This window comes from Mucilaginibacter sp. OK283 (assembly GCF_900110415.1).
GTDB lineage: Bacteria > Bacteroidota > Bacteroidia > Sphingobacteriales > Sphingobacteriaceae > Mucilaginibacter.
Genome location: NZ_FODR01000012.1, coordinates 1 through 57671, shown reverse-complemented (window position 1 = coordinate 57671; position 57671 = coordinate 1). Strand labels below are relative to the sequence as shown.

The 57671-nt window shown below is 43.3% G+C and carries 45 protein-coding genes (1 of these 45 running past the window's edge); 18 read left to right on the top strand and 27 right to left on the bottom strand.

Annotated elements, in window-relative coordinates; genetic code table 11:
- On the top strand, nt 1-680 hold the 3' portion of the coding sequence (locus BMX56_RS23265) for a peroxiredoxin family protein (protein ID WP_090652098.1). It extends 574 nt beyond the left edge of the window; the window shows 680 of its 1254 coding nt (coding positions 575-1254); its start codon lies off the left edge, out of view; it ends in the stop codon at nt 678-680.
- A 200-nt stretch (nt 681-880) separates the two neighbouring features.
- Here the strand turns inward: BMX56_RS23265 and BMX56_RS23260 are convergent, their stop codons facing one another.
- The 19 genes from BMX56_RS23260 to BMX56_RS23175 form a co-directional block, all read right to left on the bottom strand.
- Entirely contained in the window at nt 881-1636 is a 756-nt protein-coding gene (locus tag BMX56_RS23260; protein WP_090652097.1) for an ABC transporter ATP-binding protein, read from the bottom strand.
- Nucleotides 1637-1638: 2 nt separating this feature from the next.
- Complete coding sequence (locus tag BMX56_RS23255) at nt 1639-3114, bottom strand: DUF5687 family protein (RefSeq protein ID WP_090652096.1); 1476 nt, start codon at nt 3112-3114, stop codon at nt 1639-1641.
- A gap of 93 nt (nt 3115-3207) precedes the next feature.
- Entirely contained in the window at nt 3208-4488 is a 1281-nt protein-coding gene (locus BMX56_RS23250) for a replication-associated recombination protein A (RefSeq protein ID WP_090652095.1), read from the bottom strand.
- A 19-nt stretch (nt 4489-4507) separates the two neighbouring features.
- Nucleotides 4508-4651, bottom strand: coding sequence for a hypothetical protein (locus BMX56_RS30250; RefSeq protein WP_177183894.1), 144 nt, complete (start codon nt 4649-4651; stop codon nt 4508-4510).
- Between the two features lie 155 nt (nt 4652-4806).
- Nucleotides 4807-5673 carry a twin-arginine translocase subunit TatC gene (tatC, locus tag BMX56_RS23245; RefSeq protein WP_090652094.1) on the bottom strand — a complete coding sequence of 289 codons (867 nt, stop codon included), beginning with the start codon at nt 5671-5673 and terminating at the stop codon, nt 4807-4809.
- A gap of 75 nt (nt 5674-5748) precedes the next feature.
- Entirely contained in the window at nt 5749-7083 is a 1335-nt protein-coding gene (gene accC / locus BMX56_RS23240) for an acetyl-CoA carboxylase biotin carboxylase subunit (protein ID WP_090652093.1), read from the bottom strand.
- Nucleotides 7084-7224: 141 nt separating this feature from the next.
- Complete coding sequence (gene accB, locus BMX56_RS23235) at nt 7225-7698, bottom strand: acetyl-CoA carboxylase biotin carboxyl carrier protein (protein WP_090652092.1); 474 nt, start codon at nt 7696-7698, stop codon at nt 7225-7227.
- A gap of 287 nt (nt 7699-7985) precedes the next feature.
- Nucleotides 7986-8975, bottom strand: a complete 990-nt coding sequence (locus tag BMX56_RS23230) for a beta-ketoacyl-ACP synthase III (RefSeq protein ID WP_090652245.1) — start codon at nt 8973-8975, stop codon at nt 7986-7988.
- 10 nt (nt 8976-8985) lie between these two features.
- Nucleotides 8986-9924 (bottom strand): phosphate acyltransferase PlsX, encoded by a 939-nt coding sequence (plsX, locus tag BMX56_RS23225; RefSeq protein ID WP_090652091.1) that lies wholly within the window; start codon nt 9922-9924, stop codon nt 8986-8988.
- A 15-nt stretch (nt 9925-9939) separates the two neighbouring features.
- Entirely contained in the window at nt 9940-10131 is a 192-nt protein-coding gene (gene rpmF, locus BMX56_RS23220) for a 50S ribosomal protein L32 (RefSeq protein ID WP_090652090.1), read from the bottom strand.
- 15 nt (nt 10132-10146) lie between these two features.
- Nucleotides 10147-10671 carry a YceD family protein gene (locus BMX56_RS23215; protein ID WP_090652089.1) on the bottom strand — a complete coding sequence of 175 codons (525 nt, stop codon included), beginning with the start codon at nt 10669-10671 and terminating at the stop codon, nt 10147-10149.
- A 580-nt stretch (nt 10672-11251) separates the two neighbouring features.
- On the bottom strand, nt 11252-12610 hold the full coding sequence (locus tag BMX56_RS23210; RefSeq protein WP_090652088.1) for a glucoamylase family protein: 1359 nt from the start codon (nt 12608-12610) through the stop codon (nt 11252-11254).
- Nucleotides 12611-12631: 21 nt separating this feature from the next.
- Nucleotides 12632-14305: a glucoamylase family protein gene (locus BMX56_RS23205; protein ID WP_090652087.1), complete on the bottom strand. Its 1674-nt coding sequence runs from the start codon at nt 14303-14305 to the stop codon at nt 12632-12634.
- 70 nt (nt 14306-14375) lie between these two features.
- Entirely contained in the window at nt 14376-15251 is an 876-nt protein-coding gene (locus tag BMX56_RS23200) for a LamG-like jellyroll fold domain-containing protein (RefSeq protein ID WP_090652086.1), read from the bottom strand.
- 18 nt (nt 15252-15269) lie between these two features.
- Entirely contained in the window at nt 15270-16754 is a 1485-nt protein-coding gene (locus BMX56_RS23195; protein WP_090652085.1) for a RagB/SusD family nutrient uptake outer membrane protein, read from the bottom strand.
- Between the two features lie 11 nt (nt 16755-16765).
- Nucleotides 16766-19792, bottom strand: coding sequence for a SusC/RagA family TonB-linked outer membrane protein (locus tag BMX56_RS23190; protein WP_090652084.1), 3027 nt, complete (start codon nt 19790-19792; stop codon nt 16766-16768).
- Nucleotides 19793-20051: 259 nt separating this feature from the next.
- A complete protein-coding gene (locus tag BMX56_RS23185) occupies nt 20052-22946 on the bottom strand; it encodes a ligand-binding sensor domain-containing protein (protein ID WP_090652083.1) in 2895 nt (964 codons plus the stop codon).
- Between the two features lie 104 nt (nt 22947-23050).
- The gene (locus BMX56_RS23180; protein ID WP_090652082.1) at nt 23051-24013 is read right to left on the bottom strand and encodes an oxygen-dependent tRNA uridine(34) hydroxylase TrhO; all 963 of its coding nucleotides are present in this window, start codon (nt 24011-24013) and stop codon (nt 23051-23053) included.
- 201 nt (nt 24014-24214) lie between these two features.
- A complete protein-coding gene (locus tag BMX56_RS23175) occupies nt 24215-26695 on the bottom strand; it encodes a DUF5686 family protein (RefSeq protein WP_090652081.1) in 2481 nt (826 codons plus the stop codon).
- Nucleotides 26696-26827: 132 nt separating this feature from the next.
- On the opposite strand from BMX56_RS23175, the gene kbl reads away from it, so the two are divergent.
- Genes kbl through BMX56_RS23145 form a run of 6 tightly spaced genes read left to right on the top strand, consistent with a single transcriptional unit; the run spans nt 26828 to nt 30780 of the window.
- Nucleotides 26828-28018, top strand: coding sequence for a glycine C-acetyltransferase (kbl, locus tag BMX56_RS23170; protein ID WP_090652080.1), 1191 nt, complete (start codon nt 26828-26830; stop codon nt 28016-28018).
- A 42-nt stretch (nt 28019-28060) separates the two neighbouring features.
- Nucleotides 28061-28345 (top strand): DUF6364 family protein, encoded by a 285-nt coding sequence (locus BMX56_RS23165; RefSeq protein WP_090652079.1) that lies wholly within the window; start codon nt 28061-28063, stop codon nt 28343-28345.
- Nucleotides 28335-28751 carry a type II toxin-antitoxin system VapC family toxin gene (locus BMX56_RS23160; RefSeq protein ID WP_090652078.1) on the top strand — a complete coding sequence of 139 codons (417 nt, stop codon included), beginning with the start codon at nt 28335-28337 and terminating at the stop codon, nt 28749-28751. The genes BMX56_RS23165 and BMX56_RS23160 overlap by 11 nt, the downstream gene beginning before the upstream one ends.
- Nucleotides 28751-29785 carry a phenylalanine--tRNA ligase subunit alpha gene (gene pheS / locus BMX56_RS23155; protein WP_177183893.1) on the top strand — a complete coding sequence of 345 codons (1035 nt, stop codon included), beginning with the start codon at nt 28751-28753 and terminating at the stop codon, nt 29783-29785. The genes BMX56_RS23160 and pheS overlap by 1 nt, the downstream gene beginning before the upstream one ends.
- Nucleotides 29782-30195, top strand: a complete 414-nt coding sequence (locus tag BMX56_RS23150) for a Rieske (2Fe-2S) protein (protein WP_090652076.1) — start codon at nt 29782-29784, stop codon at nt 30193-30195. The genes pheS and BMX56_RS23150 overlap by 4 nt, the downstream gene beginning before the upstream one ends.
- 3 nt (nt 30196-30198) lie before the next feature.
- Nucleotides 30199-30780, top strand: a complete 582-nt coding sequence (locus BMX56_RS23145) for a TetR/AcrR family transcriptional regulator (protein ID WP_090652075.1) — start codon at nt 30199-30201, stop codon at nt 30778-30780.
- A gap of 6 nt (nt 30781-30786) precedes the next feature.
- Here BMX56_RS23145 and BMX56_RS23140 read toward each other — a convergent pair whose 3' ends face one another.
- Nucleotides 30787-31173 carry a hypothetical protein gene (locus tag BMX56_RS23140; protein WP_090652074.1) on the bottom strand — a complete coding sequence of 129 codons (387 nt, stop codon included), beginning with the start codon at nt 31171-31173 and terminating at the stop codon, nt 30787-30789.
- A 193-nt stretch (nt 31174-31366) separates the two neighbouring features.
- Between BMX56_RS23140 and creD the strand changes: the two genes are divergently transcribed.
- The 4 genes from creD (at nt 31367) to BMX56_RS23120 (ending at nt 35502) form a co-directional block, all read left to right on the top strand.
- Complete coding sequence (creD, locus tag BMX56_RS23135; protein ID WP_255369902.1) at nt 31367-32716, top strand: cell envelope integrity protein CreD; 1350 nt, start codon at nt 31367-31369, stop codon at nt 32714-32716.
- Nucleotides 32717-32998: 282 nt separating this feature from the next.
- Complete coding sequence (gene rlmD / locus BMX56_RS23130) at nt 32999-34408, top strand: 23S rRNA (uracil(1939)-C(5))-methyltransferase RlmD (RefSeq protein ID WP_177183892.1); 1410 nt, start codon at nt 32999-33001, stop codon at nt 34406-34408.
- 78 nt (nt 34409-34486) lie between these two features.
- Complete coding sequence (locus BMX56_RS23125) at nt 34487-34885, top strand: hypothetical protein (RefSeq protein WP_090652072.1); 399 nt, start codon at nt 34487-34489, stop codon at nt 34883-34885.
- 107 nt (nt 34886-34992) lie between these two features.
- The gene (locus tag BMX56_RS23120) at nt 34993-35502 is read left to right on the top strand and encodes a phosphoribosyltransferase family protein (RefSeq protein WP_090652071.1); all 510 of its coding nucleotides are present in this window, start codon (nt 34993-34995) and stop codon (nt 35500-35502) included.
- Between the two features lie 36 nt (nt 35503-35538).
- On the opposite strand, the gene BMX56_RS23115 is transcribed toward BMX56_RS23120, so the two are convergent.
- Together BMX56_RS23115 and BMX56_RS23110 are read right to left on the bottom strand one after the other, a co-directional pair.
- Nucleotides 35539-36702: a CapA family protein gene (locus BMX56_RS23115; RefSeq protein ID WP_090652070.1), complete on the bottom strand. Its 1164-nt coding sequence runs from the start codon at nt 36700-36702 to the stop codon at nt 35539-35541.
- 40 nt (nt 36703-36742) lie between these two features.
- On the bottom strand, nt 36743-37333 hold the full coding sequence (locus BMX56_RS23110) for a C40 family peptidase (RefSeq protein ID WP_090652069.1): 591 nt from the start codon (nt 37331-37333) through the stop codon (nt 36743-36745).
- A gap of 505 nt (nt 37334-37838) precedes the next feature.
- Between BMX56_RS23110 and pdhA the strand changes: the two genes are divergently transcribed.
- Nucleotides 37839-38834, top strand: a complete 996-nt coding sequence (gene pdhA / locus BMX56_RS23100; protein ID WP_090652067.1) for a pyruvate dehydrogenase (acetyl-transferring) E1 component subunit alpha — start codon at nt 37839-37841, stop codon at nt 38832-38834.
- A gap of 108 nt (nt 38835-38942) precedes the next feature.
- Nucleotides 38943-40598, top strand: coding sequence for a pyruvate dehydrogenase complex dihydrolipoamide acetyltransferase (locus tag BMX56_RS23095; protein WP_090652066.1), 1656 nt, complete (start codon nt 38943-38945; stop codon nt 40596-40598).
- Nucleotides 40599-40724: 126 nt separating this feature from the next.
- Here the strand turns inward: BMX56_RS23095 and BMX56_RS23090 are convergent, their stop codons facing one another.
- From BMX56_RS23090 to BMX56_RS23080, 3 genes are all read right to left on the bottom strand, one after another.
- On the bottom strand, nt 40725-41279 hold the full coding sequence (locus BMX56_RS23090) for a DinB family protein (RefSeq protein WP_090652065.1): 555 nt from the start codon (nt 41277-41279) through the stop codon (nt 40725-40727).
- A gap of 410 nt (nt 41280-41689) precedes the next feature.
- A complete protein-coding gene (locus BMX56_RS23085) occupies nt 41690-42394 on the bottom strand; it encodes a Crp/Fnr family transcriptional regulator (RefSeq protein ID WP_090652064.1) in 705 nt (234 codons plus the stop codon).
- A 740-nt stretch (nt 42395-43134) separates the two neighbouring features.
- Nucleotides 43135-45330 carry a glycoside hydrolase family 43 protein gene (locus BMX56_RS23080; protein WP_090652063.1) on the bottom strand — a complete coding sequence of 732 codons (2196 nt, stop codon included), beginning with the start codon at nt 45328-45330 and terminating at the stop codon, nt 43135-43137.
- A 381-nt stretch (nt 45331-45711) separates the two neighbouring features.
- On the opposite strand from BMX56_RS23080, the gene BMX56_RS23070 reads away from it, so the two are divergent.
- From BMX56_RS23070 to BMX56_RS23055, 4 genes are all read left to right on the top strand, one after another.
- Nucleotides 45712-47442: a sulfatase family protein gene (locus tag BMX56_RS23070; RefSeq protein WP_218152475.1), complete on the top strand. Its 1731-nt coding sequence runs from the start codon at nt 45712-45714 to the stop codon at nt 47440-47442.
- 350 nt (nt 47443-47792) lie between these two features.
- Complete coding sequence (locus tag BMX56_RS23065; protein ID WP_090652061.1) at nt 47793-48353, top strand: helix-turn-helix domain-containing protein; 561 nt, start codon at nt 47793-47795, stop codon at nt 48351-48353.
- A 125-nt stretch (nt 48354-48478) separates the two neighbouring features.
- Nucleotides 48479-50362 (top strand): InlB B-repeat-containing protein, encoded by a 1884-nt coding sequence (locus BMX56_RS23060; RefSeq protein WP_090652060.1) that lies wholly within the window; start codon nt 48479-48481, stop codon nt 50360-50362.
- Nucleotides 50363-50445: 83 nt separating this feature from the next.
- Nucleotides 50446-52386, top strand: a complete 1941-nt coding sequence (locus BMX56_RS23055) for an OmpA family protein (RefSeq protein WP_090652059.1) — start codon at nt 50446-50448, stop codon at nt 52384-52386.
- Between the two features lie 69 nt (nt 52387-52455).
- Here the strand turns inward: BMX56_RS23055 and BMX56_RS23050 are convergent, their stop codons facing one another.
- On the bottom strand, nt 52456-54933 hold the full coding sequence (locus tag BMX56_RS23050; protein WP_090652058.1) for an alpha-L-rhamnosidase-related protein: 2478 nt from the start codon (nt 54931-54933) through the stop codon (nt 52456-52458).
- Nucleotides 54934-55112: 179 nt separating this feature from the next.
- Here BMX56_RS23050 and BMX56_RS23045 point away from each other — a divergent pair, with 179 nt between their 5' ends.
- Entirely contained in the window at nt 55113-55997 is an 885-nt protein-coding gene (locus BMX56_RS23045; protein WP_090652057.1) for a hypothetical protein, read from the top strand.
- Nucleotides 55998-56099: 102 nt separating this feature from the next.
- Here the strand turns inward: BMX56_RS23045 and ahcY are convergent, their stop codons facing one another.
- Nucleotides 56100-57416 (bottom strand): adenosylhomocysteinase, encoded by a 1317-nt coding sequence (gene ahcY, locus BMX56_RS23040; protein ID WP_090652242.1) that lies wholly within the window; start codon nt 57414-57416, stop codon nt 56100-56102.
- Nucleotides 57417-57671: the final 255 nt, after the last annotated feature.

Genomic DNA, 57671 nt, shown 5'->3' with positions numbered 1-57671 from the left:
TTGATGGTGGCCATGCCTACACGTTTACAGCCACTATTCAGGATGATAAAACCCTTACAGATGGTAAATTTTACGCGGGCTACTCGGGTATGCAAACCTGGGCTGCCATAAAGAATGGTAATGCAAAACTCCCCGATGCATACTCATTAACCGCGCTGAAGCCAGGCTTTAAGAAAATAGATTTCGCTTTTAAAGACCTGGAAGGAAAAACAGTTTCGTTGCAGGACAACCGATATAAAAACAAGGTGGTTATTGTACAGATATTAGGCTCATGGTGCCCCAACTGTATGGACGAGACCGCCTATATGGTTAACTACTACAAAAAATACCAGCCCAAAGGAGTGGAGGTGGTAGGTTTGGCCTATGAGCGCAGCAGCGATTTCGCCAAGTCGCAAAAGGCATTACTACAGGTAAAAAATCGTTTTAATGTTCCTTACGAGTTATTGATAACCGGCTATACCAGCGATAAGGCCGAAACATCCAAAAGCCTACCCATGCTATCAAAAGTAGTGGGTTTCCCAACAACCATTATCATTGATAAAGCCGGCGATGTACGTAAAATCCACACAGGTTTTAGTGGCCCCGGTACAGGAGAGTATTATAAAGAGTTTATCAACGAGTTTGAAAAGCTGACTGACGATTTGCTGGCGGAGGCCCCGGAACTCGTAAAGGGAAAGTAGCAGCGAAACAGGGCAAAAAAACTGTCATGCTGAGGAACGAAGCATCTATTCGCGAACTTTTCTATCGGTCATGCACAGCTGATAGATCCTTCGTTCCTCAAGGATGACAGGAAAATTGGAGATACCGAATATCCATCAGGGAACCTGAAACATAATGCCCGGATAGATTGACAATGGTGTGTGTGGCGATAATGTTTACGCTAATGATTCTCCTCCTCATCAATCTTATCGATAACCGAAATTGCCGCATCTTCAGTCACCCCAACTCCAAAATAGTCTTCCAGCTCTTTTAACGTTGATGAGTTGGTGGCAATATCTTTAATAATCACACCTTTTTCCATCAGCAGGATACGGTCGCATATATCGGTGATGTGGTTAAGATCATGGCTGGATACGATATTGGTTATACGGTGAGCCTTATTTAGCTCCTTCAGCATATTTTTTAGCCGGAATTGTGTGCTGGGGTCGATGTTGGCAAAAGGTTCGTCCAACATAAGTAATTGCGGGTTTTGCAGCACGCAGGATGCAACACCTACTTTACATTGGTTGCCTTTGGATAAATCGCGGATGTACTTGCCTTTTTTGAGAATCTCGCCGTTAAAAAAATCAGATAGGTTTAGTAGGGTTTCATCAACAGTGGCTTTGCTTTGTTGGTGCAAACCACCTATAAAATACAGGTATTCCTCGGGCGTAAGATAATCTATCAGGAAGCCTTCATCAAGATATGATGCGGTGTAGTTTTTCCAGTTTTCATGCCCGGCTACAACTTCCCCGTTAGATAATACTTCGCCGGTTTCGGGCCGGATGAGATCCAGTATCACCCGGAACAGCGTGGTTTTGCCGGCGCCGTTATTACCTACCAGGCCAACACTTTCGCCTTTGCTAATTACCAGGTGCGGTACGTCAACTACGGTTACACCGTTATATATTTTTTTCAGGTTTTTTATTTCAATCATGGTTATTTATTTCTGAAGCCTTCGGCTATGGTATACCTTTTTTGTACAAAATCCTCTTCCAGTTTTTTGATCCAGAAGTTGCGGGTTAAAATGAATATCGCGCCTATAGTACCCAACACAGCCAGGCCCACGTTGGCGTGTTTAAACAGCGCAAAGGGCAGATAAATAATATAGGGCGTTAAAATGAGCGGGAACGATAACAACATCTGGGTAGCCCCAACCCCTTCCCAGTTAAACGAGGCACCTTTTGACAAATCAATTCGCTTGGCGTTACGGTTAGCAAAAAACAATACGATGGTTGTGTTAACACCAATGTTCCACAAATACATCACAAAATGCACCAGTAATATAGTCCACCCGAAGTAAACGTACGGCGTCGTCAGAAAAAAAGCCACGGTTGATACCAGGGTAAAAAGTAAATACTTGGCCTTCAAAAAATCGGTAAAGTTAATTTTGCTCACCAATATACCATCAAAATGCGATGCCTGCCAGCTAAACATAAACTGGCCATAATTAATGATAAAAATACCCGTCATAAACATGCCGACAAACAAGTACCAGTTTTCGCCATAATGTTTGTTGGTGTAAAAAATGAGCCCGTAAAACATAAAAAACAAGCCCATGATAAGGGCCGACCGTGGGCGTTTGTTGCGGAGGATAAGCTTTATTTCGTTGGCAGCCAAATCCCCAACCCGGCCAAAGCGCGAAAGGAACGGAATATCGGTACTGCTTTTGTATGATACCTTTTTGTGAGCGGTTAGTTCTTCCAGGTAAAGATTTTGTTTAAGATAGTGGAAGTTTAAATAATACATCACTACGGCCAGCACAAAAGGCAGCAAAGCCAGTACCGGCATGGTAATCAGGTGACCGAAGAAGGCATAGGAGATATCCCTGGTAGAGAACAGATGCCACCTGAAATCGCAGGTAATTATCAATATTAAAACGGCGGCGGCAATCAAAAACACCCAGCCGTTAAGGTTCGATTTCCGCTTGATGTACAGCGCAAGGTAGTTGTTAAACACGGTAAGCCCGGCAATGGCAACAACAAAGGCAAAGCTTACCAATGCACCCGAATCTGGGCCTACTACTTTAAATACAAAAGGTAAAAACAGCACAAAAGGCCATAAATTAAAAACTGACAAAGCCGCGGTTAAGGCCAGGTAGCGCACCAGCGCGTTCCTCTTTATCGGCAGGTGTAAATAAGGCTGCACGCGTAGAGTGGGCAACTCCTGCAATTGCAGCCGCATGAGCAAATCAAACAGGAAGTAAATAAGAATGATGCCGCAGAAGGCTTTAACAAGATCTTCATCCGGGAACATGCCTTCCAGCATCTTATCTAAAAGTATGCCCACTACAAGCACGTTCAAAAACAGGTAAAGGATTAAAAGCCCCATTACCACCCGGATGGCAATACTTTTCCCCGTATTTTTTGATCGCCAGAAAGCTTTTAATTCATGACCGATAAAAGTAGATACCATGTTGTGCGTTATAAGTTGTGAGTTATAATACTTAAGTCGGAAATATACAGCATTCATTCTTAAGACTCAAGACTGACAACTTAAGACTAAAAACTAATACTTATACCTATCGCCCCAAAGTTTTTTCAACTTTTCTTTTGATTCGTTTTCGCGGGCGTTGTTACCCGGCTCATAAATTTTTGTACCCCGGATGGCATCGGGTAAAAAATCAAGGTCGGTAAAATTGCCTTCGTAACTGTGAGCATATTTATAATCTTTACCATAGCCAATGTTTTTCATGAATTTGGTGGGTGCGTTACGCAGGTGCAGGGGTACGGGCAAATCGCCTGTTTGCTTTACCAATGCCATGGCCGTCCCTATAGCTGTTGTGGCCGAATTGCTTTTAGGCGATGTGGCCAGGTAAATTGCCGTTTGTGATAATATCAGCTGCGATTCGGGCATGCCTATTTTGTTCACCGCTTCAAAACAGCTTTGGGCCAATAACAGGGCATTAGGGTTGGCATTGCCAATATCCTCTGATGAAAGGATGAGCATACGGCGGGCGATGAACAAAGGATCTTCCCCTCCTGCAATCATTCGTGCCAGCCAGTACACTGCACCGTTAGGGTCACTGCCGCGCATGGATTTAATAAAGGCCGAAATGATATCATAATGCTGCTCGCCGGTTTTATCATATAGGGCCATATTTTGCTGTACATGCTCCAGCACAATCTCGTCGGTTAAAACTATATCAGGACTGTCAAAAGCGTTTACCAGCAGTTCGAAAATATTGAGCAGTTTGCGCGCGTCGCCGCCAGACAGGCGCATAATAGCCTCGTGATCTTGTATGGTAATGTGCTTTTCTTTCAATACCACATCTTCCTTCATCGATTTCTCCAGCAGGTTTAGTAAATCTTCTTCGGCAAGGGGCTGTAAGATATAAACCTGGCATCGTGACAGCAAAGCCGAGATAACCTCGAAGGATGGATTCTCGGTAGTGGCGCCAATAAGCGTAACTATACCTCGCTCAACAGCGCCCAGCAATGAGTCCTGCTGTGATTTGGAAAAGCGGTGAATCTCGTCAATAAACAATATCGGCAGCGTTTGACCGCCTTGCTTTAGCAAGGATGCTTTTTCAATAACCTCCCGAACATCCTTCACTCCCGAGTTAATGGCACTGAGCGCAAAAAAAGGGCGATTTAAGGATTGTGATATGATATAAGCCAAAGTAGTTTTACCTACCCCTGGCGGCCCCCAAAACAACATGGACGGCAATGCCCCCGATTCGATGGCTTTACGCAACACCGCCCCCGGCCCAACCAGGTGTTTCTGCCCCACATAATCATCAAGCGATTTTGGGCGCATCCGTTCGGCTAATGGTGGGAGGTTGGTCATACTTTTGGATGTGCAAATTTCAGATTTCAGATGTGCAGATGATGAACTGCAAATGTTTTTGAGGATGATTATTCAAATGTGCAAAATGCTCCTGAATAAACAAAGCCCCGCCGTTCATAAACGACAGGGCTTTCATAAAGTTTTTATCTGAACCGGGATTCATCAGATTAATGGATTACCTCGATTACAGAAACGCAAGAAAATCAAAATCCGATAACCCTGACTAATCTGTTTAATCAGAGTTCAGTCAAAATCATTTTCAAATCCTCAAATAATTCGCTCATCTGCACATCTGAAATCTGCACATCCGGCCTTAATCTAAGCTAATCCGTCTTCCTGTGCGCGTTTTAGTTTCCGTTTTTCAACTACTGCTGATACCAGGATGCCAACTTCGTACAAAGCAAACAATGGGATACTTACCACGGTCATAGTCATCATATCCGGTGTTGGCGTAACTATGGCCGCAATAACCATGATGATAACTATAGCATAGCGCCTGGTTTCGCGCATAAACTTAGCAGTCAGGATACCCAGGTTTGACAGGATGTATACCAAAATTGGCAGCTCAAACACAATACCTGTTGCCAAAGTTAAGGTGGATACAGACGATAGGTACGAATCGATATCAAATAAATTCTTGATAGTTGCACTTACCGTATAGCCCGAAAGAAAGTTAATCGACTCGGGCGTAATAACGTAGTAGCCAAATAATACACCAATGATGAATAAAGCTGTTGCATAAAACACAAAACCCGATGCAGCTTTACGTTCCTTCTCATGCAAGGCCGGGCGGACAAAACGCCATACTTCAAACAATAAGTACGGAAAACCCAGCGTAAGGCCAATAATTAATGACGAGTTGATTTGCAGGGTAAACTGCCCGGCCATCTCTGTATTTATTAATTGGATATTTATTTTATCGATGCAAAAACCCGGGCGGTGCAAAAGGTCGCCTAATGCGCAAAGCATCCGGTATGTCCAGAAGGTTGGTTTGCTTGGCCCCATGATAATGGTGTCAAAAATCCAATCGTAAAAATAAAACACAACGCTGGTAATTACTACAATGGCTAAAGCCGATCGTATCAAATGCCATCTTAAAGCTTCCAGGTGGTCGAAGAAGGACATTTCGGCCTCCATCGTTTTACCTTTATCTTTTATGGCTTTAATTAATTTATTGTCGCTCATTGTATGTTAAATACCGCTGTATAAACGCTATTGTGCTAAGTACGTTTTATTGAATGAAGATAGTTTGAATTTAATTTACATTTCAAACGTTTCCATAAACTTGGTGGTAAAATTACCGGCCCTGAAATTTGGATCTTTTAACAATTTTAAATGGAACGGGATGGTTGTTTTTACCCCTTCAATCACAAACTCGCTTAGGGCACGTTCCATGGTACTCAAAGCTTCGTCGCGGGTTTGGGCGCAACAAATTACTTTGGCAATCATCGAATCGTAGTTTGGCGGGATAACATAACCGGTGTATACATGAGTATCTATACGCACACCATGACCGCCTGGCGAGTGAAAGTTGGTGATTTTGCCCGGTGACGGGCGGAAGTTATTGTAAGGATCTTCGGCGTTGATACGGCACTCAATGGCATGCATGGTTGGCTCGTAATTTTTACCTGAAATCGGGATCCCCGCAGCAACCTTAATTTGCTCTTTAATCAAATCAAAGTTAATTACCTCTTCGGTAACCGGGTGCTCTACCTGTATGCGGGTATTCATCTCCATAAAGTAAAAGTTGCGGTCTTTATCAACCAAAAACTCTACGGTACCTGCACCTTCATATTTAACGGCTTTGGCTCCTTTTATAGCGGCCTCGCCCATTTTTTTACGCAGTTTCTCGGTCATGAAAGGCGAGGGCGATTCTTCAACCAGTTTCTGGTGACGGCGTTGGATTGAGCAATCGCGTTCAGACAGGTGGCAAACTTTGCCATACTGGTCGCCTACTACCTGTATTTCGATATGGCGTGGGTCCTGAACATATTTTTCAAGGTATAAGCCATCGTTACCAAAAGCAGCACCCGACTCGGCACGGGCCGAATCCCAGGCATTTTCAAATTCCTCGTCTTTCCAAACAATGCGCATACCGCGGCCACCGCCACCGGCAGTTGCTTTTAATATTACAGGGTAGCCTATTTTATTAGCTATCGCAATACCCGATTTAATATCTGTTAACAAACCGTCAGAGCCCGGCACAATAGGTACGCCAGCCTTTTTCATGGTTTCTTTAGCCGAAGCTTTATCGCCCATGGAATTGATCTGATCGGCTGTGGCACCAATAAATTTGATGCCATATTCGGCGCAGATGGCTGAAAACTTGGCGTTTTCCGAAAGGAAACCATAGCCAGGATGTATCGCATCGGCATTGGTTAGCTCGGCAGCCGAAATAATGTTTGGGATATTTAAATACGAATCGCGGCTTGGTGGCGGGCCTATGCAAACGGCTTCATCAGCAAAACGTACGTGAAGGCTATCGCGGTCGGCAGTTGAATATACAGCTATGGTTTTAATACCCATCTCTTTACAGGTACGGATAATTCGCAGGGCGATCTCGCCCCGGTTAGCTATTAATATTTTTTTAAACATGGTTTCTTTGATGTGCAAATTACAAATGTGCAAATATGCAGATGAAAAATATTAATGATTGATGTTAAGTTGTGTAAACTACAAATGTGCAAATGAATTAAAAATCATCTGCACATCTGGAATCCGCACATCTGCACATCGTTATATAGGTTCTACTAAAAATAAAGGTTGGTCGTACTCTACAGGTGATGCGTTATCAACAAGTACTTTAACAATACGGCCAGATATTTCTGACTCGATTTCGTTGAAAAGCTTCATGGCTTCAATGATACAAACCACGCTGCCGGTTTTAATTTCGTCGCCAACGTTTACAAATAATGGCTTATCGGGGCTTGATGAACGGTAAAAAGTACCAATCATTGGCGATTTGATTGTCAGATACTTCGATGTATCCGGGCCTGCAGGCGGTGCTGCCGGGGCAACGGGTTCAATTGCAACCGGTGCGGGCGGCAATGCAGCAGGGGCTGTTTGCGCCGGTATGCTGGCATGAATAACCTGCGGCTGTGTTTCGTTGGTTTTTATCGTAATCTTAAAATCCTTTTGCTCAATTGACACTTCGTTTACGCCAGATTTCGACACAAAGCGAATAAGGTCCTGAATTTGTTTAATATCCATAGTTGGGATTAATTGGTTGGGGACAAATTTTATATCTAAAGTTATACAAATGTGCAGATTTCAGATGTGCAAATATGCGGTTTTGATGTGCAGATATGCAAATTCAAGATGTGCAGATTCTTATTTACTATTATTTATCTTATGGTAAAATTAACGTTTATTATCAGATAGATGTTTTAATTTTTTCGACTTGCTATTTCGTCGCCTACACCGTTAAAACCGGCAATTCGTTTTTTCATCTGCACATCTGAAATCTGCATATCTGCACATTTCTTTCATCTGCAAATCTAATACGCCCATCTTAAATAAATGCTACCCCATGTAAAGCCGCCGCCGAAGGCTGCCAATATCAGGGTATCACCTTTTTTAAATTTACTTTCCCATTCCCATAAGCATAGTGGGATGGTGCCGTTTGTTGTATTGCCGTAACGTTCAATGTTAATAATCACTTTATCATCGCTTAAGCCTGTGCGTCTTGCGGTAGCGTCGATAATACGCTTGTTGGCCTGGTGTGGTACAAGCCAGGCAACGTCCTCGCCGGTAAGGCCATTGCGTTCCATTACCTCGTGGGCTACATCGGCCATATTGGTAACAGCAAATTTAAAAACAGCCTGCCCTTCCTGGTATGCAAAATGCTCGCGGGCGTCAACTGTTTCATGCGATGCGGGCTTTACAGATCCGCCTGCCTTTTGGTGCAGGTAGGTAACCCCCGAGCCATCACTTTTTAATATAGAATCCATGATACCGTTACCTTCATCGTTTGGCTCAAGCAATACGGCGCCGCAGCCATCGCCAAAAATAATACAGGTAGCACGGTCCTGATAATTGGTTATCGACGACATTTTATCGCCACCAACCACCAATACCTTTTTGTGTTTACCACTTTCGATAAACTGTGAGCCGGTAGCCAGGCCAAAAATAAAACCCGAGCAAGCGGCAGAAAGATCATATCCCCAGGCATTTTTTGCGCCTATTTTATTAGCTAAAATATTTGCCGTAGCCGGGAAAACATAGTCAGGTGTAGTAGTACAAAAAATGATCAGGTCGAGTTCCTCGGCACCTATGCCGCGTTTTTTTAGCAGCGCCTGTACCGCCGGAACGGCCATATCAGATGTACCCAAACCTTCGCCTTTTAATATACGGCGCTCTTTAATGCCGGTACGGCTTACAATCCACTCGTCATTTGTATCAACCAATGTTTCCAGTTCCTGGTTGGTTAATACATAGTCGGGTACGTAACCATGTACAGCAGTAATAGCGGCATGAATTTTACTCATCTTTATATTTTTACTGAAAAGCTTGTTTAATTTTATCAACCAGGCCGCTCTCAACCATGTTTTTTGATAACAGCACCATGTTTTTTATGGCCTCGGGGCTTGAAATACCGTGGCCAACAACAACCGGGGCATTTACACCCAAAATGGGGCTGCCGCCATATTGCTCATAGTTAAACCTATCAAAAAACTCGTCCTTAAACTGCTTTTTACGGGTAATAACATAAAACGTCTCGGCAAGCTTTAATATTACATTACCTGTAAAACCATCGCACACAAAAACATCGGCCCCTTCGCTAAACAGGTCGCGGCCTTCAACATTACCAACAAAATTAAACAGCTTGGTTTCCTTCATTAAAGGATAGGTAGCCTGACAAAGGATATTGCCTTTCTCTTCCTCTTCGCCTATGTTCATGAGGGCTACCCTTGGATTTTCGATAGCATATACCGATTGGGCAAATAAGCTGCCCAGTACCCCAAATTGAAGCAATACCTCGGGTTTGCAATCGGCATTGGCGCCTACATCCAACAAAATACCCAAACCTCCTTTAAGTTTGGGTACAATGGTAGTCATGGCGGGGCGCACAACGCCCGGAATAGTTTTTACACTAAACATAGAACCTACCAGCATGGCGCCGGTGTTTCCTGCCGATGAGAATGCCTGAATTTTATCTTCCTTAAGCAACTGAAAGCCAACCGAAATACTCGAATTTGGTTTTTGTACAATTGCTTTGGTAGGATGTTCGCCCATGCCAATCACTTCGGTTGTATGCACAAACTCGAAATGATCGGGGCTAACATTATTTTCCTGAAGAATAGTAACCGCAGTGTCTTTATCTCCTATAAGTACCAGTTTTTGGTCGGCAGATAAAGCCTTATAAGCTTCGATTGCTCCTAAAATAGTTGCTTTGGGAGCATAATCACCGCCCATAATATCTAAGCCAATCTTCATTTTCAGAAAATAAACTTAGGCTACTGCTGCTTTCTCAATAAGTACTTTACCGTTATAGTAAACGTTACCATCAACAGTATAAGCCCTGTGCGGCAAATGGATAGCGCCGGTAGTTTGGCAAGTGGTTAAAGTTGGAGCTTCAGCTTTGTAATGAGTTCTGCGCTTATCTCTTCTTGATTTGGATATTTTACGTTTTGGATGTGGCATGATCCTGCTATTTTATTATTTATTTATTTTTTTGAGTACATCCCACCGTGGGTCTGTATCCTCAGTTTGTTCTTCGTTTCCTGCCAGGCTGTTTAGCCTGTCAAGCATTTCTTTATCGCAATATGAGGTGTTACCCTCGTCGTTACATACCGATATAAATGGCATGGCAACGTTAATATATTCATATATCAGCCCGGCAATATTAATCTCATGATCATTTTTGCTAAGGGTAATAATTTCGTCATCTTCATCAATCGGCTCCTCGCTAAACTTGGCAATTTGCTGTTCGGCAATATCCAACGTTTGCGGATATTGGGCCAAACACCTATCGCAGCTTGCATCAACGGTGCCTTTAATGTCAAAGTTCAGGATAATCATTGTCTCCTGTTTATCCAGCTCAACAACGCACTGCAAGTTAGCCTTTTTAACCAGCGAATATTCAAATTCGTCAAAAAAAGCATCATCAACAGTAAAATCAAACCGGTGTTTCCCCAGTTTTAATCCCGTAAAAGGAATCGAATATGTTCTAAGCGATTTCAATGAGCAACAATTAGCCCGCAAATGTATGGAAAAATACCATAACTGGAAAGTGTTTTTGAAAAAAGGCTAAAGGCTAATGATGAAAGGTAAAGGGCCGGTAATATAATACCGAACGCCGGGTGTTAACATGGATTGATGAATGGGAATGAAGCTGTAAAAATGGCCGGCCAAATTGGTCCGCCGAAAGCTTTTGATTGCGAACCCGTTATTGTTTTGGCCTGTTTGAGGGCTTCGCCATTTAAAAACTTCGGAAGTCTGGAATTTTCCAGCCTTTTCATGGGTACAAATAAAAAGGGAATGAGGTTATAAAGATGGCCGTTATGCTGAGTGGTAAAATCTCGCGATATTCTGAAGGGAGAATGAGATACCGGCGAAAGACTTACGAAGTTTTCAAAACTTCGTAAGTCTGGGATTCTACAACATGTCATAGGTAGCCTGTCGAAGCATTGCGGGCAAAGGCCTCTCCACGCGAGTCTTCGGCAGGCTCAGATTGATAGGCCGGCCCACTTGAAAATGTAACAGGTTATAGGTAATTTATGAGTATACCACGTTAAAAATCCTGTTAATCCTGCAAAATCCTTTAATCGTGTTTTGTTATTGCCGGGCTTTCAAAACCAAGCTTTGTTAAGCCGTGTTGCACATCGGGATTGCTCATGAATAGTTTCCAGAGCAGGCCGGTACGATAGTTTTCAATCATCACCACAATAGGGCCCTGGTCAATGGCCAGGTATGATTTGCCGTACCAGTTATGCTGTTCGCTGAAGGCGTCGGTAAAGCCATATTCGCCCCAGATCTTATCGCCCAGGTCATAATAAAAATGGCGCAGGGCCTTCATGGATTGTTCCGGTGTGTAAGGGAATGCCGATAACGCAGCTGTAGGCGTTATCACCCCCAAATCGTTTGTTGGCGAGTGGGCGTTATAGCCTTCAAAATTATCGCTGGCTGTAAGTCCCCAGCAATCGGGGCCATAGCCTTTGAATTTTTTGGGGTTATCTACGCAGTAGGCATAATTTATTAGCGTATGGTTTTTATTTTGCTCCCAATAATCGGCATACTGATCTTTTAGACCTTTAGGATTTAAACCCATAAAGGAGTATTGCGAAAAGAAAAGCGGGCCGCCATAGTCAAAACCCAAAGGCAGCTTATAACCATAAAAAGTTTTTCCGTTTTTAAAAAAGTCGCTTTGCGCCCAGCCCTGGGTGTATACGTTCGCACCAACAGGGTAGCGTTGTGCCGATGCCGCCAATACGTACGTTATAAGGCACTCATTAAAGCCATGGATGGCAAAGTTCATGGCCCAGTCGTTATTGGGGCTCCAGTGCCAGTAAAGGGCATCGCGGCCATTGCGGGTATACCAGTCCCACTCCATTTCGCCCCACATCCAGCTAATTACATCGCGGATGCGCTGCTCTTTTGGGGTATTGGCAGTAAAGTATTGTTTAGCGCAAATCAGCCCCTGGAAAAGGTAAGCCGATTCCACAATGTCGCCGCCGTCATCTTTGCGGCCAAAAGGGATCACTTTGCCGGTTTCGCCGTTCATCCAATGCGGAAACGCGCCGTGGAAGGAGTTGGCCTTAAACAGGAAGTTTACAATCTTCACCATACGGTCAACAGCCTGTTCATGGCTTATCCATTTGCGGCTATCGGCCACAATAAGGGCCATCACCCCAAAACCTGAGCCACCGATGGTTACCACTTCGTCGCCGTAATCAAATGATTTATTGCTGCGCTCGCGGGCGAGGCCGCTTACCGGGTGGCCAAAATCCCAAAAATATCGGAATGTTTGGCGCTGCACTACATCAAGCAAAGCGCTATCGCTTAGGTTTTTGATGATGCCTACAGGTTTAATGCCATCTTCGCCGGTGTTTTTTGCCTGTTTTTGAGCGAAGGAGCACAGGGTTAGCAGTAACAATAAAGGGGTTAATATAAATTTATTCATGTAAAATGGTATTAATCAGGGTTAAAGGTTAGGGCTGCTAAACCCTAAGTTTTTCATGCCCGCTTTTACTTCGGGCGCACTCATAAACAAATTCCACAGCAGGCCGGTGCGGTAATTTTCGGTCATTACCACAATAGGCCCCTGGTCAATGGCCAGGTACGAGCTGGCAAACCATGGGTTAGTTAAATTAAACGCATCATAAAAACCATACTGGCCCCATAATTTATCGCCCAGGGTATAGTAAAAAAACCTTAGCGCCGCCATAGATTGGGTTGGCGTATAAGGCAGCGATGCAATGGCTGCGGTAGGCGCGATAACACCAACATCATTGGTGGGCGAACTTGCCGTGTAGCCGTTTTCAATATCGCTTGCGGTTAGTCCCCAGCAATCTGCGCTGTAGCCGTTGTTGCCCAACGGATTGGCCACACAGTATTTGTAATTGATTGTGGCATGTGCCTCATTTTGCGTTTGGTAATTGGCATAGGCATCGCTTAAGCCTTTGGGGTTGATGCCCATGAACGAGTATTGCGCAAAAAACAACGGACCACCCCTGTCGGGACCCAGCGGCAGGGTAACACCGTAAAAGGTATTGCCGTTTTTAATGGCACCGTTTTTTGCCCAGCCCTGGTCATAAACAGTTTTGGGGATAGGATGCGTTGTAGACGATGCACCTAAAACATAAACTATTAAGGCTTCGTTCCAGCCGGTAATTTTCATGTTGATGGCCCAGCCCAAATCGAGGCTCCAGTGCCAGTACAATACGTTTTGATCGCCCTGCCTGAACCAGTCCCATTCTACGCCATTCCATAAGGTATTGATATCTGCGCGTAGTTGGGTTTCGTTGGTGTTGGATGCATTAAAATATTGGCGGGCAGTAATGAGGCCCTGCATCAGGTACGATGTCTCTACCAGATCGGCCCCGTCATCCTGTGCACTGAAGGGTACAACAGCGCCGGTAGCGCCATTCATCCAGTGGGGGAAAGCGCCGTGGAACTTTTGCGCTTTGGTATTTAAAAAGCCCACGATTTTTTGCATCCGGGCCAATCCATCGGCATGGCTTATGAAACCGCGGCTAACGCCTGCTATGATTGCCATAATGCCAAAACCCGAGCCGCCGGTGGTCACCACGTCGCCAGATGTATTACGCTCGCGTGCCAGCCCGCTGGTTGGATGGCCAAAATCATAAAAATATTTCAGGGTTTGCCGCTCAACCAGGTCAAGCAGCTGATCGTCAGATATGGTGCTGAACTTTGGGGTACTATCAATAGCTGTGATCAGTTGTACGGATAAGGGCGATTGCAAACTGCCATTCTTGGCAGATTTTAAACCGGTAGTAACGTTAAGCGTATATTGGGTAATGGGCGATAAGCCCGTTGGGGTAATCACTACAGTACTATCGCCATTTTGATATGTGGTGCTAAAAGCTGCCACGGTTCCGGATTTGCTGTTCAGGCTGACGCTTGTTGCTATAGAGGTACGGCTAAGCGGGGTTGAAAACGTAATAGCGATAGCCGGTTTGCTATCTATATTGCTATAACTAAACCCGCTGCTCTTGCCATTCACCTTAAGCGCACTAAAAGTAAACGACGAAGGAGTTGGCGTAACTGGTGTGGACTTATTATTTGAACTTTTACCACAGGAAAAAAGCAATACTACAAATCCCAACGCCAAACAATAATCTTTGATATTCCTCATTCCCGCCTTTTTTAAAAAGGTTGCCCGCCTTAAACGGCAAGGCAACCCCCAAATCAATCAACCCGTATTATTATCTTTTAGCTTTTTCAAGGTTGTACAAAGCCAGTACCTGTGTGGCAGTAAGTGCTTTGCTGTAAAACCTGATGTTATCCATGGTTCCTGTAACATAGCCGGCCCAATCCTGCGCGCCGGTATTGGCCGTAAGGGAAGGAGTGGTTTGAAACTGTAATGTACCAAATACCATTTTACCGGCTTTGCTCCAATCCATAGGCGCAAAACCAGCAGCCGTGTTTTTACCTACCTGTGTTCCGTTGTAATAAACGTAAATGGTTGATACTGTTTCATCAAAAGTAACCGTAACGTTTATCCATGTGTTCCATGGGTTGGCAACGGCATAGCCGCCTTCCCAGCCATCTACCCCGGTTGACATGCCGGCCTTGTTAAACGCATGCACTTTAAGCACCCCCGATGATGCGGAACCACCGTTATCAAAAAATATGGCCAGGCTGCCCCAGAACCCCGCACCGCCTGTTTGGTTGTTCTGGATATCCATTAAACCCACTGCCGAAGTATTTTGAGGCATTTTTACCCAAATACTGGTAGTAAAACTGGTTAGCGCTTTAATGCCGGCAGGGGTATCATAAAGCACGTATGATTTATCGGCGCCCTGTAGGCCTTTGCCATTTAATCCGGTGGCAAAACTGGTTCCTGTTGCTACCCCGGTTGTTCCGGAAACACTATCGGCCAGGCCATTGGTGAACGGAAAATAGGCAACCAGGCTGGCCGGTTCAATGTCCTTACTGCTGCTGTAACCACCGTATGAAGGTAGCGGTTTAGATGGCGCGTATGATTTTGGATCAAAGCCTTTATGGCAGGCTGTTATGGTTAAGCTTACAGCTACACCCATTAAGAGCGCAGCTTTAAGTGTATTTTTAAATGTTTTCATCGTTGCTGAATTGATAAATTAATAACCTGGATTTTGTGTTAAAGCTCCACCACTTATGTCGATCTCGTTTTGCGGTATTGGCCACACCTCGTTTTTGCCGGCTTTCCAGCCGCGCGATCCAAATACGGCCGTACCACGCCCCTGGCGTATAACATCAAAATAACGGTCAAACTCCATCGCAAATTCAACCCTGCGTTCGTTGTAAATCGCGATGCGCAAAGCACCCTGATCTGTAGTAGTTACTTTAGGCAGTATAGCGGCATTACTGCCCCTTGCCCTGGCACGTACCTGCTCAAGTGGGCCTAACGCGGCAGCCGAATTCCCAAGTTCATTATTAGCTTCGGCATTCATCAGCAATACATCAGCATAGCGTATTACAATTTTATTTTGCTGGCAACCCTCGTTAAAACCAGATACATAAAGGCTAAAAGGCACATATGATTTTTGGTTGTACCGTGGGTTATCGCCATCAGCAGGTATCACATCACCTTCGGGCGTTGTTTCGCCCCTGAAAATGATGGTTGCATCGCGTCGTGGGTCGCCTGTTTCATAAGCTGCTGCCAGGTCGGCAGTTGGTACGTTAAATCCCCAGCCGCCACCGGTTGAACCGCGTACACCCTGCACCTGCGAATATTGCGAGTTTGATGCATCGGGGTTATTTGGGATAAGGTTACACTGGATCTCGAAGATAGACTCCTGGTTGTTTTTGTGTGTAGTCCTGAACATTTGCTCATAGTCAGGGTATAAAGAATAGCCCATACCCATTACCTGTGTGGTATAGGTCACCACATCGGTCCATTTTTTAAGGTACAAGGCTACTTTAGCATGTAAAGATAATGCTGCACCTTTGGTAATGCGGCCAATATCTGCCGAACCATAAGTTTGCGGTAAAGCCGTAGCCGCATCAGTTAAATCAGTTTCAATTGCTGCCCAAACCTGTGCTTTTGGAGTGCGTGGCAGGTTATACTCGGTAGCATTTTTGGGTAGGGTTAAGCGTAATGGCACATCGCCGTAAGCCCTTACCAGCCTGAAATAGCAATATGCCCTTATGAATTTTGCTTCGGCAAGGTATCTTGTCTTTAACGCATCATCCATGGTGATACCTGGTACATTGGTTAACACCTGGTTGGCAAGATTAATGGTAGCATATTGTCCTTTCCAGAAACCTTGCAGCTGGCCTTCACCAGCGGTAACGGTAAAGTTATGGTAGCTGTTCATGAAGGTAGCATCGGTAGCGCTGCTGCCTTTTTCCGCATCGTCAGATCCCATGCTTTCGATAGCGATTGGCGGGAACGCGATGTTATTATACTCATGCATGTTGGCATACATGGCACTTACCGCCTTTGTGGCGTCATCCTGTGTTTTAAAAAATTGTGTTGCCGCGGTATTTTGGGCAGGATCGACATTCAGAAAGCTTTTTTTACAGCCTTGGAATGCTATAGCAAGTGCAATAAAACCTAATATAAAGGCTTTTTGCAATAAAGTTTTTTTACTGTTCTTCATCTTTATATTGATTAAAAAGTAACGTTAACACCAAAATTATAAGTTGCATATAAAGGATATACGCTGGCGTCGATACCCATACTGCCTACGCTGCCGCCAACCTCGGGCGTAAATCCTTTATAGCCGAAAAAGTTGAGCGCGTTTTGCGCATTGGCATACAACCGTATTTTGGAGAGCCCCCATTTTTTTGACAACACAGATGGCAGGGTATAGCCCAACTGCGCGTTACGCATCCTAAAATAGGCGCCGCTTTCAACATAAAAAGAGTTTGGCGCGGCATTGGCGGTTGAGCCCACGTTTACCGATGGATAGGTATTTGAGGTACCTGCCCCATGCCAGCGATGGTCATAAAAGTCTTTGGTAAAGTTTTCGTTACCAAATCGGTAAGCAATATTGGCATTGTAAACACTGACATCGGCTACGCCCTGGAAATCTAAAGCCAGGTCGAAACTTTTGTAGGTAAATGAGGTGTTAATGCCGTAGTTGTATTTAGGCAGCGGGCTTCCTAACACTACGCGGTCGCGGCTGTCAAGTATACCGTCTTTATTGGTATCCTGGTAAATAAAGTCGCCTGGTTGGGCACTGGTTTGTTTTGATGCAGCTACTTCGGCAGGTGTCTGGAAAATTCCGGTCACTTTGTACCCGTAAAACTCGCCAATAGGCTCGCCTACCACGGTACGGGTTGCCAAAGCGCCATTGGCAATGCCTGCGCCACCATCATAAATTGGGTTGGCACCGCTTAGTACACTTAGTACTTTGTTGTTATTGATACCAAGGTTTGCGCTGATGCTATACGAGAAATCTTTTGTAGCCTGATCTTTCCAGCTTATTAAAAACTCCGTACCACGGTTGCGGATACTGGCCTGGTTACCAATCAAACTGCTGTTATTGGTACCCAATGAACCTGCAATTGGTATAGCAAATATGGCGTCCTGGGTTTCGCGATTATAATAATCGGCTTCAAATGTTAATCTATTATCTAAAAAACCACCTTCTAAACCAAAGTCGGTAGCAACGGCTTTTTCCCAAACAATGGTTGGTGGTACAAGGCTGTTAATGCTTGCCCCCGGATATGCTGTTTGCGGATTACCGAAAATGGCGGTAAGGTAGGGATCTGAAGATACAACCTGGATAGATGGGTTAATGGGTACCACTGAGTTACCAACTTTACCCCAGCTTCCGCGAAGTTTCAGATTGCTAAACAACTTCTGATCTTTCATAAAGCCTTCGTTGGTAATTACCCATCCCGCGCCTACCGATGGGAAGTAGCCAAAAGTATGGTCGCCATAAAACTGCGAAGCACCATCCCTACGGATTGAAGCATTTAACAGGTATTTGTCTTTAAACGAGTAATTAGCTCTTGCAAATTGCGATAAGGCCCTTGTGTGCACCTGTGACCCCGGAGTTGCATAGTAAGTAACTTTTGCAGTATCGGGGAACGAGTTGTGTTGGTTACCGCTGCTGGCATAAGGTACGCCCTGCGCGTGGGCATCCAGCTGTTTATCGCGGTTGTTTTGCGCGCTGTAACCCAACAGAGCTGTAATTTTATGATCTTTTATTTTAACATCGTAGGTTAACGTATTTTCCCAAATCCAGTTGCGGGTTTCAGTATGGTTTACGTCGAGGTTTGATACCAGGCTTTTTTGCGCAAGAGTAGCCTGGTAAATTGGGGTATATCCCCTTGATTCGGCCTGACCAATATCTCCACCAAAGCTTGTTCTGAATTTAAAGTTTTTCAGAAAATTAACCTCACCGTAGCCATTGTATGTGAAGCGCAGGTTTTTTGACCTTTGATTGGTAAAGTCAAGGGTGGCTTGAGGGTTATAATTGTTGCCATCGCCAGTGTGGTAATCATTAGGATCGCCGTAGTTACCATCAGCGTATCGCACCGGCAAAGTTGGCGCTGCGCCAAATAACTGGTGGAAAATGCTGCCGTTAACGTCTTTTGATTTGCCTAACAGGCCGTTTGCTGTATAACCAAATTTTAAAGCTTTAGTAGGCTTAAAATCGTTTGAGAGTTTTACATTAAAGCGCTGGTAGTTGTTAGTTTTTGCAATACCATCCTGATCCAGATAACCGAATGAATAGTTGTAGGTATATTTATCTGTACCGCCGCTTAATGAAACCTGGTGGCTTGTTACAAAGGCATCGCGCAATACCAGTCCGTACCAATCTGTCCCTTTTCCGTAGCTTGAAGGGTTGCTGAATATTAATGGCGATTGGTTATTAGAAGTATAAAGTTCATTGATTGCGGTAGCATACTCGGTAGCATTGGCCATTTTTACCTGGTTGGTAACAGATTGCCAGCCAGCATAACCATTATAGTTAATAACCGGCTTGCCTTTTACGCCTCTTTTAGTGCCAATTAAAATAACGCCGTTTGCAGCACGGATACCGTAAATGGCTGTACTTGATGCATCTTTAAGGATACTTACGCTTTCTATATCCTGCGGATTTAAAAAGCTGATATCGCTGTACCAAACGCCATCAACAACATATAGCGGGCTAACATTTCCATACACTGTACCCAAACCACGAATGGTGATAGATGGCGAAGCTCCCGGCGAACCTCCGTTGGTAACCTGTACGCCTGCTACTTTACCTTGTAAGCCGCTAAGCGCGTTGGTTGATGCCTGTTTAGATATCTCTGCACCTTTAACGGTTGCTACCGACCCCGTAACATCAAGCTTGCGCTGAGTACCATAGCCCACTACAACTACCTGGGCCAACTCATTAGCCTGAGCCTTTAATGCTACGTTGATAGTGGTTTGGCTGCCTACCAATACAGCCTGGGGGGCGTAACCTATATAAGCAAATGTTAAAGTTGCTGTACCGGTAGCGTTAATAGTAAATGTACCATTAACGTCTGTTTGGGTGCCTGTATTGGTTCCCTTTACTTGCACCGATACGCCTATCAGGCTTTCGCCGGTGGTGGCATCAGTAACTTTTCCTTTAACTGTAACGTTTTGTGCAAACGCGGCGTCTATGGAAAAAAGAAACAATAGCATCAACCCTGAAATAGTAAAAATTCTTTTCATAGTGGTTAATAAATAAAAACGGATTAGAAATAATTGGTTTATTAGTGTACAAAGCTGTATAGATAATGCCAGTTAGTCAAAAAAATTAACTCAACATTAATACATCAACCTTAACATACTTTCACAAAGTTTGTGTGGTGTTATTTTATTTATTTGATAATCAGGTTATTAAACCGGGGTTTCGTATAGCATACATACTACAACCGGGGTGTGTGGTAAATCGGTTTTATAAATGGTTATGAGAGGTAATGATGTAGTATTATAGTTCGATGAGAAACTCCACCAGGTTTTTATCATGCTCCAGGTTGAGCTTTTTACGCAGGCGGTAGCGCCTTATTTCGACGCCACGCAGCGAGATGTTTAAAAGGGAAGCCATTTCCTTACTACTCATATTCATGCGCAGGTAGGCGCAAAGTTTAAGATCGTTTGGCACCAGGTCGGGATGGTCTGATTTTAATTTTTTGAAAAAGTTTTCGTGGGCTTCGTTAAAACTTTTTTCAAAAATGTTCCAGTCGCGCTCGTCATTCATGCCTTCGTCGATAACCTTTTGAATGCGCCGCAGCTGGTCGTCGGCCAGTTTTTTGCCCGAGCTGTCTTTGAGGTGTAGTATTTCTTCGCTGATTTTTTGCAGCAATTCGTTTTTGTAAACCAGGTTCATGGCCGAATTGGCCAACTCCCGGCTTTTGCTTGCCAGATCTGCCTGTAGCTGTTCGTTTTTTATGCTGATGATATGCTGCTCGTTCGCAATGGCCTCTTGTTTTAAAAACTCTTCCTTTTCGCGTTGCAACTTTTCGTGAATGTGCAACTGGTGGCGTTTTAGTTTCAGGCGGTAATAGTACCTCACCAGGTAATAAAACAATAACAGCAACAAAGCATAAAACAGCATGGCAGGTTTGCCGGCATACCACGGCGGCAAAATAATGAAGGTTAATGAGGTGATTGACGATACATTCTGATCGTTTATTTTAGCGCGTACCTTAAAATGGTAGGTGCCCTGATCAAGGTTGGTAAACTCTTTCTGGCTCTGCTGTGTCCAGTCGCTCCATTGGCGCGAGTAGCCTTCCAGGTAATATTGAAATTTTATTTTAGCCTGTTTATAATACGGTAGTGAGTAGGAAATGCGAATGTTGTTTTGGGCATAAGGTATTTCTATGTCGTTAAGGCTACTGCCACCTTCGCTTATTATATAAACCTTGTCGGTAATGTTTTCAACCTGGCGTATGAGTACCTGCGGAATGCTGATTTTGTTGGGGAGTAAGGCATCCTCATCGTTGAGGATAACGAAACCATCATCAATACTAATAAGGTAAGTTGACGCATTAATACGGTTAATAGTTTCATAGTGCTGCACCATTTGCCCGTTAAGAATGCTGAAACGGTTGGTATCAATACTCAACTTGCCCGGCACCGAAAAGTCGGCCAGGGCTACACGGCCCTGGTTTATAAACCAGTATTTTTTACCTATGGCTTTGATGATTTTGCTTGAGGTGGCAAATGTGCCCAGCTTTTTATTAAGCTGCGTGTATTTAAAAAAGCGATCGGTAATATCATCGTAAACATAAAAACCCGAATCGGAAGTAAACACCACCCGGTTATCAAGGTCAAACACATTTACATTGTAGCTGCCGGGCAGGCCATACCGGCTATCGTAATATACCTTTGAAGTTACCTTTTTCAGGTCGGCGCTTAAGGTTAGTTTATAAATGCCTTTGTAAGCATGGCTTACCCAAATTTGTCCTTTGCTATCCTGTTCAACATAACGGGATGGCTCGCCAAAACCTTCTACTTTATGGTCAAATATCCAGTTGCCCAATACATCTTTTCTCAAAATTGCCAGGCCTGTATAGTTTCCCTGGATGAGTTTATCAGCGCCAAATTTTTTGGTTGTCCAGCCGCCGGTTATAGTGGATATTTTGGTTATGGTACTGCCGTTTACCTGGTAGGTGCCATCGTTATGGCCGCAAAGCAGGCGCCCATCCTGCAGTGTAAGTTCCCAAACCTGGCCTTGCGAGCCGGGGATAAGTTTAAAATCAAACGACTGGAAAAGCTTGTTGTTGTTTTCGGGAACCCAATCGCTGTAAAAAAGCCCCTGGTTTGTACCCAGGTAAATCTTATTATCAAAAATGATACTGGAGTAAACGGTGCCAAATTTGCCTGTTTTATCAAAGTAAAAGTACAATGGCGAGTTAACCTCGATGCGGTCGATGCCGTTGTCAAGCCCCGCCCAAAGGTTTTGTTCGCTGTCGGTATATAAACTTAAAACGGTATTGTTTTGCAAGCCACTTGCCTTGTTAATATGCTGAATAAGGTTACCTGCGGTATCAATAACCACTACACCATTTAATATGGTACCGTAGGCCACGTATTTGCCGGCTATGAGTGCGCCGTTATTAAGCTGGTAAGTTTTTAAAAAATCGTTAGCCTGGTTTGCCCACGGTTTTATGGTTTGGCCATCGTAAATAAACAAGCCATTTTGGGCTGTGCCAATGATGAATTTGTTTTTTTGGAACGGCAGCATCGATAACACGCCGCTTGGCCCTAAAATATTGCTGCCGGGTACAAAAACCAGCTTGTTATCCTTAAGCTCAAACAGCCCAACCGAAACCTTTTCGATAAAAAAGCGGTTACCCGCTTTAAACATAAACAGGTACGGGTTTGGTGTTTTTATGACATTCATTTTTCCGTTGGAATAAATGTATATCGACCCGAATGACTGGAAAATGATGCGCCCGCCATCAATATATATCTTCCAGATTTCTTCATTTATGGGTTTATACTTTGCCGGGACCAGGTTTACCAGCGAGTTGTATTTTAAAACGCCCTTGTTATCATCGGCCCAGTAACCAAATTCGCCATATGCCCCAACGTAAATTTTGCCTTTGCCATCGGCCGATACCGAACGAACGATTAAGCTGTTGGGCATATGATGTTGCTGCCAGTATTTACCATCAAAGGCAAGTAAACCCTGGGCATTGCCAAAATACATAATGCCATGTTCATCGCGCGTAATGCTCCAGTTTTGATTGCCAGACTGGTACATGGCCTTGGTGTAATTTTGTACATAAGGCACACCTACGCTTTTGATATCCACCGCGCGCGCAAGCAGGGAAGTAATACAAAACAACAGGAAAATAATCGGTGACGATTTACGCATGGGTTATAAAAAATGGCATCGGTATGCAAGACAAACCAATTTTACGAAATTAAGGGTTGAGTTGCAGAAATAAAAAAGCCTACCGGTCGGGGGTAGGCTTTTTGTTATTGATCTGCCAGTTGCAGGTTATTTCTTTTCCTAGTATTTACCGGCTGGGGTACTTTTACATAGTAGCCTGTGCCGTCATAAACCCTTTTGCGCGGATGGCTTTGGCAGGCTTCGCTGCAGCAACCTTCCAGGTTGGTACCACATTCATCGCACTGGGTAAAATGTTCGTTGCACTCGGGGTTGGCACAATTGATCATTTTTGGGGTGATTGTACCACAATTGCGGCAGGTTGATATTACTACCGGGTTCACGCTGTTTACATCAACTGAAAGGCGGTTATCAAATACATAGCATTTGCCCTCAAAATCCTGGCCGCCAGCTTCTTTACCATATTTAATGATACCCCCATGTAGCTGGTAAACTTCGGGGAAGCCTTCGTGCAGCAACAGTGCCGATGCTTTTTCGCATTTAATGCCGCCAGTGCAATAGGTCAGGATCTTTTTATCTTTGTATTTGGCCAGTTCGTTAATCATGGCCGGGAAATCCCTGAAGTTTTCGATATCAAGTGTTACTGCATTTTTGAATTTACCTAACGAATGTTCGTAGTTTGACCGTACATCCAAAACAACCACATCATCACGGTCTTTCATCGCCATAAATTCTTTTGGCTCCAGGTGCTTGCCCGTTTGTTGCTGCGGGTTGATGACGTTAGGGTCGCGCAGGCCCGAGTAAACGATCTCGGCTTTGTAGCGGCAGTGCATTTTTACAAATGAGGGCTCAGTAACTTCATCAACCTTAAAATCGATGCCCGCAAAACGCTCATCTGCGTGTACGGTATCCATATAGGTTTTGCAAGCTTCGGCGGTGCCGGATACGGTACCGTTAAGCCCTTCTTCGGCCACAATGATTCGGCCGGTTAACCCCAGGCTTTTACAAAATTTTAAATGATCGGCAGCAAATTGCTCCGCATCGGCTATTGTTGAATAACAATAGTACAGTAGTGTATTATATATTGCCATAATCCATTGATACTGCTGTAAACAGTGTTAAATGAGGTGCAAAGATAGACTTTTGAGGCGAAAGGTAAAAGGATAGAGGCGAAAGGTTTAGTCGCGGTTAGCAAATATAAATTCCGCACCAAAAAAATAAAAGGTTGATAAACATTGATTCCTTTTCCAAAGGCCTTTTATCTTTTGCCTTTATCCTTTTACCTCAAAAAACTATCTTATCCCATAAAAGATCCTGAAACCCTGGATGTATTTTTTGTTGCCCATGTAGGATACACCATAATCAACCCTGAAAATAAGCCGTTGTACACCGACGTAAAATTCTGTGTAATCGCGATTGGCTTTGGTGGTAAGGTAGTTGGCGCCGATAATTTCTTCCAGCTTGGCCTTCCTGAGCAGTGGGATCTTATCGAAGATTGAACCGGCAAAATTGTGCTGGAAGTGGGCTTCAAGGAAAGCGCCGTTAGTACTGTAAGTATAAAATGGTAAAAAGTGAAAACTGCCTACATAAGTAGGGTCGAAGGTGGTACCCTGGTTACCTAAAAAGTGATTGTAATCCATATAGTACAGGTTTTTATCGTTAAAGAAACCGCCGGCAGTTAATTTAAACGATGAAAAACCGGTTAAGCCTACACGTATCTTATACTGCGATACATCAACAGATGTAAAATCATAGTTAACATCGGAGCCTAATAAATTATTTATACCCTTGCGGTAGTTTAACGTTAAAGTAGGATATTTTGATGGCAGGTTAAACTTGCCGGTTGGCCGGGTTACGTACTCCTGGTCAAATGTGAAAGTGGCCGAAGTTGCAAAAGTCAAAGCCTGGTTTTCAGGAAATAAAAAAGAATGATCATCGGCTGGTGTGCCCGGTGGGGCAAGGGGATTATTTGATGTAAATTCTCTGTTTTTGACATCTTTAATATGTGAGTAGGAGGTATTGTAAAGCTGGCTGCGACTTGCGTATGATAAGCTACCCGATAGTAATACGCCATTGGTTACTTCGCGCTGGTACCCAAATAAACCATAATGAGTGCGGTAGTATTTTACATAGTTATTCTCGCTCAGCAAGGTACTTAAGGTATTAAAATATAATGATCGGGTACCTACGTTATTCAAATCAAGCACATCGCTGCCAAACCCCGTAAAAAATTTAGCGTTATGGAACGGGTCATTTTTATAATCGGAATAAATATTGGCGCTAAAAACTTTGTTTGAAAAGCCATAGCGCAGGGCAGGCGTTATACTAAAGGAATGGAAATCGTCAATTTTTTTGGTATACCTAACCTTGGCGTTTATGCCAAAACCCTCTACTGTGTTGTAATAAAATGTTTGTATAAACGGATATACCCACAGCGAGTCTTTATTATTGCGGCTGCTTGCATAATATCCAAATATCAAATAACCGGGGTAGTTAATATGGTTTTTGGTATGTTGCAACGTATCCAGGTATTGTTTGGTTTGCTTATGTGCTGCTATACTATCTTTTTTCTGATAATCCCGCGCTTCCCTTGGTGTTAACGGAACCGGTCGCACAGATGCCCAGTATTCGGCATTTTTAGCATTTGCAACAGTATCCACATTTAGCACTTCGCCGGTAAAAAAGTGATCAGGAAAGGTGGGGTTAACTTTATAGTTGTTGTATATCGCCTCATAATAACCGCCAAACTTAAAACCAAACACCTGCCCTTTAAAATTATATTGTACCGCCGCCGGCATCCAGATACTATCGGTTATAGCTACATATTGCTGGGTAATTTTTAAGGTATCTACCAGGTTAAGGTTATTTACGCCTTTTGTCAGGTACAAATCGGCACTATACAACCGCCATTCGCCATCTACTATATAAATATCACCCTGAAAATACTGGCCGTGGGCGCGGCGCGGAATAACCTGAATTTTATTTATCACCCGGCCATTTTCGTTAGATACACCAAGTAACTTATACCTGTAAAATGTTAACGCATTGGATGCCAGGGGCGATACAAAGCCACGGGCGCTTAAGCCATTAATGCTGAATACATTTTTGTAAAAATTTACCTGTAAATCAGATGCCTTATTGTAGCTGAAAGCTGTGTTTATACCCGCTATTCTGTTGGCAATGGTAACTTCCCTGATTTTATCGGGCGATTGAAAGTTATAGTTGGATAGCGATTCCTGCTGGTAAAGAATACCGCGGCCCATCGAATCGAGATCGAGCGTACGGATAACCTCTTTTGATAATAATGATTTTGGGGCGCTCAATAGTTTTTGAACTCCTTTAATATAAACTGCACAGGAATATGAAGTAGCTTCATCCAGGTAATATTTTCGTTTTTTGATAACCTGTTTCATGATGGTATCGGCAGCATCGTGATTTTTGCGGTATATGGCAGCTACCCGTTCGGTTCCGAAAACCTCATCGTCTAATTGTACGTTTAGGGTTTCGTCATGATCGGCTATGGTTACGCTAATCGTCTTTTCGTTAAATCCAACAAAGCGATAAGTTAAATTATAGATGCCGGGAGCAAGCTTAAACTCATATAATCCGTTTTCATTGGCTGTGGTGCCATAAGTAGAGTTGCGGATATACACCGATGTAAAAGGAATTACTTCGCTTTTGGAGTTGGTGATCCTGCCCGACAAAACATATTGCTGTGCCGACGCCGTAACGGCACATAAAACAGTAAAAATCAATAGTAAGTGTATTCTCATAGTCTATCAACAATCAAATACCGTTAACCGTTGAAATGTTTTGTTTTACACTTAATAAATAATTAAAACCGATGTTGGCCCCGTCAAATGACTGTTATTGCTTAATTTTGCAGCCTTTAACCATCAACTACTATGTATAATACATTACAGCCGGTTTTGCAGCAGGAACTGGAAGCCATTGAAAATGCAGGTTTATTTAAAAAAGAGCGCATCATTACATCGGCGCAAGGTGCGGATATTACCGTACAGGGCGGGCAGGAAGTAATAAACTTTTGTGCTAATAATTATCTTGGTTTATCTGGCAACGCTAAAGTTATCCAGGCGGCTAAGGATGCAATGGATACACATGGTTATGGTTTATCGTCTGTTCGTTTTATTTGCGGCACGCAGGATATTCATAAAGAACTTGAAAAAAAGATAGCCGAATTTTTAGGCACCGAAGATACCATCTTATACGCCGCAGCTTTTGACGCCAACGGTGGTGTTTTTGAGCCATTGTTTAATGAGCAGGATGCTATTATATCCGACGAATTGAACCATGCATCTATCATCGATGGTGTCCGCCTTTGCAAGGCCCAGCGCCAGCGTTATAAACATGACGACATGGCCGACCTGGAAGAAAAACTTAAAGCCACCGAAAGCTGCCGTCACCGTATTATTGTAACCGATGGTGCATTCAGCATGGATGGTACCATTGCGCAGCTTGATAAAATTTGTGCCCTGGCCGAACAATACAATGCTTTGGTAATGATTGACGAAAGCCATTGCAGCGGTTTTATGGGAAAAACCGGTCGCGGTACGCATGAGCACCACCATGTAATGGGTAAAATAGATATTATTACGGGTACTTTGGGTAAAGCTTTGGGCGGTGCATCCGGCGGTTTTACATCGGGACGTAAAGAGATTATTGATATGTTGCGCCAGCGTTCGCGCCCATACCTGTTTTCAAACACTTTGGCGCCTGCTATTACCGGCGCTTCAATAGCGGTTTTGGATATGTTGAGCGAAACTACCCAGCTGCGCGACAAGTTGGAAACCAACACTCAATACTTCCGTCAAAAAATGACCGAAGCCGGTTTTGATATTAAACCGGGCGTACATCCCATTGTACCGGTTATGCTTTACGAAGCTAAACTGGCACAGGAGTTTGCCGCCAAAATGCTGGAAGAGGGCATTTATGTAATAGGTTTTTATTACCCGGTGGTTCCGCAAGGCAAGGCACGTATCCGGGTACAGATTTCCGCTGCGCATGATATGCATCATTTGGATAAGGCAATCGCGGCGTTTACCAAGGTGGGTAAGGAATTGGGAGTGATTAAATAATACGTGCAGATTTTTTATATTTGTACGTATAAATGACTTGTTATGGAAAGTACAAAGCTAACCTTGAGTGTTAAATCAGATTCTGTGCCCCGCATGAAAGAATATGCGAAACGCAAGCATACAAGTGTTTCTAAGTTAGTGCAGGAGTATTTTGATAAAATAGAGGAACAGGAAAAAAAGGAAGACTCTTTAATAGAAAAATATAAAAACACAGAAATCCCTGAATGGATTCAAAGTTTAACGGGTATCTTAAAAGGGAAATATCCCGAGGATATGGATTACAAGGAGATGAAGTACGAATATTTTAAAGAAAAATATGATCTATAAACGCCTATTCTTAGATAGTGATGTTTTATTGGATATGTTTTTAAAAAGAGAGTCGTTTTTCTTTTACACTCAAATTTTGTTAATGGAGAGTGAAAAAAGAAAACTCGAATTGAAAACATCGTCGTTGGTAATTGCAAACATAAATTATATATTAAGAAAGCAGATAGGCATATCTACAACTAAAGAAAGCATAAAGAAATTAGCCGGATCAATCGATATATTGCCATTTGAAAAAGATGCTATAGATTTTGCTTTAGCAAGTAACATTGTCGATTTTGAAGACGCGATTCAATGTTTTATTGCTAAGAAGAGTAACTGTGATTTAATTATCACCCGTAATATAAAAGACTATAAGAACTTCTTGATCCCGGTTTTAACAGCCGAACAATTTTTAAGAACACTATAATGCAAAATAAAATAGACCAATACGCCGCCGAAATTAAAGCCTTTGCTTCTGCCAAGGCCGATGAACTGGAAGCGTTCCGCATAAAATTTTTAGGTACCAAGGGAATTATCAAAGATCTTTTTGAAGAATTTAAAACCGTTGACCCCGAAGAGAAACGCACTTTTGGTAAAGTGCTTAACGAGTTTAAACAGCTGGCGGAAGCTAAATACAACGAATTAAAAGAAACTCACAACTCACAACTCACAACTCACAACTCAGATATCGATTTAACTTTGCCTGGCGATGGCTTTACAGTTGGCTCACGTCATCCGTTGTCGTTAGTACGTAATGAGATCATCGATATTTTTAAACGCCTTGGCTTTGTTGTTGCCGAGGGGCCGGAGATTGAAGACGACTGGCATAACTTTTCGGCGTTAAACTTCCCCGAAGAACACCCGGCGCGCGATATGCAGGACACCTTCTTTATTAAAAAGAACAGCGGGAAAGATGATATCGCTTTGCGTACCCATACATCATCGGTACAGGTTAGGATGATGGAGCACGGCAAGCCGCCGTTCCGCGCTATAATGCCGGGCCGCGTTTACCGTAACGAAGCAATATCTGCCCGTGCGCATTGCTTTTTTCACCAGGTAGAGGGGTTATATGTTGATGAAAACGTATCATTTGCCGATTTAAAGCAAACACTTTATCACTTTGTACAGGAGCTTTACGGCGAGGGTACCCAGGTAAGGTTCCGGCCATCATACTTCCCGTTCACCGAGCCATCTGCCGAAATGGATATATCCTGTACCATATGCAAAGGATCTGGCTGCAATATGTGTAAATACAGTGGCTGGGTAGAGATTTTGGGCTGCGGTATGGTTGACCCTAACGTTTTGGAAAATTGCGGTATTGATAGTAAGAAATTTACCGGTTTTGCGTTTGGTATGGGCATGGAACGAATTGCCAACCTCAAATATGTTATCCGCGATCTGCGTTTATTTTCTGAAAATGATGTGCGCTTTCTGAAACAGTTCACTACCGAGATGCTATGAGGAAACTGCTGGCGATAATGCTTATTGGTTTGTGCTGTTTTTCATGTGGCAAAGCAACAGACAATATACCCAGTGTACCGGTAAACTTTTCGGCACCCATAAATGATCCGCGCCTGGCGCCGCTTACCAGTGGCGGCGGTGTGGTTTTTATAAATGGTTATGGTGTTGCCGGGCTTATCATATATCGTACCGGGTCTGGCCAATATGTAGCTTATGACCGGTGTAGCAGCTATCAGCCCGAAAAAAAATGCGCAGTTACGCTTGATGCTTCCGGCTTTTCGGTAACTGATCCTTGCAGTGGTTCCAAGTTTTCTTTGGCTGATGGTACGCCTGTAAAAGCGCCGGCCACCAAATCATTAAGGGCATATAGTGTGAGTGTCTATAATTTTCAGATATTTGTATCCAATTGATACATGGAAGCCGATAAAATTAAAGACAGCATAAAGCGGGCAGCGCAAGATTTATTCCGCAAATTCGGTTACCATAAAACCAGCGTTAACGAAATAGCCAAAAAAGCAAGAATCGCAAAAGCCACTATCTACAAGTATTTTGATAGTAAGGAGGCGGTATTGCATATTTTGCTGATGGACTATATTAAAGCCAGCGTTGATGACCTGGTACAGAGCAATACTCCTGATATGGACGAGGAGGCCCACCTCAATAACCTTATCATGAAAACCTGCCGCCTGTCATACACCGTTTGCAACGAATTTATAGGCTGGGATTTTATCCGCGAATCAACCAACTCCCAGGATTTTTTAAAAAACCTGAGTAACGAGCTTGAAGAAATGCTGATGGCATCATTTATTCAACTGCCCGGCATCCGCAAACACGAAACCTATCACCAGCGTTTACGCTTCCTGATCAAATGCAGCAAAAGCATCGTGTTCAGTTTCGCGTTTACCTCGGTAAGCGATTCTGATGTGCGTAAAAACTTTGTTTCTTTTCAAAAAGAGATATTGCCGTATTTGGTAAAGGCAGCTATTACGGTGTAGGTTAGCCTATTTCAAATTGAACGTTGTCGATCCGCTTTCTTCAACATCCCAGATGGTTGATTCATCAACGTTGATGGCATTTAAATTTAAAAAACTATCTGCTTGCTGTAAATAATCTTCGTCGGTATCGCCAAGCCGGGGTATTGCTATAATCTGTGGATCAATGTTAATCCTGCGGATTCTGTCGGTCAGCAGTACCAACGTGGCTTCCGAATAGGTTGATGATGCATCCTTGTTTAATTCACCATTCCCGTCAAAAAGAAAGTAGTCTGTCATTAAAATCGAAAAGAATTGCTTGTCGCGTTTATCGTAATAAAACACTTCTGAGAATTTTACCGGTGATTGCTGCAGACCGGTTATTAGCCAATTATATATTTGTTGCTGGGTGGTCATCGCTTAAAGATACGGACTTAAAAATAATTGAAGTATTTTAATAATATGCTTTGAAATGCAAAGTTCTTTTATTTAATTTGCTTTCAGAAATAAAGGCCGTAGAAAAGGCCTATCTTTTTACATTTTTACTTTGAAATGCAAAGTACTTCAATTAAATAAAATGATACAACAAGAACCAAAAACGCGCGGAATAATGGACTGGCTCAAGGAGTCGGTTACAGTTAAATTACTTTTTATCGGAGTGCTGATTATAGTATTGCTCATCCCCTCATCGCTGATTAATAACCTGATAAGCGAGCGCGCGCAGCGGCAGGACGAGATGATAAATGACGTATCAGATAAATGGTCGGGCGGGCAGTTGGTAGCGGGGCCGGTATTGGTGATTCCTTACAGAAAACATATCCAGAAAACAGATACAGCCAACAAAGTAACCAGGCAGGACGCTATGGAAAACCTTTATATCCTGCCCGATAATTTAAATATTAAGGCAGGCCTTAATACACAGATATTGCATAGGGGCATTTTTGATGTAGCGGTTTACAACTCGCTGGTTAAAGTATCCGGAAACTTTTCAAAGGCCAGCCTGGCCGGTCTTTCTTTAACCGCCGATCAGCTTGTATTGGATAAGGCGCGCCTGGTTTTTAGTATTACCGATTTAAAAGGTTTAAAAAACAATCCGGTGATAAAAGCAGCCGGCCAAACCTTAACTGCCGAGCCTGTATTTAATAGCACATTGTTACCGGGCGACGGACTACAGGCGGCCATCGATTTATCAGGAACAAAGGATGGCGAATTTACCTTTGATTATAACCTGGATATGAAGGGCAGCCAGGAACTTAGCTTTCTACACCTGGGCAAAACTACCGATGTGCAAGCCGGCGGCAGTTGGGCCAGCCCAAGTTTTGACGGCCGTTATTTGCCAGACGAACGCACGGTAGATAGCGGTGGTTTTAAATCGCACTGGAAAATATTGTATTATAACCGGCCCTTCCCGCAGCAATGGGTTGATGATAACGGTCTGATAAACAACGAGAAAAAGCAAGCCGATGCTACTTTCGGAATTAAACTTCGTTTACCGGTTGATCAGTATCAAAAAACAACGCGCACCAGCAAGTATGCCATTTTAATTGTGCTGCTTACTTTTATCTCCCTGTTTTTAACCGAGGTTATCCGCAAGCAAAGCATCCACATTTTCAATTATGTTCTGATAGCCGCTGCCATGATCATTTACTACCTGCTATTGCTATCCTTCTCTGAACAAATTGGTTTTAACTTTGCTTACCTTGTGGCCTCCGTTGCAACCATTGGCCTCATAGCAACCTTCATAGCCTCCATATTAAAAAACAGGATGGCGGCGGTGTTATTTGCTTTTATCCTATCGGTATTTTACACATTTATTTTCGTGATCATCCAACTGGAAGACCTGGCGTTGATGGTAGGGAGTATAGCCCTCTTCATCATCGTTGGAGTGTTGATGTATTTCTCACGGAAGATTAACTGGGATAAGCAGGAAACAATAAAAGCGGATGCGGCACATAGCTAAACATCTTATTTCATAACAACCTAAACCTTACATTTATATACCATATACCGTTTTGGTATATGGTATAATATTTATTATGTTTGCATAGTAAATTTAAATACTATGAGCCGTGAACTAACAGATTTTTCAAAACAGGTAGACGAGCAGTTCGATATTGAGTTTAATCCATTAACAGATATTGTAAGCTATTTAATGGGTTTATTCCTCTAAGGCTGCTGTTGCTTTTTTAGTCTTAATTCTTGATTCTAACTTCTTGATTCTGATTGTTACCTTTGCAGCCTGATGAATAAAGTTGCAAAACAGAAGTTTTTTGAAGACGTTCGGATAATAGATATTGCCGAAGAAGGAAAAGGCGTGGGCAAAACCGACGACTTTGTGCTTTTTGTTGATAAAGCCATACCCGGCGATGTTGTAGATGTACAGGTTTACAAAAGCAAAAAGAATTTTGGCGAAGGCAAAATTTTTAACCTGAAACAAGCATCGGAATACCGTACCACACCATTCTGTGAGCACTTTGGTACCTGCGGCGGCTGCAAATGGCAGCACATGACCTATGAGGCGCAGCTTAAATTCAAACAAAAATCTGTTGCCGATGCCCTTGGCCGGATAGCCAAAATTGACGTAGATGGCATCATGGACATCATCCCATCACCGGCCGACCGTTACTACCGCAACAAGCTGGAATATACCTTTAGCGATAAACGCTGGTTATATGATGGCGAGAATAAAGAAGATGAAGCACTTAACATGAACGCCCTTGGCTTTCATATCCCCGGCCGGTTTGATAAAATTTTGGATGTAAAGCACTGCTACCTGCAGGCCGAGCCATCAAATGATCTGCGCAACAGCATTCGCGATTTTGTGATTGAGCATGGCTATTCATTTTATAACCTGCGTAACCACGAAGGCGCATTGCGAAACCTTATTGTGCGTACATCGTCAACCGGCGAGATCATGGTTATAGTAGTGTTTGCCTATGTTGAGCAGGAGGATATTGATAAGCTGATGAACTTTATTGATGCGGGTTTCCCGGAAATAACGTCATTGTTATATATCATCAACCAAAAAAAGAACGATACCATTTTTGACCAGGACGTAATAGCCTTTAAAGGCCCAGAATACATTCATGAGGAAATGAACGGCATTAAATTCCGCATCGGCCCAAAATCGTTTTACCAAACTAACAGCATCCAGGCCCTGCGCCTTTACGAGATAACCCGCGATTTTGCAGGCTTTAGCGGTAACGAGCTGGTTTATGACTTGTATACCGGCGCCGGTACCATAGCCAATTTTATAGCGGGCAGCGTAAAAGAAGTGGTAGGGGTAGAATATGTGCCCACTGCCATTGAGGATGCCAAAGTAAACTCAGCAATTAATGATATCACCAACACTAAATTTTATGCGGGTGATATGAAGGATGTACTGGTGGCTGATTTTGTGGCCGAACATGGCAAACCTGACGTGATCATCACCGACCCGCCGCGTGCAGGTATGCACCCCGATGTGGTTGCCCGTTTGATGGAAATTGAGGCGCCTAAAATTGTTTATGTAAGCTGTAACGCTGCTACCCAGGCCCGCGATTTGCTGGTACTTAAAGAAAAATACGATACCGTAAAAATACAACCTGTAGATATGTTTCCGCATACGCAGCACGTGGAAAATGTGGTGTTATTGGTGTTAAGAAGTTCATAGTTGATGGGTCATGGTTCATGGCAGAACAACGAAACATTATTGAAATTAACGAAATAAAAACAACAGTTCAAGAAATATATGCAACCCGAAGATCTGTTAAACGAAGGTAATAAAGAGAACCTTGAGCCGGCCAAAAATAGTCCGTTGCTGAGTTTAGAGCGCGATCTTAAATTTTTTAAAGATTCGATACATGAGGTAGCCATCGAAATTATGGTGGAGGGGCTATCATCATATCCAATTTTTATAGCTCATCAACACGAGCTAAAATTGGGCGAATTGATACTGGACAGGCACGATTTGAATTCGGACTGGAGCATTCACGCTTCAACCCTTGAAGAATTTACCGAACGCGGCGTAATCAAGCCGGAATTGAAAGAACGCTTTATCAGCAGCTACAAAAATCCCAATGAATATATGTGCGTGTTTGTAGTAGTGCCCGAAGGAGCAAACTTTGTTTATGTGCCCTATAAAAAATAGATTGTGCAGCGTTTAAACTTGAAACCTTAAAACGGACTTGTATATTTACCGCGTATAAAACCAACATTGTAACGGTTTTCCGTTAAAACTTACAAAGCTTTCTTCCCATGCCCGAAAAGAAACTCCTGATATTAAACCGGCAGCAGATACAGCAAAAGCTGGACCGTATGGCTTACCAGATACTGGAAGATAATTTTGACGAGGAAGAGATACTTATAGCCGGCATATTGCCCCGTGGCAACCACATAGCCGGTCGCCTGAAAGCCATTTTGGATAACATCGCTCCATTTAGCAGCAAACTATTATCTATTGAATTGGATAAGCAAAGCAGCAGCCTGCAGGCCAATATCGATTTTGACGTAAATGCCTGTAGCAACAAAGTAGTGATACTGGTTGATGATGTATTAAACAGCGGCAAAACCCTTGCTTATGGCTTCGGGGTTTTCCTTGATGTACCCTTGAAAAAACTACGCACGGCTGTTTTGATAGATCGTAATCACAAAAGCTTCCCGATAACTACTGATTTTGCCGGCATGGCTTTATCAACTGTTATAAAAGAACATGTAGATGTTGTGATGGACGAAGAGGGTGAAGAGGACGCGGTTTATTTGAGATAGGAAGGTAAACTAAGTTAGTGCCTCGCTGCCCGTTTATTAGTTGCTGCTCAGTTCTTCCTGGGGCACTACAACCTCGCCGCGATCTGAAATATGGAGACCTCCCCCTGCAAAGTCGCTGTCGCTCAACATCCTGATCCTGGTGGCTGCACTATTTAGGGTATCGCGTTTAAGGCCGCCGTCATGCGTCTGCCTGAATGAAATGATATTACCTTTTAAAAACTCGCCTTTTTTATTAACGTATACTTTCAATAGTGGAGCAAAGCCGCAAACACCTGCAACGCTCACGCTGCGGTAAGTGCAAAAATTGCCCAGACTGTAAGCGATAAGCCTGTTTTTATACAACTCCATGGCGCGGTTAACATGCGGGCCGTTCCCAAAAATGAGGTCGGCGCCGGCATCGATAGCATTATGGGCAAAGGCATATACATCGCCACGCTTTTCATTAATATAGCTTTCCATTTTACGGGGCACATGCTCATAATCAACACCCTCGCCGCCACCATGAAAAGATACAATCACCACATCACATCGTCGCTTTAATTCGCTGATGATGCTGGCAGCGCCCTTCAAATCAAGTATTGGAACTGTGTTGGCGTTGGGTGCAAATGAACAAAAGCCATATTTGATGCCATTTACTTCAAAAACGGTTGATGGCTTTATCAGCAGCCCTGCATAATGAATACCGAGGCTATCCAATGTTTTTGTGGTGCTGTTGCGACCTTTAATATCAAAATCGCCAATATGGTTATTGGCAAGGCTAAGCACGTTAAATCCGGCGCTCTTTAAAACTGAAGCATATTTTGTAGGCATCCTGAACAGGAAGGCTTTGCTTTTTTGATGCAATTTGTAATGCGCCGGATCGCCGGAATCTAACAGAGATCCTTCAAGGTTACCGAATATCACGTTTGCACCTTTCAGATCGGGCTTTACTGCATTAAAACTGTTTATGGCGCTATCTGGCGGCAGGGTAGCATTATTAGGGTAGGAAGTGCCCAGCATAATATCGCCCATGGCGGCAATACAAAGCGAATCGGGTACAATGGGTTGGGGTTTTGGAGGTGTCGGTTTGGGAACTGCAGCCTTTTGTTGCTTAACAGCAACGTGTTTTGGTGGCGGTGTTTGGCAAGCCTGCAAAAGTATAACCAGGCAGGTTACAACAGGCAGTGAACAAGGTTTGGTATAAAAAAAAAGTCCCTTCATGTTTATGACGGGACTAAATTAAGTATTTTATTGAATTTCTTTAGTTGCTATTATCGTCGTCGGTATTTGTTGCAACGTTGCTGTTGGTTAGCTGATCTTTAAATGAGGCTAACAAACGACCGCCTTTATAAAAGTAACGACTGTAATAATTATCGTCGAGGCTGCTTATCGCTACGCCTCTTGATGAGGCATGGGCAAACTTTCCATCGCCCAGGTAAATGCCTACATGGGAAATGCGGCGGCTGTGAATTTTAAAGAAAACAAGGTCGCCTTCTTTTAATTCGTCTTTACCAACAGGGTTAACCATGCTGAAAATATCGCGTGAGCTTCTTTTAATATCCAGGTTAAAAACCTCGCTATATAACTCTTTGGTGAATGCCGAGCAATCGATGCCTTTTCTTGATTCTCCGCCAAAATGGTAAGGGGTACCAATCCAGTCATAAACAAAGTGAAAAAGTTTCATGTTTGAGGTTGCTGATAAGGCAACACCCATAATTTGGGATAAGTACGTTTTCGCTAAACCTTCCTGCTCGTCGGTTTTATCCTCAGTTACAGTTGGAGTGGTTTTTGTTTGAGCTTGCGAAGCTAAAACAGTGAACATTAGGGCAATAGCCAGGGCAAATTTCTTCATTTAATCCGTTAAAATTGTTGTTAGGGCCAACAAATTGTTTATTAAATCAGACACTTTGTCTATCGTTGAATACAAAACTATCCATATTTTTTAAAATTGCAAATAAAACGTGCTTTTTTTTCAAAAAATATAAATATAAGGGCCTTACTAAAAATGTTATTAACATAAAGCTAATCCTATTACGAAGGATGAATATTTATGGTTACCCTTTTTGGCCACGAATCATAATTTATTTCAAAATTGAGCAAAAAAAGAATCTAAAAAACAAGACAATTGCTGTTTTTTAACAGTTCAAACACAGAAAGTTAGCAGAAATCCTTTGGCGAAAATTAAAATCGGCCTTATAAAGTTTGGCAAATCAAACAAAATGCTGCTGGAATTGCTTACCAAACGCACAGTGCGAGAAATAAAAAATAAAACTGCATAACATTTGGTTCCGGTTTCGGTAATTTAAAGGATATAATTAGATTTGCGCTTTACTCCAAGAAATTGACTGTTTAAATACATGAGTTCAATCGAAATAACTAAGGACACTTACCTGATGTGGTACGAACAAATGCTGTTGATGCGTAAGTTCGAAGAAAAGACAGGACAACTATACGGACAACAAAAAATCAGGGGCTTTTGTCACCTGTACATTGGGCAGGAGGCCGTATTGGCCGGTGCCATGTCTGTAATGAAACAGGAAGACAGCATGATAACCGCATACCGCGATCACGCCCATGCTTTGGCCAAAGGCGTTGAGCCTAAAGCTATCATGGCCGAAATGTATGGTAAAGCAACCGGATGCTCAAAAGGCAAAGGGGGATCAATGCACATGTTTGATAAAAGCAAACACTTTTATGGCGGTCACGGTATAGTAGGCGGCCAGGTGCCACTTGGTGCAGGTGTTGCTTTTGCCGAAAAATATAAAGGTACCGAGTTTGTGAACATCACCTACATGGGCGATGGTGCTGTACGCCAAGGCGCACTTACCGAAACCTTTAATATGGCCGCGCTTTGGAAACTACCTGTAATTTTTATTTGCGAAAATAACGGTTACGCCATGGGTACTTCTGTTGAGCGTACAACTATCCAAACTGATATTTATAAATTAGGCTTACCTTATGGTATCCCTTCATCGGCTGTTGATGGTATGGACCCTGCCGCAGTACACGTTGCGATGGACGAAGCTATATCACGTGCCCGTGCAGGTGAAGGCCCAACCTTTTTAGAGATGCGTACTTACCGCTTTAAAGGTCACTCTATGTCAGATCCGCAGAAATATCGTACCAAAGAAGAATTGGAAAGCTACAAGGCAAAAGATCCGATTGAAATGACTAAACAAACGATTGTTGAAAAGCAGTATGCCGACGATAAATGGTTTGAGGAAATTGACGCAAAAATTAAAGCTATTGTTGATGAAGCGGTTCAATTTGCCGAAGAATCGCCATGGCCAGAGGCTTCTGAACTATATACCGACGTATACGTTCAGGAAGATTATCCATACATTAGAGACTAAATGCCAAGCCGGAAAACATAAGGCACTATTCAAGTTTTTTTGAATTTTGACTTTTGAATTTTGACTTATAAAACGTTGTACTAAAATTATAACACATATAAAAAGTATATGGCCGAAGTAGTTAAGATGCCTAAAATGAGCGATACCATGACCGAAGGGGTATTGGCTAAATGGCATAAAAAAGTTGGCGATAAAGTAAAATCAGGCGATGTATTGGCCGAGGTTGAAACTGATAAAGCTACCATGGATTTTGAATCGTACCAGGATGGTACCTTGTTATTTATAGGTGTTGAAGAAGGTGCAGCCGTTCCGGTTGATGCGGTTATTGCCGTGATTGGTAAGGAAGGCGAAGATTACAAAACCGCGCTGGCAGATAGTGGTAGCGAGCCTGCCGCGAAGAAAGAAGAAAAAGCGGCTGAACCAGCACCTGTTGCCGATAAAAAACCTGTAGCTACAGCTGCACCAAAGGTTGATTTATCAAGCATACCGGCTACGGTTATACGCATGCCGCTTTTAAGCGATACCATGACCGAGGGTACCATTGAAAAATGGAACTTTAAAGTAGGTGATAAGGTAAAGGCTGATGATTCATTGGCCGATGTGGCAACCGATAAGGCTACTATGGAAGTTGTTGGTTACGAAGCCGGCACTTTATTGTACATTGGTGTAAAAGAAGGCGAATCAGTACCCGTTAACGGCATTATTGCCATTGTGGGTAAAGAGGGAACCGATATTACGCCTTTGTTACAAGACGCTGGTTCAGAATCTGCCGCGCCTGCTGCTGAACAAGCCGCGCCGGAAGCAAAAACCGAAACTGCTGATGCAGCTCCTTCCGCTTCGTCATCTGCTGATGACAGCCGCGTTAAAGCATCGCCGCTTGCACGTAAAATAGCAAAAGATAAAGGCATCAACCTTAATGATGTAAAAGGCAGTGCCGAAGGCGGCCGCATTATTAAAAAAGATGTTGAAGAATATACACCAGCTGCCAAACCGGCTGCTGAGCCAACACCAGCTGCTGCTCCTGCATCGGCACCTGCCGCTCCTGCGAAAGCGCCTGTTGTATTGCCAACCTATACCGGCGAAGAGAAATTTACCGAAAGGGCAGTTACGCAAATGCGTAAGGCTATTAGCCGTCGCTTAAGCGAAAGCTTGTTTACCGCTCCGCATTTCTACGTAACCATGAGCATTGATATGGATCAGGCTATTGCAGCCCGTACCCGCATTAATGATGTGGCCCCGGTTAAAATATCGTTTAATGATTTTGTGTTAAAAGCCTGCGCGGTTGCCCTAAAACAACATCCTGCTATTAATTCATCATTCCTGGGCGATAAAATACGCACTAACGAGCATATTCATATTGGTGTTGCCGTTGCTGTTGATGAAGGCCTGCTGGTACCGGTAATTAAATTTGCCGATGGTAAATCGTTAAGCCATATCTCGGTTGAGGTAAAAGACTTTGCAGGCAAAGCAAAATCTAAAAAATTACAACCTGCCGAAATGGAAGGCTCAACCTTCACCATATCAAACCTTGGTATGTTTGGTGTTGATGAGTTTACCGCTATTATTAACACACCAAACGCTTGTATACTTGCAGTAAGCGGCATCCAGGCTGTTCCGGTTGTTAAAAATGGCGCTGTGGTGCCAGGTAATATCATGAAAGTTACCCTGAGCGCAGATCACCGCGTGGTTGACGGCGCTACTGCCGCAGCCTTCCTGCAAACGTTAAAATCGTTACTGGAAGAACCGGTTAGATTGCTGATATAATTTGATTTCGGATTTCGGAATTTCGATTTCGGATTTTAAACACAAAAGAGCGATAGGGGGTACCTCGTCGCTCTTTTTGCTTTAAATAACGCTGCTGCGGGCTTCCAGCCCGTTGCAACTATGGTGTCAGCTTCCAGCTGACGTCGTAAAGTCTTGTACAATGGCATTCAGCTTATGCACATGCCTGTAAGCATGGTAAATAGCAACGGCTGCCCATTCCAACCGGGTAAGTAAGCCTATTCCGGTGAATTCGGGTGCAAGGCAAGTCCCTGTCAGGTCCTGGTTACGCACAATTTCTTTAAGCTTCTCAGAAACCGACGAAAGTTCATCCCTCAGGGAGGCCTTGTCATAATCCTTATCATCGGGTATTAATGTAGGTGCTGCAGGGTATTTTGCATCAAAATCTAAAAATATACCTTTTATTGCATCAACATATTGATCGGGGCTGCGTGGCGTAACTTTTACCGGGCCGTTTAAAGTTGAAACTGCGCCCTGCAATGAAAGCCGCAGGTGCTCCAGGTGCTGCGCCGGTGTCCATGATCCTGGTTGTGGTAAACGATTGAAATCGGCGGGTTTAATTGATGCTATAACTTGCATCAATTCATTAATAGTTGAATCAAGCGAAATAGTTAAAGGCTCTGGTAAATTGTGGCCGGGTGCGTTTATTGTCTGCTTCTCCATAATACTTTGTTGATTGATAATCAAATATCGGCAGGCACAATGTTATTTGGCCGGGGCAATATGGACATTTAAAGGGCGATTTGCGACATGTTCTATCGAATGTCATGAAGTCAAGAGTTTTTCGCACAAAGACGCAGAGTCGCAAAATTATTTGTTTATTTTCATGGCGTCTTCGCGCGAAATTGAAAGTTTAACATTTTAGGCTCGTATCACTAAATGAAAACGTTGCCATACGAACGAACAGGCAGGGCTTTTGAGCGCTGACGTTAGGAGAAACTATCTCTTGAGCGATAGCGAGAAATCTTGTACGCCCTGGATTCCAAGCGGTTAATCGTGATGCAGGGCGTCTAATTTCTCCTCGCCCCCGCCATTCAAATCACGTCTGATTCGTTCGTGACAAATGGATAATACTATCTGTAATTGGCCCGTTTTACCAGGCCTTTAATATCCGTAACCACAATCTTTCGGCCCTCCCTGATTAATAAGCTTTCATCTTTGAATTCTTTGAGCAGTCGGGTTACATTTTCTTCGGCAATGCCTGTTATATCGGCCAGGTCGGCCCTTGAAATCGTCATGGCCACGTTTGGATTAACAGTGTCGTCTTTGTATTTTTCGCGAAGCACAATTAACGCTATCGCGAGCCGCTCTGCAGCGTTCCTTTTGGCAAACACCAAAACAGTATTTGCCAAAACCATAACCTCATGACTTAAAGCACCCAGCAACTGCTGTGCAAAGGGAGGGCAGTTTTTTATGGTAAACATAAAGTCTTCGATAGGAATAAAATATATCCGGCTGGCTTCCAATGCTGCTGCCGAGTCGGAATAACGATCCCTCGAAAGTACGGCGTGATAACCTACCAATTCTCCCTTACCTGCAACATATATCGTCTGCTTTTTTCCGGCGTAGTCAATTTTATATTTCTTTACCTTACCATTAACCATCAGGAAAACCCCGGCAGGTAAAGTATTTTCCCTGAAAATTATTTCTCCTTTTTTATAGATATGACAAGTGCTATTTATAAGCAAACGGTTATAGTCATCAACTGTCAACAACTTTAAAGCAGTGGCCGTAATAAAGTTCCATTTCTCGATCGGAAAAATCCTGTTTAGGCTCATGTGCAAAATTACAGAAACAGCGTATTATATACATATGATATAAGTATGATAAAAACGTGATAAGTATCACGTTTGCGGGTGATTATTTTCTTTCACTTAGATTAAATAACACATTAAATTTGATTCGAAAAGCAATGTTTGTCTTAACAGGCAATTTAATTTAATCATCTATTAATAAAACAATGTCAATCATTATCCTCATAAGTTTAACTGATTACCTAACTGTTGGAGGAATATGGCAAAATATTGGCTTCTATGCCATATTATTAGTATTAGCATGGATATTAACCAACCAGTTTGCTTTGTTAAAGAGACGCAATAGCGAGAGACAAAAACCCCGGTAAGATGATTGGCAATAAACACAAATAAGGTAATTGTGTGCGCACTTTAGTGCATGCCTGCGTTGCGGCCTTATGATTATCGCTTAAATAATGGGAAGACCGACACGACTCAAGCCTTCCCACCCCTAATTAATCTCGTTTAGCTAAATATCAGAACATTTAACTGATTATTATTGCACCATTTGCAAGTTGTATTAAAAGTGTACAATAGTGTATAATAAATGTGTAGTGCCTTATACTAATTTAAAATTTGTACAGCCTTATCATTAACAATTGATAAAATACAAATCCCGGATAACGGGTGATGGATAGTTTTTAGCCAAAAGTGTTAAGTCTTGAATCTAGCCAAAAAATATATATTTAGCTTCTGACTCAGGACTTAACACTATTAACGCAACCCTATTTGCTTATCACAACAGGGCTTATCCCTTTATGCGTAGGGGTTACCTCCTTTATACTACCATCATTATTAAACTCCAGCTTATCTATACAAACCTCGCGGTTGTAGCCGGCGGCATCGCCCATGGTAATGCCTTTGGGGTAATTAAAGCGGTGGTATACAATATACCATTCGTCGCGGCCGGGAATCTGTATAACCGAATTATGCCCGGTTCCGTAAATGCCTTCTTTAGCATTTTTGACAATTACCACATTGTTTGCCGGTACCGTTATTGGTCCAACGGGCGAATTGGATGTGCCATAATGCACCGTGTAATCGGGGCTGCGCGTATCGTTTTGCGACCACATAAAATAATAGATGCCTTTACGGTAAGCTACGTAAGTGCCTTCGTTATAATGCTTGTCGGGCGTTAATATTTTTGTGGTACCGGTTTTTAACGAGATCATATCGTCATTCAACTCGGCGCAGGCCATGTAACCATTACCCCAGTACAAATAACTCTTGCCTGTTTGCGGGTCGGTAAAAACATCGGCATCTATTTGCTGGCCGCCTTTTACACCCGCAGGCAAACTATCAAGCAGCGGTTTCCCGGAATCAACAAAAGGACCAGCCGGATCATTGGCGGCAGCTACGCCAATTTTTTGGGCGGCAGCAAAGTAGTAGAAATATTTATAGCTGCCGTTTATCTTTTTTTCGATAATGCAGGGCGCCCAGGCATTCTTTTTTGCCCAGCTTACATCTTTGGGTAAATCAAGTATCACACCTTCATCCTTCCAGTTAACCAGGTTGGCCGATGAAAAGGCTTTAAAATAATTGCCGCTCCAGCCGTCAAAACCATCGCTGGTAGGGTACAAATAAAACCTGCCCGTTTTTTCGGCATACAATATCTCGGGATCGGCATAGTAGCCTTCAATTGCCGGGTTGTGATTTTCCTGTACTTGTACATTATAGGTTTCAGGCTTTTTCCCTTTGATGGTCACTGTATATTTTACCGGGCCTTTGGTAAAGTTTTGTGCCGCGGTTGGTGTCATAGTAATACCGGGCAACGCATTGAACGCCGGATTAAATGCCTTTAAACCCGTGCCAGGCAGTACCGGCAACGTGAGAGTGTGAGTGGCAGAATCTAACACAATGTTAATCTTTTTTACCTGGCCCGACCGGGGCGACAGCATCACATCATCTGTGCTTCCCCATTTGGCGGTCAGGCGGGCGGCTTCCCGCGCGGTTATAGGCATAACCGTACCGTGCCGCGGATGAAAATTCATAGTTACCTCGTTATCAATAGCAGTAAAATGTTCCAGGTCGGTAGTGCGGGTAAACTGGTATTTACCTTCGGTATATCTGTCATACATTAGTATATAGGCATCACTATTGTTCAGTTTAAAAGTACCGGCGCCTTCTACCGGCGATTTGGTTTGCTGAACATATTTATCTATCAACACATAACCTTCGGTCAGCTTATCCGATACGGCAATTTTGATTCCAGATCCCGAACCTTCTGTTTTAAAAAACAAGTGATATTTGCCGTCTTTATAAACAATATCCCCATCAATACAGGCACCGTTGTCGGGTTTAAAAAATAGTTGTTTAGGTGCGGTTTCCAGGCCCGAAAAATCTTTGTTGGCATAGGCATAATAAATTTTGTCGGGCTCGTTACCAAAACGCATCGACCAATATATCATGTACTTGTGCAGCTTGGGGTCGTAAATAGTTTGGGGAGCCCACACCCGGTTCACACCTTCAAACTCCTTAAATACCTGCGGCACAACAACCGTATGCGATGTCCAGTTGATTAAATCGGCAGATTGCATCAGTACCATAGCCGTGTCCGGCCCCCAGCCGTACTTTTCGGTATTCATGTCGGTAGCCACCATGTAAAACGTTTTCCCGTCGGCCCCTCTCAGGATGTGCGGATCGCGCACGCCTCCTGTTGTACTTATAGCCGCCGAACTTAAAACCGGCAGGTTATTATTAAGAGCACGGTAGTGGTAACCATCATTACTTATGGCAAACCGTATAGCTTCGCCTTTTTTGCTGCCGGTAAAATAGGTAAACAAATACGCCGAATACGCATTTGCTTTAGTGGCCTTTTTAACGGGCTTGTTACCGGCCGACTGAGCAACAACGCCTGACGCATGTGCAAATATTGTTGAAAATACAATTAAAAAAAGCCGCGTGCATTTCAGGGTCTTCATACGTAATAAGTCTTTTCTTTAAAAATATACAGGTTATAATGGTGTTTGATATCAAACCGGGGCAATTTTATATGCCCGGCGAATCCGATGTCAATATTAATTTAAAAGTGTCAAAAACACAATTATTTTGGAAATTTTATTTTTTTGACAGGAGCTGGTGCCTAAATATACTTCTCACTTCCTGTTTAAATTTAATTTTCAAATATTCACAGTTTGCCCAAAGTTTATTAATATTTGTTATCGCTTTATGCATACGTGGTTTTAATAAAAACAACCGGATATTACATGCTAATTAACTAAACATACCCGTATATTTAGTTGCACAACGGCTATAGATCATTGAATGTAACAAAATTTGATAATAACCTAAATTGTTGACCTATGAAATTTCAGAAGTTTTTGGAGCGGTATTTTTTGGCCAAGTTTTGCCTGGCAGCAATGTTTACTGTAGCCCTTACAAGCGTTTTGGTACAGGCGCAAGTTAGGCAGAACAAAAAAAATGCTGCCAAAAAACCCAACATAGTTTTTATTATGAGCGATGACCACTCCTACCAGGCCATTAGCGCATACGGCGGGATGCTTTCCAAATTGGCACCCACCCCTAATATTGATAAAATTGCAAACGGAGGCATCATTTACAAAAAAGCCTTCGTAGAAAACTCGCTTTGCACTCCCAGCAGGGCCTGCCTCATGACAGGCTTGTACAGCCACCAAAATGGCCAGCGCCAGCTTGCCGAGGGCATCGACTCATCGAAAGTATTCTTTAGCGAGTTGCTTCAACAGGCGGGATACCAAACGGCCATTGTTGGCAAATGGCATATGTCTACAAGCCCTAAGGGATTTAATTACTACCATATACTCGACGATCAGGGCAAATACTATAACCCCACTTTTAAAGGCCCCGAAACCGGGTATAAATTTGTACAGGAACAGGGCTATGCTACAGACCTTATTACCGAACATGCCCTTGATTTTTTAGAAAAACGGGATAAGGGCAAACCCTTTTGCTTAATGATACACCATAAAGCCCCCCACCGCAATTGGATGCCCCCCGGCAAATACCTTGATTTGTACAACGATGTGAATTTTCCTGTCCCCGAAACTTTTTTCGATGATTACCAATCGCGGTGCGATGCCGCCAAAACACAAAAAATGTCAATAAGCAATGATATGGAACTGGTTCAGGATTTGAAAGTGGAAGAGCTGAAAGATCAATTGGTAAGCCCCTACGATAAGCTTTCCTATACGTTTTTAATGAGCGAACTCGGGCGTTTAACACCAGAACAGCGTGCCGCGTGGGATAAGCATTATAAGTTGAGAAACCAGCAATTCATAAACGCTAAACTGACCGGGAAGGCGCTTGCATTATGGAAATACCAGGAGTTTTTAAAAGATTACCTGCGCTGTATTAAGTCGGTAGATGACGGCGTAGGCGCAATTCTGAAATACCTGAAGGATAATAACCTGGAAAACAATACCATGGTTGTTTATACATCGGACCAGGGATTTTATATAGGCGAGCACAACTGGTTTGACAAGCGGTTTATGTACGAGGAATCATTCCGGACGCCCCTGTTGATCAGATATCCGGGGGCTATAAAGCCAGGAACGCAAAGCGACGCCCTGGTACAAAATATTGATTATGCACCAACATTTTTATCGCTCGCGGGCATTAAAAAGCCAGAACAAATGAGTGGCACTTCGCTCGAGCCAACATTCAAGGGGCCTAAGCCTGCGGGATGGCGCAGTGACTTATATTATCACTACTATGATTACCCGGCATTTCACATGGTACGCAAGCACGATGGTATACGTACCGAACGTTATAAACTGATTCATTTTTATGGCAAGGGCGGCATGCGTGGCGCAACCACCAAATACCAAACAACTCCCGGCTACAGGGAATATACTGTTCTTAAGCTGCTCAACAATGTGGGCTACGTAACTAATGATGCGGATATTGACTGTAATGAGCTTTACGATTTAAAAAACGACCCGCAGGAACTTCATAACCTTTTTGGCAAACCCGGGTATGAAAAACTTACCGCCGATTTGCAAAAACGGCTTGATGGATACCGGAAGAACCTGAAAGTACCCACGGACGAATTTTGATTACCAACATCATGTTGAATAATGATGTACCGGTATTTATTTAACCCGGTATATCATCATTCAATAGCGGCATATTAAAAGCACTTTTGCAACGGCCTACAAGACCAATTTTTCGTTAAAAGACTAAAAAAATCCTGTATTCTACTCATTATTGGCATAAATTACAACTTGCGGTTTTACCAATCGTACCAACTATCAAATTTAATCACCCGTGTTCAGCACCGGTATTAATGCCCTTTTCGTATCCGCGGGGCATTATCTAATAAAAATATATGGGGATGATTTTATTAACACAGGCTGCGATTGGCAAAAAACTTTCAGAGGCACTTGTTTTGTAATACAAGGAAACAATGAACCTCTTTATAAAAAACATGGTGAGCAGCCGCTGCAAAATTATCGTCGAATTCGAATTGCGAAGGGCAGGGCTCAAATGCACCGCTATTGACCAGGGAAGGGCAATTATTACCGGTGATGTGGGGCTGGCCCAAATTCAGCAGGCGGGCATCGCTTTATTAAAATACGGCCTGGTATTAATGGATAATAAGAAAAACATCCTGGTTGAAAAAATAAAGCAGGTAGTTACCGATTTGATCTTTCATTCAGAAATTCCGTTAAAAACCAACTTCTCCGATTACCTGAGCAACAAGCTTAACCTCGATTATACTTACCTGGCCAATACCTTCTCGGATGTGCAGGGCACCACTATTGAACAGTTTATCATCATGAATAAAATTCAACTGGTAAAACAGTTGTTATGGCAGGATGAATTAACCCTTACCGAAATTTCGTGGAAACTGCATTACAGCAGTGTGGCGCACCTATCTGCCCAGTTTAAAAAAGTTACCGGTTTAACACCCTCGCAGTTTAAACATTTTGATTTTCAAAACCAAAGCAGCTTTGCTAATGTGTGAATTATATAACTAATACAAAAAGTTGTATAACATGCCTGCCGCCAGGTAGCCATAAGTTTGTACCATCCTGCAATCTGACCCAATAGGACCCCGGGACTTACAATTTATCTTTCAATAATATATTCATGAAAAAAACATTTACTATGCCAATGGAAGTAATCTGCATGCGTCAGCGCGGCGATTATTCCAAAACATTCGGCGCAATTTTGTCGCTGGTGTTACTTATTATCATGTTAACCTCCGGGTGCAAAAAGGACAATTATAAAGGCGAAATCAAGGGCGAATGCCCGGTGGTGGTTTCAACCGACCCGGCTGATAAAGCTGTTGACGTTGTTTTAAACAAAGCCATCTCGATAACCTTTAACACCAGCATGGCGCCGTCAACAATTACCGACAAAACATTTATAATAAAACAAGGCGCTACTGTTGTTACAGGTACCATAACAAACGCCACCAACGGCACAGTATTTACTTTTACCCCAAGCCAGCCCCTGCTGCCTTTCGCTATTTATACGGGCACTATAAAGGCAGCAGTAACCGACACTTTGCGTACCGCGATGGTAAGCGATTATACCTGGACATTTACTACCATTCCGCAAATTATGCTAACAGCAACGCCTACCCTTGGCGGTGTTACCGAAGGTGAAGGCACATTTGCACAAGCATCTGCCGTAACGGTTAGTGCAACGCCCAATACCGGCTACACATTTACCAACTGGACTGATAATGGAGTTATTGTTTCAACAAGTTCCAGCTATCAGTTTACCATGGCGGGCAACCGGGCATTGGTTGCCAACTTTAAACTGATACCTGCATCGCAATTTGCGGTAGTACTTACCTCGAGCCCGGCTATTGGCGGTACAACCAGCGGATCTGGTGCATACAACGCCGGTACCACCGTAACCGTAACCGCCGACCCCAATGACGGCTTTACCTTTGTTAACTGGACAGATAACGGCAACGTGGCCTCCACAAGTTCAAGCTACCAGTTTATACTTGCAGCCAACCGTAAATTAGTGGCCAACTTTAAAGCTATACCGGCATCGCAATTTGCGTTGGTATTAAAATCAAGCCCGGCAGCAGGCGGCTCAACAACCGGATCAGGTGCATACGCAGCAGGTTCATCAGCAAGCGCAACGGCAACAGCAAGCCCCGGCTATACCTTTACCTCGTGGAGCGGCGATGCAACAAGCACCAATAACCCGTTAACTATTGTTATGAGTGCCAACAAACATGTAACGGCCAACTTTACGCTCAACGTAATCATTATATCCCCACTTTTGGGTGATGCTGCAAAATTTGGCGCTTTCGGCGGCAATGCAGGCGTAACCAACCAGGGCCTAAACACAGTAATCAATAATGGAGCGATAGGCACAACGGCCGCATCAACCCTGGTTACGGGTTTCCACGATGGTTTAACTGCCGATATTTATACCGAAACACCACTAAACAAGGGCAATGTTAAGGGCGGTATATTTACAGCACCGCCAGCCCCTGGTACTGCTACCTCTTTTGCGGTTGCTACACAAGGGTTGCTTGATGCCACCATAGCTTACAACAGTATATCCCCAGCCTCGAAACCAGGTGGTATCGATCCGGGCGCAGGCGAATTAGGTGGCTTAACTTTAGCCCCCGGCGTATATAAAGCTGCAAGCGGCACATTCAAAGTAACCAATGGCGACCTTACGCTGGATGCCAAAGGCGATCCGAACGCGGTTTGGATATTCCAGACAGCTGCCGGCCTTACGGTAGGTACAGCAGGCCCGGCAGGCGCCAGGAGTGTTATTATGAAAAATGGCGGCCTTGCTAAAAACGTTTACTGGTACGTAGGCAGTTCGGCTGTAATCAACGGCGCGGGTGGCGGCATCATGACGGGTACTATCATATCCAGTGCAGGCATCACCTTTTCAACAGCCGGTAACGCGGTACAAACGGTATTAAATGGCAGGGCCATATCCCTGGTAGCTTCGGTTACTATGGTAAATACCACTGTTAACGTACCACAATAAGCCAACATCGGTATCAACAGTATTCAATCCCTATTTGGGGGATTGAATACTATCTGTCAACAAAATATTTAAAGAAACATCTCATGTTAACAATCAATAAAATAATTAAAACAAGCATCATCTGCTGTTTGATGGTTGCTATGGCCGGCATAACGGTTAAAGCGCAAACTACTACTGTACCAACATGGTGGTTTGGTGTATCCGGCGCCGCAAATTTTAACTTTTACGATGGCACCACCCAACGGTTAAACAATTCATTAATAGCGCCTACCGCTTTTCATAAGGGCCATGATGTACGCCCTTATGGGTCTATTTTGATGGAATACCGCCCGGCAAGTGTGTTAGGTGTAATGCTTAACGTAGCTTACGATGGCCGCGGTGGCAAATTTAAAGATGTAATTGCCCCCTGTAATTGCCCCGCTACTTTAGAAACCAACACCAGCTATATTGCTGTTGAACCAAGCCTGCGTTTAACGGTGCCTTCAACCGGTTTATACTTTTTTGCCGGCCCAAGGATTGCTTTTAACATCAGTAAAGATTTTGAGTACACCCAGCTTAGGCAACCAAATACAAATGGCCAGTTAAGCGCCATGCACAAAACCCTCATCTCGGGCCAGGTTGGCGCCGGTTATGATATTATGGTTTCGCCGGCAAGTAGTACTACTAAGGTGAGCATCTCGCCATTTGTCTCTTTTCATCCATACTTTGGACAGGAGCCGCGCAGTATCGAAAGCTGGTCGGTTACCACGCTACGCGCCGGGATAGCGCTTAAATTTGGTAAAGCTTCAAAAATTGCACCTAAAACGGTAACCAGCGTACCGGCACCTATGCATGTATTTGTTTTTACGGTAACCGCACCAACAGCAGTACCTTTAAAACGCCAGGTGAGCGAAACGCTGCCTTTGCGTAATTCGGTGTTTTTTGATGAAGGATCGGCCCAGATCCCTGCCAGATATATTACGTTGTCAACAGATCAGGCAATTACTTTCAAAGAACAGCAACTGCAAAATGAGCAGGCCGATAACACGGCCGGCCGGTCTGCAAGGCAGCTGAATGTTTATCACAATATCCTGAATATTTTGGGCGATAGGTTAAGGGCAAACCCAGGCGCTGTAATTGTGCTAACCGGTGCATCGGCTAAAGGCCCTGCAGATGGTAAAGAACTGGCACAAGCTGTAAAACAATACCTGGTTACCCAATTTGCAGTTGATGCATCAAGAATAACCATTGCCGGCCGTAACAGGCCGCTTATCCCGTCGGAACAACCGGGTGGCACTAAAGAATTGGTATTGCTGCGTGCAGGCGACCGCCGTGTTGATATTACCAGCACCTCGCCCGAATTATTGACCGAGGTGGGCGGCGACATGATGAAGCCAGTTCAAATAAATGCTACACAAGCCAATCCACTTGATAGCCAGGTGATTTTAAATATCGATAGCGCCAAACTGTTGCTTAAATCATGGTCTGTAGATGTTACAGATGATAAAGGTACCGTTCAGCACTTCGGACCATTTATTGATGACCAGGCCAGCATTCCGGGTACAACTATCTTAGGCAGCAACCCTTCGGGCGATTACAAAATTGTAATGACAGGCGAAACCCGTGCCGGTATTCCTGTAAAGAAAGAAAGCACTGTGCATTTGATACGCCAGGACGAAACACCAACCAAAGGCTTGCGCTATAGCATCCTATATGATTTTGACAGATCAAACGCCATTGTATCCTATGACAAGTTTTTAACCGATGTAGTATCCGCTTCAATTACTGATGGATCGACAGTTATTATTCATGGCCATACTGATAACATAGGCGAAGAAGATCACAACATGAAATTATCCAAAGCCCGCGCTATGGATGTGCAGCACACATTGGAGCAAGCATTAACCAAAGCCGGCAAAACCAATGTTAAATTCGAAACTATAGGATTTGGCGAAGATGCAGGCAACGCACCCTTTGAAAATAATTTAGTTGAAGAGCGGTTTTACAACCGAACTGTTATTATAGATATTATCCCCGTTAAATAACAATAAACGATATAAATGAAAAAAGCAGCGGGAGAAATTCCGCTGCTTTTTTGCGTTAAAGATGTCTTCTTAATTCAATTTACTAAGCATCATATCTTCATTAGCCGCACCGAATTTATAGGCTATCTTCAATTCGCCGTTTAAATCACTTTTTAAAACTTCGGCCTGTTTCCCGTTAACGGCAAAGCTATAATCCGTATTCGGGTTTAATTGATGTAAAACATAGGTAACCGGTTTGGCGGCCTGCTGATGCCATTCCATTTTATCGCCATCCCAGTTTTTTATATTGATGGTTAAATTACCTGCCGAAGCAGCATTCAAAGCAACAGCCGGGCTGCCGCCATTAAAGTACGACAACTGCCCCTTGGTGCTATTAAAACCGAAGCTCTGTTTCGCGTTTACTTTAAATTTTCCGTCGGCAACGGCATAGTTATCATTATCGAGGTTGATAGTTAGCTTTTTATCCCTGTACCTGTAATTCAACACGGTGCCCGCAAGTTCGGGCGTGATATGCGGGTTGAGGTAAAAACGATTATACAAAGGATTGATACCATAAATGGCCTGGTACAAGCCCACTATAGCCAGGCTATTGCCCGATAGGATATCGTCGCCAAGGCCATCTTGTTTTATCCTGCCATAACGCTGAAAAGCCAAACCATCTTTACCATATTGCTCCAGCACATTGCGCACATATTTAAGGGCAAGGGCTGGTTTATATTCGGCATAGGCTTTTACCGCGATAGCCCCCCACGATAAAAACAAGTCGCCATTTTCATAGGATGGAAAAGGGTATTGGTATTCCTTAGCTTCGCCCGGCAAATATGTTGTCATACACAAGGGCCAAAAGAAAAGCTTTTCCTGCTGCATTTGCATTTCAATGTTATCCAGTATCGTTTGCTTGCGGGCATCGTTATTGCAAATATCATAGGCAATGGCCATAAAGTTTACCGGTGTTACCATGTTGCGGCCATGCACGCTTTTGTCCTTATCAATCCAATAAGCATAACAGCTTTTTTCCTGGTCCCAAAAACCGCCGTCGGCAGTCGGCTTGTTAAAGCTTTCCTTTAGTTTAGCAGCAAAGTTTTTATAGTAAGTTGCCTTGGCATCGTTATTTAATTGCTGCTCAATATCGGCCCATTTTACCAGCGCGTGGTAAAGCTTCGCGTTTACAAAAGCATTTTCGTACGACGCCCAAACAATATCAATCCAATCGCTGCTGCGCTTTTGGGTATGGTTATCGGTCATCATTTCAACCAGCCCATTGTTATTGCTGTCGCGTTTCAGTATCCAATCTAAGGCTTTCTCGCACGACAGTTGGTGTTGCTTAACCCAGATTTTATCACCCGTCATATCATACAGGTCGGCAACATTTATCACCAGGTCGGGGTTCGAATCCATCAGGACGCCCCATTGTGCCTCGTAAAAACCGTCGCTGTTAAATTGACTAGGCATGGCATCCTCATTGGTGTAAGCCCAACGCGGGTATACCCGGCCATCGGGTTTTATGGCGTGATCGCGGTAATAATCAAGGCAGGTTTCATCGCCCTTTAAATATTTAGCGTCATTTATCGCAAGGCCAAGCTGCGCTATATATTGCTCATGCAGGCAAATCGGACCATAAGGTGTAGCCCAACTATTACCGCCAAAATGCAGCGAATCAATTACCCCTATGCGGGCAATGGTGTTAAGCACCGCGCCAACTTTAGCGCCATCAACACCACTAAATTTGCCCCTGCCATACTTTTCATCAAAATTAAAATAGCTAAGGGTAATACTTTGGCTGCCCGGCCCGGCCGCAAGATTAAATGGCGCCCAAACATCGGTACGCCCTCTTAAAAACCTGCGCCTTTGGGTGTCACTATCCCGCTTTAATGCCATTTCATTATTGCTTACACTTATGGTGTAAGCAAGTTTATCATCGGCAGTACGGCTATATTTCATAGCCACGTTTTTGCCCGGGGCAGCCACGGTTATATTTAAACCGTTACCGGTTTTACTGTTCCAAAAATCAGACGACCGGGTGTGCACGCCGTAGGTACACAGTTTTTCGTTAAAAAGGTAAAACCAGGCCAGCCCGCCATAACCCTGGTAAGCGCCTTCCCATGTATTTATGTTATCAAAATTAAATACAGGCGCAGCAGATTCATCCACCCGCAATGGCTTGTTTGAGCTCCGTTCAATTGTCCACCTGATGGCTTTATCGTTGATGGTAAAAATCCAGTTTTCGGTTATGGTGAAGCTTTTATTGCCATAGCTTATGTTGCTGAGCTTATAAACATTGCCTGTTTTTAATAATACCGGCGTTTTCTTTAAATGCAGCGACGAATACGTAATGCCATTAATGTTCACCGATGTAAACACCCCATCGGCACTGCTTATTACTTTTTGCCCATTAACCACCAGCGAAGTAATACTTGCCTTACCGCTATAATTAAGCACCATGGTCATTTTGGGATTGCTGATTTTAATTTCGGCTGCTAATGCGGCCGTTGACCAAAAAGCAAAGACGAGATAAATTAAATTGAAGTAGCTTTTTTTGAATGGCATGGTACCTGGGTTGATGTGAAATGTGTTCTGTCATCAAAATTAGCATATAAGTTTTAGGATGGAAATTTAATGTACGGCAGTTAGCTTACTCCTTATTTACTTTTGGTAACTGCGTTCCCTTGTCGACAATGTTCACATACTTGTGTTAAATTTCATATCTTGTTGTGCCAAAACTTTATATGAAAAAGTTAACACCCCGATTTTTTATAGTTTTTATTTTCATTGTACTTTACGCCCTGGTAGGTTTTGAAAATATTGAGGGCCTTAAATATCAAAATGATGTAAAAGCAGCTAACCTTAAGGGAAAAGTAAAATCATGTATTAGCTACTACTATCCGTCGCAGCAAACTGGCATTAATATCATTAGCGGATGGCAATACTATGAAACGCGCAAATACAGGATGGATGGCAAAATAGAAAGTTCCCTTTATGTTGATTCTGTTAAAGTTAAACAACCAAGGTTCGGTTTAATTTGTAGTTACGACAGAGAAGGGCGGCAATTGACAAAAAAAAACATTCGCGGGGAGTTATTAGACAGTTCGATATACAAAACAAATAAGCAAGGGCAGTTAGAGGAGTATAATTATTCCGGAGTTACAGTTTATAACAAACAAGGCTTGTTCCAGGCCTTTTATATAAATATGCAAGGAGCCCGCATCCTACGACATGCTGACCACTATGACAAACAAGGGCATGTTATTGAATCTTTGCAGTATGGAGAGGATGGTAAACCGACAGAGACAATAAAATACAAAATGGATGCCCTTGGCCGCAAAATCATCGAGGAAACATACGATCCCCAAAATACGTTGACCCTCAAAATTTCTTATACCTATGATGACCACGACAACGTAATCATACAAAAAGACTCGTCAGTCACAGACGCCACCTATGTAGGTGGTTTTGTAGCCCACGGGGATCTTACGCCCGACAGCAAAGTAACCCAAACACTAAGCAGGTATAGCCGCTACGACAAACATGGTAATTGGTTATTATGGGATATCCTTTATAAAGGCAAAGTAGTTAAAACGGTGAAACGCCGGATAGCCTATTATAAAGATTGATTTTGGGAACACTTAAACAAAAAAGGCACAGTCCTAAAACCATGCCTTTTATATATCCACACAAAAACCTTTCAGCTTTCGCCTTTATCCTTTTACCTAAAATTAGTAACGATAGTACTCCGGTTTAAACGGACCATCAACAGTTACGCCAATATATTCGGCCTGATCCTGGTCTAATACTTCCAGCTCAACGCCAATTTTGGCAAGGTGTAAGCGGGCAACTTTTTCGTCAAGGTGTTTTGGTAAGGTGTACACTTCGTTTTTGTAAGCAGCTCCGTTAGTCCAAAGCTCTAACTGAGCCAAAGTTTGGTTGGTGAACGAGTTACTCATTACAAAGCTTGGGTGGCCTGTTGCGCAACCTAAGTTAACCAAACGACCTTCTGCTAAAACGATAACGTCGCTGCCATCAATAGTGTATTTATCAACCTGTGGTTTAATCTCGATTTTGGTATTGCCATAAGCGCCGTTTAACCAGGCCATGTCAATCTCGTTATCAAAGTGACCGATGTTACAAACAATTGCCTTATCTTTCAAAGCGCGGAAGTGCTCTTCACGAACGATGTTTTTGTTACCAGTTGCAGTAACTACAATATCAGCTTCCTTAATAGCAGTACCTAATTTTTTAACTTCGAAACCTTCCATAGCTGCCTGTAATGCGCAGATAGGGTCAATTTCGGTAACGATAACACGCACACCAGAGTTACGCAATGAATCTGCAGAACCTTTACCTACGTCACCATAACCGCAAACAACGGCTACTTTACCGGCCATCATTACATCAGTTGCGCGGCGGATGGCATCAACCAGCGATTCGCGGCAACCGTATTTGTTATCAAATTTCGATTTGGTAACCGAGTCATTAACGTTAATTGCAGGCATTGGTAATGTACCGGCTTTCATACGCTCATATAAACGGTGTACACCTGTAGTAGTTTCTTCAGATAAACCTTTAATATCAGCAATCAGTTCAGGGAAACGATCTAACACCATGTTGGTTAAATCGCCGCCGTCGTCTAATATCATGTTTAATGGTTTGCGGTCTTCGCCAAACCAAAGGGTTTGCTCAATACACCAGTCGAACTCTTCGGCGTTCATACCTTTCCAGGCGTAAACAGAAATACCGGCAGCAGCAATAGCAGCAGCGGCATGATCCTGGGTTGAGAATATATTACATGACGACCAGGTAACTTCGGCGCCAAGTGCAATTAAAGTTTCAATTAAAACAGCGGTTTGGATGGTCATGTGCAGGCAGCCGGCAATACGGGCACCTTTTAACGGCTGGCTTGGACCGTACTCCTGGCGCAAAGCCATCAGACCCGGCATTTCGGCCTCGGCCAGTTCAATCTCCTTGCGGCCCCATTCGGCCAGTGAAAGGTCTTTTACCTTGTATTTAACAAAAGCAGTTTCTACTGATGACATATCGTTTTCAATTTTGTGCAGCAAATTTAAATCATATCCCTGTTAAAATGAAATAGGGTTTGGATGACGGGCGATTTGTTGCCATAGGGCAAGTTACGCCCTGTTGTCATTTCCTTTGGTCTTAAGAAAGCAATTAGACACTGATTGTTATTATTGGAATGGGGGGTGCAGGGGGGGGTTAAAAACTAAAAAGTTTGTGGATAAGTTATAAAAAAGGCAGGGTGAACTTTTGTCATTTCTGGTTTTGGAGAACCA

What these genes read in the sequence shown, in the direction of transcription:
- accB (WP_090652092.1), bottom strand. Translation starts at nt 7,698, where the DNA reads ATGGATATTAAACAAATTCAGGACCTTATTCGCTTTGTGTCGAAATCT.
- BMX56_RS23150 (WP_090652076.1), top strand. Translation starts at nt 29,782, where the DNA reads ATGAGGAAACTGCTGGCGATAATGCTTATTGGTTTGTGCTGTTTTTCA.
- plsX (WP_090652091.1), bottom strand. Translation starts at nt 9,924, where the DNA reads ATGAAGATTGGCTTAGATATTATGGGCGGTGATTATGCTCCCAAAGCA.
- BMX56_RS23110 (WP_090652069.1), bottom strand. Translation starts at nt 37,333, where the DNA reads ATGAAGAAATTTGCCCTGGCTATTGCCCTAATGTTCACTGTTTTAGCT.
- BMX56_RS23065 (WP_090652061.1), top strand. Translation starts at nt 47,793, where the DNA reads ATGAACCTCTTTATAAAAAACATGGTGAGCAGCCGCTGCAAAATTATC.
- ahcY (WP_090652242.1), bottom strand. Translation starts at nt 57,416, where the DNA reads ATGTCATCAGTAGAAACTGCTTTTGTTAAATACAAGGTAAAAGACCTT.
- BMX56_RS23165 (WP_090652079.1), top strand. Translation starts at nt 28,061, where the DNA reads ATGGAAAGTACAAAGCTAACCTTGAGTGTTAAATCAGATTCTGTGCCC.
- BMX56_RS23210 (WP_090652088.1), bottom strand. Translation starts at nt 12,610, where the DNA reads ATGAATAAATTTATATTAACCCCTTTATTGTTACTGCTAACCCTGTGC.
- rpmF (WP_090652090.1), bottom strand. Translation starts at nt 10,131, where the DNA reads ATGCCACATCCAAAACGTAAAATATCCAAATCAAGAAGAGATAAGCGC.
- BMX56_RS23255 (WP_090652096.1), bottom strand. Translation starts at nt 3,114, where the DNA reads ATGGTATCTACTTTTATCGGTCATGAATTAAAAGCTTTCTGGCGATCA.
- BMX56_RS23205 (WP_090652087.1), bottom strand. Translation starts at nt 14,305, where the DNA reads ATGAGGAATATCAAAGATTATTGTTTGGCGTTGGGATTTGTAGTATTG.
- BMX56_RS23260 (WP_090652097.1), bottom strand. Translation starts at nt 1,636, where the DNA reads ATGATTGAAATAAAAAACCTGAAAAAAATATATAACGGTGTAACCGTA.
- BMX56_RS23070 (WP_218152475.1), top strand. Translation starts at nt 45,712, where the DNA reads ATGAAATTTCAGAAGTTTTTGGAGCGGTATTTTTTGGCCAAGTTTTGC.
- BMX56_RS23085 (WP_090652064.1), bottom strand. Translation starts at nt 42,394, where the DNA reads ATGAGCCTAAACAGGATTTTTCCGATCGAGAAATGGAACTTTATTACG.
- BMX56_RS23080 (WP_090652063.1), bottom strand. Translation starts at nt 45,330, where the DNA reads ATGAAGACCCTGAAATGCACGCGGCTTTTTTTAATTGTATTTTCAACA.
- BMX56_RS23200 (WP_090652086.1), bottom strand. Translation starts at nt 15,251, where the DNA reads ATGAAAACATTTAAAAATACACTTAAAGCTGCGCTCTTAATGGGTGTA.
- BMX56_RS23190 (WP_090652084.1), bottom strand. Translation starts at nt 19,792, where the DNA reads ATGAAAAGAATTTTTACTATTTCAGGGTTGATGCTATTGTTTCTTTTT.
- tatC (WP_090652094.1), bottom strand. Translation starts at nt 5,673, where the DNA reads ATGAGCGACAATAAATTAATTAAAGCCATAAAAGATAAAGGTAAAACG.
- BMX56_RS23160 (WP_090652078.1), top strand. Translation starts at nt 28,335, where the DNA reads ATGATCTATAAACGCCTATTCTTAGATAGTGATGTTTTATTGGATATG.
- BMX56_RS23145 (WP_090652075.1), top strand. Translation starts at nt 30,199, where the DNA reads ATGGAAGCCGATAAAATTAAAGACAGCATAAAGCGGGCAGCGCAAGAT.
- BMX56_RS23180 (WP_090652082.1), bottom strand. Translation starts at nt 24,013, where the DNA reads ATGGCAATATATAATACACTACTGTACTATTGTTATTCAACAATAGCC.
- BMX56_RS23250 (WP_090652095.1), bottom strand. Translation starts at nt 4,488, where the DNA reads ATGACCAACCTCCCACCATTAGCCGAACGGATGCGCCCAAAATCGCTT.
- creD (WP_255369902.1), top strand. Translation starts at nt 31,367, where the DNA reads ATGGACTGGCTCAAGGAGTCGGTTACAGTTAAATTACTTTTTATCGGA.
- BMX56_RS30250 (WP_177183894.1), bottom strand. Translation starts at nt 4,651, where the DNA reads ATGAATCCCGGTTCAGATAAAAACTTTATGAAAGCCCTGTCGTTTATG.
- BMX56_RS23175 (WP_090652081.1), bottom strand. Translation starts at nt 26,695, where the DNA reads ATGAGAATACACTTACTATTGATTTTTACTGTTTTATGTGCCGTTACG.
- kbl (WP_090652080.1), top strand. Translation starts at nt 26,828, where the DNA reads ATGTATAATACATTACAGCCGGTTTTGCAGCAGGAACTGGAAGCCATT.
- pdhA (WP_090652067.1), top strand. Translation starts at nt 37,839, where the DNA reads ATGAGTTCAATCGAAATAACTAAGGACACTTACCTGATGTGGTACGAA.
- BMX56_RS23055 (WP_090652059.1), top strand. Translation starts at nt 50,446, where the DNA reads ATGTTAACAATCAATAAAATAATTAAAACAAGCATCATCTGCTGTTTG.
- accC (WP_090652093.1), bottom strand. Translation starts at nt 7,083, where the DNA reads ATGTTTAAAAAAATATTAATAGCTAACCGGGGCGAGATCGCCCTGCGA.
- pheS (WP_177183893.1), top strand. Translation starts at nt 28,751, where the DNA reads ATGCAAAATAAAATAGACCAATACGCCGCCGAAATTAAAGCCTTTGCT.
- BMX56_RS23185 (WP_090652083.1), bottom strand. Translation starts at nt 22,946, where the DNA reads ATGCGTAAATCGTCACCGATTATTTTCCTGTTGTTTTGTATTACTTCC.
- BMX56_RS23050 (WP_090652058.1), bottom strand. Translation starts at nt 54,933, where the DNA reads ATGCCATTCAAAAAAAGCTACTTCAATTTAATTTATCTCGTCTTTGCT.
- BMX56_RS23125 (WP_090652072.1), top strand. Translation starts at nt 34,487, where the DNA reads ATGCAACCCGAAGATCTGTTAAACGAAGGTAATAAAGAGAACCTTGAG.
- BMX56_RS23045 (WP_090652057.1), top strand. Translation starts at nt 55,113, where the DNA reads ATGAAAAAGTTAACACCCCGATTTTTTATAGTTTTTATTTTCATTGTA.
- BMX56_RS23140 (WP_090652074.1), bottom strand. Translation starts at nt 31,173, where the DNA reads ATGACCACCCAGCAACAAATATATAATTGGCTAATAACCGGTCTGCAG.
- BMX56_RS23060 (WP_090652060.1), top strand. Translation starts at nt 48,479, where the DNA reads ATGAAAAAAACATTTACTATGCCAATGGAAGTAATCTGCATGCGTCAG.
- BMX56_RS23120 (WP_090652071.1), top strand. Translation starts at nt 34,993, where the DNA reads ATGCCCGAAAAGAAACTCCTGATATTAAACCGGCAGCAGATACAGCAA.
- BMX56_RS23195 (WP_090652085.1), bottom strand. Translation starts at nt 16,754, where the DNA reads ATGAAGAACAGTAAAAAAACTTTATTGCAAAAAGCCTTTATATTAGGT.
- BMX56_RS23115 (WP_090652070.1), bottom strand. Translation starts at nt 36,702, where the DNA reads ATGAAGGGACTTTTTTTTTATACCAAACCTTGTTCACTGCCTGTTGTA.
- BMX56_RS23095 (WP_090652066.1), top strand. Translation starts at nt 38,943, where the DNA reads ATGGCCGAAGTAGTTAAGATGCCTAAAATGAGCGATACCATGACCGAA.
- BMX56_RS23090 (WP_090652065.1), bottom strand. Translation starts at nt 41,279, where the DNA reads ATGGAGAAGCAGACAATAAACGCACCCGGCCACAATTTACCAGAGCCT.
- rlmD (WP_177183892.1), top strand. Translation starts at nt 32,999, where the DNA reads ATGAATAAAGTTGCAAAACAGAAGTTTTTTGAAGACGTTCGGATAATA.
- BMX56_RS23230 (WP_090652245.1), bottom strand. Translation starts at nt 8,975, where the DNA reads ATGAGTAAAATTCATGCCGCTATTACTGCTGTACATGGTTACGTACCC.